Source organism: Trichococcus paludicola (genome assembly GCF_003052295.1).
Classification (GTDB): Bacteria; Bacillota; Bacilli; order Lactobacillales; family Aerococcaceae; genus Trichococcus; species Trichococcus paludicola.
Genome location: NZ_QBLC01000004.1, coordinates 230,685 through 288,355, shown reverse-complemented (window position 1 = coordinate 288,355; position 57,671 = coordinate 230,685). Strand labels below are relative to the sequence as shown.

Genomic DNA, 57,671 nt, shown 5'->3' with positions numbered 1-57,671 from the left:
AGATCGGCCATGAGCTGCGTGAAGACATCCAAATCGGCTGCATGCAGATCTATGCGCCATTCTATCCATTGAATGCGCATCCGGAAAATCAATTTTCTTCGCAATTCAAAGAGAGAGCTTTCGACTACTTCACAAGCGATGTGCAAGTAAGAGGGGCTTATCCGACTTACACGAACCGTCTGCTGCGGGAATATGATGCCGAAGCACCGGTCATGGAGGAAGGCGATCTGGACCTGATCAAAAATTATACGGTTGATTACATCGGCTTCAGTTACTACATGAGCATGGCGACTGATGAAGTCGGAGCACGGGGCGAAAGTGATGCAGCCTCAGGCAACCTGATGAACGGCGTCAGAAATCCGTTCCTGAAAGCGAGCGAATGGGGCTGGCAGATCGATCCGATGGGCTTGCGCATTTCCATGAATGATCTTTGGGATCGTTATCAAGTGCCGTTGTTCATCGTCGAAAACGGCCTTGGTGCAAAGGACGTCAAGGAAGCGGACGGTTCTGTAAAGGACGATTACCGCATCGACTATCTGAAGGAACACATCAAGGCGATGCATGAAGCCGTGCTGGATGGGGTGGACCTGATCGGCTACACACCTTGGGGCTGCATCGACCTTGTGTCCGCATCCACCGGCGAGATGAGCAAGCGCTATGGATTCATCTATGTGGACCTGGATGATGAGGGCAACGGTACATTGGAACGTTCAAAGAAAAAATCCTTCGACTGGTACAAAGAAGTGATTGCCACGAACGGGGAAAACATATTGGCGGATTAAGGGTCAGAGAATTTGATGAGATGATCCTCAGCTCCGGTCAGAGGGGTGCTCCCCGGAGTACGAAGGTAACTTTCAGAAGCACCTACGACGAGGCTCTCCCCAACGGAGATGGCAACCAGAATATTGGCTGACCTTCGGCGAAGCCACTGTTCACCGGAGCAAGTGCAACAGTAGCGTCACTGGTGCTGTTGCACCCAGAAAAGAACAAAGAAAACACGCACATCCTGTTGAGGTTGTGCGTGTTTTGGCATTCATAGAGTTTTTTAAGCGGTTTGGGTTTCCAGAGCAGCCGATTTTTCCTCTTGCTCAAAGTCTTCCTGTTGCAATGTTTTCCGTTTGACTGTGTAGAAGAGGATGATCAGCAGATTGAAGACGATCAGGATCGCCAACAGGATGAACAGATCCGTGGAGATGCTGCCGCCGATGCCGAACAGTTGGCGGTAGGCATCGATCGAATACGTCATCGGCAGGTAGGGATGGATCGCCTCGAAGAAGCTGTTGGACAGCTGGATCGGATAAGTGCCGCCGGATCCCGACAGCTGCAGGATGAGGAAAATCAGCATCAGGAAGGAGCCGACTTTATCAAACAGCAGGTTGAAAAGCATGACGATCGACACCGAAACGAGCGCAGTCAAAATGGTGATCAAAAGCATTTTTTCAATCGAGGACGGGGCCAATCCATTGACGCTCAAGAGGAGGCCGACCATGATGAGTGCTTGGCAAACGCCGACTGCCGCTAGCACAGAGATTTTGCTGGCCCACCAGCTGATGCCGTTTTTCGGATATTTCCTTGGGGTTAAGCTGTCGTACATCAGGTTCAAGCTGATTGCGCCTACGAAGAGGGCGACGGACATCATGTAGGGTGCCATCCCGGTGCCGTTGTTGACGACTGGTGCCGTTTCGATCTGGTTCGCGATTACCGGTTCAGCCATCATCGCGTAGGTGTTCTCGTTTGCATCGACTTCGTTCAGAGCGGTGCTCCCGTCGAGCAATTTAGAACCCAGTTCATCTGTGCCGCTAAGCAATGTTGTCAAACCGGCATTCAGTTGCTCTGAACCATCCGCCAATTGACCGGAGCCGTCACTTATTTTAACAGCACCAGTTGCAAGTTGGCTGATTCCGTCGGTCAGCAGGCTGCCATTTTCGACCAGCTGCATGGTTCCGTCGGCCAGTGACTGGGTTCCATCTTGGAGTTCAGTTGCGCCTGATGCAAGGGTTCCGGTCTGTTCATTTAGGGTCTGCAGGCCGGCGCTTACTTGTGCGTTACCTTCCGTAAGGCTTTGTCCGCCTACAGCCAATTGTTCGGAACCGGCTGTAAGTTGGGACAGGCCGTCAGCCAGTTTTTGGGAGCCGTTTTGTGCGCTTCCGATGGCGGTCTGCAATGATTGAGAACCGGACAAAAGAGTTTGGCTGGATTGGCCGATTTGGCCAAAGCCCGATACAAGCGTCGTCGCTCCAGCGTAGACATTTGCATAGCCGGCCGAAAGACTGCTGACGCTGGACTGGAGTGAGGCTACTTGTTGCCCGATGGCAGTGGCATCGATACCACTCAATCCGGACAGAGCACTGAGGCCGGTTGCCATTGTTTGGATCGAACCGGCTTGTTCATTTGCGACGGTCGCCAGCTGTGCAGAGACAGCTTGGCTGACGGCTGCTTCCTGTTCAGGGGTCAATTCGGTACCGCTTTGTGAGATTGCATCCATGATGGCTGCGGTATTGTTGACGGGATCCGCAGCAGCCGTGATAGTATTGAGTTCGGTTTGAAATGACGCAATCGTGGTGGATAAGCCGTCCAATTGGGATAGGGTGGTCGCCAAATCTGATGAAAGACTGGATTGCTGCAGTTGACTGTCGAGCGTTTCGATGCCGTTTTTCATTTGGTCGAGCCCGCTCTGCAATGCAGTCAGTTTTGCTTGTTGTTCCGCACTGGTGAGACTTGTGTTGAGTGCCGCTAAGCCTGCAGTCAATGATGTACTGCCTTCCGATAGTTGGCTCATGCCACTGTTCAACGTGTCCATACCTGTCGAAAGCGCGAGACTGTTCGTCGCCAAACTGGAAAGCCCGTTGCTCAACGATGCACTGCCTTCAGCTGTTGCTACTGCGCCGTCATTCAATTTACCGACGCCTGTTTGCAATGCCGGCATGGAAGCTGCCAGTTTGGCTGCACCATTGTTCAATGCAATGGCGCCGACATCCAGTTGGCCGACTCCGTTCAGATACGTTTGCAGTCCAACCGTCATCGTTTCGGCACCGTCACGGAAGCTGAGGCTGCTATCTGCAAGCGTTTCGAGATTTGTGGTTAAGCTCTCGTTGCCTTCCTTAATCTGGACAGTCCCGTCGCTGAGTTGTGCGCTTCCGGCAGCCGCTTCCGTCATCCCATCCGCGACAGTCTGCAGTTGCTCAAAGACGTTTTTTGCGTAGATGGCTGTCACCTCATCAGAGATGGTGTCGTTGATTTCGTTTGCGGCAGAAGCGGTCAGCTTGGAGGCGATGTAGCTTCTGCCCGCGCTGGTCCGGTAAGACAATTCCATCTGCTGGGGTGTTTCATCCAACAAGGTGGTCGCATTTTCTGAGAAATTCTCTGGGATGGTTAGTGCCATATAGTAGCTGCCATCCTCCAATCCAGCTTCCGCTTCTTCCTGTGAGACGAAATCGAAATCCAAAGCATCGGATTCCTGCAAACCGGTCACCAGCGAATCGCCGACAGCCAGTGTTTCTTCATTATAGGAAACGGACTTGTCCTGATTCACAACAGCGACTGGCAGTTCGGCCAGTTTACCGTAGGGGTCCCACATGGAACTGAGGAAAAGGACTGTGTAAAGGGAAGGGATCAAGCTGATCCCGAACAGGATGATCATCATTTTTTTCGTTTTGAAAATTGTTTTCCATTCTTGCTTAAACAAAATAGTGCACTTCCTTCATTTAAATTTCGGTAGACAGGATGATGGATTCCCAATCTACATTTTCGACCCTTTCCGAGCCCTCGACTAGGAGGGAATCGAGTGTGTATTGCTGCAAGCGGGTTTTGAATTGCTGTTCTGCATCGAAGAATACTTCAAGGACTTCCCTTTTTTTGTACTTGATTTTTTCCGCACGCAGGAACACCTTTTCGGCCAGATTGGTCGGCCGGACAAAGCTGTGCGTTCCTTCGATTGCTTCATAGATATGCAACATCGTGATGTCTTCAGGAGTCCGTTTCAGTCTGAATCCGCCGTCCTTGCCTGCCTCGGAATCTACCAAGCCAGAAACGACAAGGGAACGCATCACTTTCTTCAGGTAGGAATCGGAAACAGACAGGCGCTTGCTGAGGATGGTGCTTTTGATGGGACGTTGCTCGATTTGGGTCGCCAGCATGATCAATATGCAGATGGCCTGTTCCACGCCGCTTTTCATTTTCATCTTTTTCGCCTTCTTTCGTAGATATATTTTATCCATGGATGTATTTTATCTCTTAATGTTTGATTGTTCAAGTGAAAGTATTCGTTTTGAGTGCAAAAAAATAGCCGAGCAAGCCAGAAAGCGGTTTGCTCGGTCTTTTCTTTATGGATCAGAAAATTTCAATTTTACGTTTGGAAAGTACACTAGGTTCTTTTTTCGGGAGCACTAAGTTCAAGACGCCATCTGTCAGAGTAGCTGTAACATCTTCTTCGTTGATGCCTTTCAAATAAATTTCCCTGTGGACGGACCCCGAAGAACGTTCTTGGCGGATGATTTGGCCTTTTTCGTCTTTTTCGATTTTTTCCGATTTGCGCACGGCTGAAATGGAGAGAATGTCGTTGTCATAGTCCACAGTGATATCCTCTTTGCTATAGCCCGGCAGATCGGCTGTAACTTGATAGTTGTCTTCGGTTTCATGTACGTCCAATTTTATTTCCTGAAAAAAACGATTTTGGAACATCGATCCGGTATCCGACAGCAGGTCAAAGAAACTGTTGCTTTTGCGTAACTCATTTGACATTTGAAAAATCTCCTTTCTTTTGGTTGAACCTTTTGTTCACCCTCAGTATATACCTACGCAAATCAGAATTCCACCGATATGAATCCGGTTCCAAACTGCGGCAACCAAGCAAAAGCTGATTCCAAACGGATAGTATGGTAAACTGTTTGAGGAGTTTTGAATCAGTTAACGCCTTGCACCGTGTAACCGGAAGAGGCCGGAAAGGACAGTTAAATATGAAAAAAATTGAAGCGGGCAGTCTCTATCTGGAACAGCATCGGAATCTTTTCCAGTGTCCTATCTGCAAAGGGAATTTTGAGACAGTGGATGGGCATAGTGTCGTCTGTGCGAATGGCCATCGTTTTGATGTATCAAAAAAGGGTACCCTGCATCTGTTGATGAAAGGTGGCCAGAACGAATACGGCAAAGAGATGCTGTCGAGCCGGAAAAATTTGGCGGATACCGGTTTCTTTTACCCCTTATTGGATGCCGTTTATGCTCATATTGATAATCCTGAGTCGGCGACAGTTTTGGATGTCGGCTGCGGAGAAGGTTCCCATCTGCACTATTTGACCGAAAAAGGCTTAACGGGAACAAAAATCGGCTTTGATATATCGAAGGATGCGATCCATTTGGCAGCCAGCAACTTTTTCTCGGATGCGTTCTGGTGCGTGGCCGACTTGGCGCATTCACCTTTTGGAGAAAGTGCCTTTGATGTCATCTTGAACATTTTTTCACCATCCCAGTATCAGGAATTCAATCGTGTTCTGAAGCCGGGTGGGAAGGTCGTCAAAGTGGTGCCGAATGCGCAGTATTTGATCGAGTTGCGGGAGCAGTTGTATGCCCTGGATACTACAAAGAGAGAGTACGATAATCAACAAGTGGTGGACCGGTTTTATGACATCTATCCGAATGCTGTCAGCGAAGAAGTCAGCTATACCGTGGCTCTTGATGCAAAAAGCTATGGATGGCTGATGGAGATGACGCCATTATCCTGGGGTGCTTCCGAAGAATCTCTAGCAAACGCGGTGGCAAATCCGTTGAAGTCTGTCACTGTGGCAGTCACACTTTTGGTCGCAAGTAAACCAGTCTGATTTTTGCATAACTGGAATATAGCCCAAGTTTCCGGAAAATGTTGACACAGCGGTGTGATATGCTATAATACGTATATCATTTTGTAGCCATTATTATCGTTTTGTTTCACAAAATGACCTTGACCAACGTATCGCATTCGCCGTGCCAGACACCGAAACGATACGTTTTTTTGTGCGTATTTTCGCAATCTTTTTCGGAGCTCGACGAAGGCGCCGAATGGTACAAAAAAATACTGACTGTCAGGAGCAAGAAAAATGAATTTTGCCGCCTTGAAGGCTGAAATAATAGAAGAAAGCAAAAAGCTGGGTATCGATAAACTGGGTTTCACCACTGCCGAACCTTTTGAATATATGTTGGAAAGTTTGAAAGAGCAGCATGCGAAGGGCCATACTGTCGGCTTTGAACACCCGGTCCTGGATGAACGGATTTACCCGGATCGGATATTCGATAAGCCGCAAGCGATCCTTTCTCTCGCCCTGGCATACCCGAGCAAAATGACCGAAAAGTCGGAGCGCGTGCGCGGCGAACGTCGCGGCAATTTCTCGCGCGCTTCCTGGGGGACCGATTACCACGTCATTCTCCGCGACAGGATGGACCGCTTGATTGCCTTCATCCAGGAAAAAATTCCGGGTGCCCGCTTCAAGCCGATGGTGGACACCGGCGAGCTGATCGATACCGTGGTGGCGCAGCGGGCCGGGTTGGGCTTCATCGGCCGCAACGGCCTGTTGATCACGCGCGAGTTCGGGTCCTACGTCTACTTGGGGGAAATCATCACGGATATACCTTTTCCCGCGGATGAGCCGGGTGTCTTCGGCTGTGGGGAGTGCATGCGCTGTAAGGATTTCTGTCCGACCGGAGCAATCCTCGGCAACGGCCAATTGAACCCGAACGTCTGCCTTTCCTATCAAACACAGACAAAAGGGTATATGCCGGAAGAGTACCGCAAAAAGATCGGACACGTCATTTACGGATGTGATATCTGCCAGCAAGTTTGCCCGTATAACCGAGGGATGGATCATCACGTGCATCCTGAGATGGAGCCGGAACCGGAAAGCGTCACCCCTGTGCTGCAACCGATGCTGACGATATCGAACCGCGAATTCAAGGAGCAATTCGGACATCTGGCAGGCTCGTGGCGCGGCAAGAAACCGCTGCAGCGCAACGCGGTCATCGCTTTGGCGAATTACCGCGATCGAACGGCGATTCCGGAGCTGCTGCGGATGATCGAGCAGGACCCCCGGCCGGTGCTGCGCGGGACGGCTGCTTGGGCCGTCGCCGAAATTGTGCGCGAAGCCAATCCTGAATTGTTGGCTTTTTTCTCCGAACGGCTTATAATCGAAACGGACGAAGAAACCAAAGCCGAAATGGAGAAGGCTTATCTGAAAATACTTGAAATCAAGGAAACAGATTAATCTAACAGAATGAAGGAGTTTCACTTATGACCAACCATATCGTACTATTTGAACCGCAGATCCCTGCGAATACAGGCAACATCGCGCGCACTTGCGCTGCAACCAATACAACTTTGCATCTGATCGAACCGTTGGGCTTTTCGACCGACGACAAGCAACTGAAGCGTGCCGGACTCGACTACTGGCATGACGTGAATATCATCCATCATGCGGATCTGGCGGCATTCCTCGACTATCTGGGCGACCGCCAGCTCTATCTGATCACAAAGTTCGCCGACCGCATCTACAGCGAGGCCGACTTCACGAAGGATGAGGATGTCTTCTTCATTTTCGGGAAAGAGACGACAGGGCTGCCTGAAACTTTCATGCAGGAAAACGCTGGAAAATGTCTGCGCATTCCGATGAATGATGAGCATGTCCGTTCCCTTAACCTTTCGAACACTGCTTGCATGATCGTCTACGAAGCATTGCGTCAGCAAGGTTTCCCCAATTTGGAATTGACCCACACCTATGAGAACGACAAGTTGAAGGGTTGAACGAACCCGTTCTGCTTTTCTGATTGAATTGCATATCGTTCGGCCGAAGCAAAAAAGCTTCGGCCGTTCTTTTTTTATTTCCGTCGAATAGGTATAATGGATGTAACGGAAAATTGAAAAGGGGATGGAATGATGGAAAAAGCTGCATTATTGGCCTTACAGAATGGATCGGATGTTCGCGGGATTGCGATTTCGACGGAAAAACATGAAGCGACGCTGACGGCGGATAAAGTGACGCGCATCGGATATGGTTTCGTGGAGTGGCTGCAAAATGGGAAAAACATCAGCTTAAGCGGTGAAAAGAAAGTCAAAATTGCGATCGGACAGGACAGCCGTTTATCCGGAGGGGACATCAAAGCGGCACTCATGGCTGGCATGGCGCCTTATGCCATCGAACTCATCGATGTCGGCCTTTGCACTACGCCGGCGATGTTCATGTCGACGCAGTACGAAGGTTATGCGACGGATGCAGCAATCATGATCACCGCAAGCCATCTTCCTTTTGAATACAACGGACTGAAATTCTTCACCAAGACTGGTGGAGCGGAGCATGAGGATATCGAAGAAATTCTGGAATACGCCTACGAAATGCCGGAATCATTCGCGGAGAAAGAACAAGCTGCAGTAGTGACGGAGATGGACCTGCTTTCGACTTATGCAGCTGATCTCCAGGAAAAGATCCGCAAAGGGATTGCTTCAACGGAAAACCTTGAAAAGCCTTTGACCGGACGCCACATCATCGTGGATGCCGGCAACGGAGCGGGCGGATTCTTTGTGGAACAGGTGCTGCAGCCTTTGGGAGCCAACACTTCCGGCAGCCAATTCTTGGATCCGGACGGCACTTTCCCGAATCACGTCCCAAATCCGGACAACAAGGCAGCAATGAAGAGCATCCAGGATGCGGTCATCGCGAACAAGGCCGATCTTGGAATCATCTTCGACACGGATGTGGACCGTTCCGCGATCGTCGACAGCGACGGAAAAGCGTTCAACCGCAACAATCTGATTGCATTGATTTCGGCGGTGCTATTGACTGAAGACCCAGGCGCGACCATCGTCACGAATTCGGCGACTTCCGCCCACTTGGAGACGTTCCTCACGGGACTTGGCGGGGTGCAGGACCGTTATCTGACCGGTTACCGGAATGTCATCAACCGCGGCATCGAATTGAATGAGGCAGGTATCAATGCGGTCTTGGCTATCGAAACGAGCGGACATGCGGCGCTGAAGGAAAACTATTTTCTGGATGATGGTGCCTACCTGATCGCAAAACTGCTGATTGCGGATGCGCAGCTGTCAACGGAAGGCAAGCGTTTGGGGGATCTGATCGCCACGTTGGGACAACCGACGGAAACGATGGAATACCGCTTTACGATCATCGAAGAACCCATTTTTGAAGTGGGCAATGCCATCATCAAGGATTTTGCGGCTTTCATCGCTGCGACCGAGGACATGGCATTGGTTGCGGATCACCTTGAGGGCGTGCGCGTAAACCTGAGCGGACAGTATGGGGAAGGCTGGTTCATCTTGCGTTTGAGCCTACATGAGCCGTTGTTGGTATGGACCATCGAAAGTGATGCAGTCGGCAAACTGCCGGTGATCGCGAAGACTGTGCTGCCTTTTTTCAAAGGGCGTCCGGAGTTGGATACGGGGCATCTTCATTAAGAAATCTCATCAAAAAAAGACTTTGCGGCAGGCGTTTATAGGCCTATCGCAAAGTCTTTTTCGTATAACTAGGAAAGTATAGAATATTTTGAATTCAAAAGTGCGTCACCGCAGGTGTTTCACAAATTTGCAAAATGTTTTGTGCAATCAAACCTGATGGCCAGCTTCACAGGTAAGCCCTTCGGAAAGGATAGAGGAACCCCGTGTCTCTGTGAGCCAAGGATACTGTGCGACTAACCTGCTGACGCAGGAAGTCTCTCAGCATATTGCGCTCTACGATGCTCAGTTCCTTTACAAGGGCTGAACGAACCCGTTCCGCTTTTCTGTTTTTTTATTCGGTTACTTCGGGTTCTTCTTTTTCTTCGGAATCGGCAGATTCGATATGATTTTTCAGCTTCCTTGTCGTGAAGATATCGATGACGAGGATCGAGTTTTTCTCTTTTTGGATGGCCTTGAAGCGGTAGCCGTGGTATGCGACTTCTTCGCCTTCCTTGACGTCATACTTCTGGTCCAGCAGCCAGCCGCCCATCGTATCCACATTTTCGTTGTCGATGTCCAAGCCGAACAGATCGTTGACATCGTCAATCAACATGCGGGCACTGATGCGGTAATGGTTTTCGCCAAGCATGATGAATTCAGGTTGATCTTTCGTCTCGAAATCATCGCTGATATCGCCGACGATTTCTTCCACGATGTCTTCCATCGAAACGAGGCCGCTTGTGCCGCCGTATTCATCAATCAAAATGGCGACTTGGTTGTGTTCCTTCTGCATTTTGACCAAAAGTTCCTTGATCGGAATCGTTTCGATGACCGTGATGACCGGACGAACGAAATCGGTGACGGTGAATTTGCTTTCGTCCTTGTTTTGGACAGCTTCGACAAATGCAGCGAAGACTTCTTTCGTGTTGATGACGCCTACAATCGAGTCTTTATCTTCGCGCATGACGGGATAGCGGGTATATTTTTCTTGCTGGACGACATTTGCGATATCGCTAAGCGACATGTTGAAGTCCACCGCTACTATTTCCGTCCGCGGAACCATAATTTCGCGCGCCATCCGCTCATCGAAGTTGAAGACATTTTCCACGAATTGGTATTCTTCGCGGTTGATTTCGCCGCTCTTCAAACTTTGGCTCATGATCAGGCGGAGTTCTTCTTCGGATACATTGTCGTCAGATTCGCCAATCGTTTTCATCCCGATCGCTTTTGAAATGCCATTGGCGGTTTTGTTCAGCACAAAAATCAAGGGAAACATCACACGGTACCAAATATTCAAAGGTCTTGCGATGCGCAGCCCCATTTTCTCTGTGCGGCTCAAGGCTACATTTTTTGGAACGAGTTCACCGATGATGACTTGGATGGAAGTCAAAACAGCGAAGGAAACTACAAAGGACAGGATAGTCGCGATTGCATCAGGGATCGGCAGGTTGCCGAAAAGCGTATCGAACAGGCGTTTAAAGGTAGGATCCCCTAACCAACCAAGAGCAAGGGAAGTTATCGTAACCCCCAGTTGCGTCGCTGAAAGATAGCTGTCCAGTTTCACGGTCATATTTTTCAATAATTTTGCTTGCGGGTTTCCTTCTTCAACAAGGAAATCCAGCCGGGAAGGACGTATCCTAACGAGCACATATTCGGACATAACGAAAAATGAAGCGATGAAGAGGATGAGGAAAAATAATAGTAAGCCTGTTGTGATTGACATAATTGATTGCCTGCATCCGTTAAGGACAGCAGACTTCACCTCCTGTGAAATAATGATCCTGAATAGGAAATTTCTTCACGAGATCTCTGGTTTCACGCTGAAACAAATGAAAGCGACCAAAAGAATCCCTGAAAATACGCGTTTTCGAAAATTCTTTTGGTCTACAGATGATTGTCATCTGATGCGTTCTGTCCCACTGGTGCCACCTACCTTAATAATTATTTAAGCAAAATTCGGTTATTTCAAAACGATACTTATGCTAAAATTATAAATCAAAATAGAGAAATTGCAACACGAGCGCACTTCTGCGACTTAAGTCGGGTTTCTTATTTGAGCGATTCCTGTTACTATGATACGGAATCCTGTTATCGCAATGTGCTTTCATGTGAAAAGCTTATGATGTGTCTCCACTGCCACGCGCACCGCAAAGGCATTCAGCAAGCCGGGGGGATGTAGAAAATGAAGAAGGATGAAAAAATGCAAAATAAATCATTTAAGGAAATATTTAAAGCCGGGTGGGTCCGTTTCAATGAGAAACGCAAAAACCTTTGGCGCAAATATCGGATCAACAAATTTATCTTATTGTTCTTGTTGATCGGGACATTGATCAGCAGCACCTACCTTGTTTTCTTGGCAAAGACAGCCAATGTCGAAAACCTGAAGGCCGGATTGGAACAGACAACGGTCATCTATGATCGCTACGGCAATGAAGCCGGAGAACTCTATTCGCAAAAAGGAACGTTCGTGACAATCGACCAGATTTCGACGAACATTCAGACTGCGGTCGTGTCGACTGAAGACAAGCGTTTCTATACGCATACTGGAGTTGATCCGATCGGAATCGGCCGTGCCGCTGTCGGCTTCGTGCTGAATGGTGGGAATATCGTCGGTGGGGGTTCGACGCTTACCCAACAGCTGGCCAAAAATGCCTACCTGACGTTGGATCAGACTCTGATCCGGAAAGCCAAAGAACTGTTTCTGGCTTTCGAAATCGAAAGCAAATATACGAAGGACGAAATTCTTGAGATGTACCTGAACAACGCCTACTTCGGTTCCGGGGTGTGGGGTGTCGAGGATGCTTCACAGAAATACTTTGGAATATCAGCAAGCGAAGTCAGTTTAGCGCAAGCGGCTGTTCTGGCCGGAATCCTGAAGTCACCAAGCTATTACAACCCGATTGATGATTATGATGCGAGCATTGCCAGAAGGAACACGGTGCTGCAGCTTTTGGCAGATAATGCATTTGTCGATCAAGCCACCGCTGATGCGGCAATGGCTGAAGATATCAATGTGGTGGGTACCTATTATGCAAACAGTAGTTACAACTATCCCTACTATTTCGACGCGGTCATTGACGAGGCCGTCAATACTTATGGCCTGGATGAAGAGGACCTGCTGAACCGGGGCTACAAAATTTACACCGGCTTGGATCAGGATTATCAGAATCAGATGGATACCGCCTATGCGAATGCCTATCTGGCGACTGCGGAAGACGAAATTCCTTTACAAAGTGCTTCTGTAGCCTTGGAGCCGGCAACCGGGGATGTGCTTGCAGTCATCGGATCAACAGTATATCAAGGTTTCAGGAGCTATAACCGCGCAACCCAGATGCCTATGGCGCCGGGATCGACAATCAAACCATTGTCCGTCTATACGCCGGCTCTTGAGGCTGGCTATGAAGTGGATGCGGAAGTGATGGATGATGATTCCTTGACTTACGGCGATGACGATTATTCTGTTTGGAACTATGACCAGAACAGTCTGTATGACACTTTGCCGATGTACCAAGCGCTTGCTGAGAGTAAGAACACGTCTGCGGTATGGCTGTTGGATAAACTGGGCATCCAAAAAGGAATTTCCAAGTTGGAGGATTTCGGTATCCCCATCGGTGAAGCCGATGAAAATCTGGGTGCAATCGCGCTCGGGGGTATGAGCACCGGCGTCTCGCCAGTGCAGTTGGCCAGTGCCTATACGACATTCGTGAATGAAGGAGTGCGCACGGAAGCGCGCTTCATCACGAAGATTGTTGATGCGACCGGCGCTGTAATCGTGGATAATACGAATCCGGAAACGAACCGTGTCACGACCGCCGCAGTCGCGGAGGAAATGACGAGCATGCTGATGGGCGTCTACGCTGAGGGTGGTACCGGTGCATCGGCACAACCATCGAACGGCATGGTGATCGCTGGCAAAACCGGAACGACGGAGCTTGATCGGGAAACAGGTTACATCAAGTCGCAATGGATGGTGGGATATACCCCGGATTTAGTCGTCGCCACTTGGTTGGGGTATGACGAAACCAATGAAACCCACAATCTTAATAATGCCGGAAAGACGATGGCGAATTTGTACAGTGCCGAGATGGGCGCGTTGTTGTCGATCAGTCCGCAGACAGAATTTGCGGTCGCTGCTGCTGAAGAAACCTATGACAATGACATCGTTGGTGGATTCAAGACCGGTCTGGATGAGTTCATGAACGAAATGGGTTCGTTCGGTCAAAGCATCGGCGAGGGTTCGCAAAAACTGTTCGACTGGGCCAACGATGCTTTCGGTCAATAAGAAATGATTTAAGGAAAGGCAAGCTATGATGGCTTGTCTTTTTTTAGTGCTCGATTTCTACCCGGGATTCCTCACGCTCTAATAAGAACGTATTTTCGTGTTTTTTGATGGCTTTATTGTTCGGATAATGTTATAGTTTATGTAATATGCGAATGGAAGGAATGGGATAATGAGTAATATTTATGATACGGCTTATGAGTTGGAAAAAAATCTGCGTGAGGCTTCTGTTTTTACTGAGTTGTCTTCAGCTTACGCTGCAATGAGAGAAGATAAAGTGGCTTTTGAATTGTTTGAGGAGTTCCGTAATGTGCAAATCGGGTTGCAACAAAAACAAATGACAGGTGAAGCGATCACTGATGATGATGTGGCTTCTGCTCAAGCAATCGCTGAGAGAGCATCCGGCAACGAAGTTATCCAATCTTTGATGGCTAAAGAACAACAGTTGAGCCAATTGATGGAAGAAGTCAATGCCATCATCACAAAACCGTTGCAAGAATTATACGCGCCTGCACAAGATTAAACCTTAATTTTTGAAGATAAGCTGTGACCATTTCCGAAAGAATGGCCGGATGATAGATAAGGACAGGATTCAACGCATTGCCTATCAATGCCTTCCAACGTTCTTCATCCGATATTTGGAGGAAATGGCGCAGCTTTTTTTATTTTGTATATATTTTCCAAAAGGATTTTATCTTCTTTATCAGATTTAGCATAAAATGCGGAAAGAAGGACAGCTTGTGATTACATTTATCCATACAGCGGATCTCCATCTGGATAGCCCTTTTAAGGGGATAAAACAGCTGGAACCGCAACTTTTTGATGCCATTTACCAGTCCACTTTTGATTCCTTTCGGGAATTGGTGACGCAAGCCGTCGCGGCCCAAGTGGATTTTTTTCTGATCAGCGGGGATATCTACGATGAAGAGAATCAGAGCGTGAAGGCACAAGCCTTTCTGAGGGATGAACTGGGTCGGCTGGATCGGGCTGGTATCCCGGTTTATTTGTCGCATGGGAATCACGATTTTCTCGGAAGGGAAGCACTCAAACTACAGCTTCCCGAAAACGTTACAGTCTTCGAAAAAGAAGTGACGACTGAAATGTTGACCACGAAAGCAGGGGAACGGGTGGCCATCACCGGCTTCAGTTATCCTTCCAGATGGGTCGAAGAACGGATGATCGTCGATTATCCGACCCGGAATCACAGCGTGGATTACCATATTGGGATGCTGCATGGTTATCTGGAAGGGTTGAACTCTTCCGAAGGCGTCTATGCGCCGTTTTCTTTGGGTGAATTGAACGCAAAGAACTATGATTATTGGGCTTTGGGACATATCCACAAAAGACAGCAGCTGCAGACAGCTCCGCCTGTCGTCTATTGCGGCAATACGCAAGGACGCAATCCGAACGAGACCGAAGCGAAAGGCGCGTATTTGGTGACGCTCCGGAAAGGCATGGCTCCTGCATTGGTTTTTCTCCCGACAGCACCGATTGTTTGGGAAAAAGAAACATTGTCGTTGCTTGGGTGCAAAAACCTCAATGATGTTTTTTCGCGCGTCGAGGAAAGAATGGAACAGCATCGCTCTAAGAGAGAATCGAGTGTGTTGTTGTCGTTGCTGTTCACGGATATACACGAGCTTCATCCAGAGGTCATCAAAAAGATTGAGGATGAAGAGATACTGGAGGGTGTCAAACAACGGTTGGAACAGCCTTTCATCTACCTTTATCAATTGAAAATTGCGGTGGATACGGAAAAGGAACTGTTTTCTTTTGATCAGGTAATGAAGGAAAGTTTTTCGAAAAGTTGGACGGAAATCAGTGGCGATGACGTATTCTATCAACAGCTGGATAACTTTTTCCAACATCCGCTTATCCGGACGACATTCCCTGACTTAAAAAAAGATCGAAGCTTCAAAGAGGAAGTGCTGGCCGCAGCAAAGACCAGATTGGTGCAGGCGGTCGCGTTTGAGGAGGAAGACAGTGAAGATACGGAAGATTGAAATATACGGCTACGGAAAATGGGTGAACCGAACTTTTGATGATGTGCAGGATCTGCAGGTTTTCCACGGCAAAAATGAAGCCGGCAAAAGCACGCTGTCCTCCTTCATCAACAGTATCCTTTTTGGGTTTCCGAGTGCCCGCAAGAAAGATCAGAATCTGTACGTTCCGAAACAAGCACAAGCATACGGCGGCCGCTTGTTTCTGGAGGACACGCGGTTCGGAGATGTCATCGTTGAACGGGTGAAAGACCGCAATAAGGGACAAGCGCTCGTCACGCTACCGGATGGTGTCCAGCAGACGACCAAAAATCTCGGGCGATTCCTGCTGGGGATGGACAGGGAGACTTTCGAGTCCTTGTATACCTTCAAAATAGACAGCTTGCTTTCCTTGAAAAAAACCCAAAAAGAGGATCTCAATCATTATCTTTTGAGCATCGGCACCAGCGGAAGCGAACGCTTGCTTCAATTAGCCAAAGAATACCGTGACGAAGCCGCGAAACGCTTCAAACCGACTGGCAGTGTCCCACCATTGAACAAGAAGATACAGGCTGCTGAAAAACTGCAAAGGAAGCTTCAGCAAGCAAAAGCAAAAAATGCGACCTATGAAACCTCGCTGCTCGATTTATCGGACAGCCAAAAACAGCAGGCCGAATTATTATCCCGTCAACAGGAACTGGAGCAGGAACAAACCGCCATCGCAGAAAGTTTACGTTTGGCGGACAGTTATCAGGAGTGGAAACGACTGAATAGGGAAATCACGGCAGTCGACTACAGTGAAGTGCCGGAAGATGCCCGTTATCAGTGGCAGAACCAACAGGAAAAAATGGCCGGTTCGATCCAGGCACAAACGCAACTTCAGGAGCGATTGTCTCAGTTGCATAAACAGTTGGGCGAATATGACAATGTGGAATGGTACAAAGCACATCAACCGGAGTTTGCAGCTTTGCAGCATAGTGCCGCCAAAACGCACGCGGATCTGAATAAAATCACTTATCTGGAAAATGAGGTCAGAAACAACAAGGCTGATTTGGCCAAACAAAAAATGGCCTTTGGGTTGAATCTAGCCCTTTCTGCACCGGAACCGCTGAAGGAAGAAGAACGCTCTCAGCTTCAGCAGTTTGCGCAAGACATCCGACAGATCGAAGAACAGCTGTTGCGATTGGACCACAACATCGGTTTCCATGAAGAACAGCTGGAAACGCTCCAGAAAGAAGCGACGCGTCTCCAACACGAGAAGGTTGCAGATGATGCGTATGCGGCGCTGCAAAGCGATGTCCAACAGCCAAGCCAAAGAACACCTGCGCCCGCTCCAGCGAAAAGAAATCCGATTGGTGTGACGTTATTGACGATTGCAGCTGCATTTGTGGTCCTGTCTTTTGTTCTGGCGGACTTCAGGGTAATTGCTTGGATGTTGGCCGCTTTGCTTGCTGTAGGTGGTGCGCTCCTGATAGTAAGAAAGCCTCAGACATCAAAGAGCGAAGATGCATTTTCAGAAGGCTCTCCTGAAAATGCGATGGAGCAATTTCTGAAGCAGACTGCTGTCCGGGAAAGAATCCAGGCCGTAACGAGAGACCTCGAAGAGTTACAGGATAAGTTTTTTGAGCTTTTAAACAGCCGGGAAGAAACAGAAGAGCGCGGAAAGATGCTCCAAACCGAATTGACCACTTTCCTGCAGAAGAAAGGCTATCCTGCGCGCATGACGGCAAAGGAACTCTTACAGCTGGACCCTGGTGCCGTGTTGGCTGAGCGAGCCGCCCTGATCATCAAACAGGAAGACGAAATGCGCGAGCTTAATCTTGCTGTGGATAATTGGAATGAGCAGACTACGTTCATCCGCAGCCGCCTCCATTTTGAACATCTGACAGTCACCGAAATGGTCGCACGCTTCTCCGCGATACAGAATGCCGTCATTTTGGAAGAAAATATGGCTTCAAATGTTCAGGATAAAATCAATGAACTGAAGCAAGAATTGGAACAAATCCAACGCGATCTTGCCGAGTCCCATCAACAGAGACAGCGGCTATTGGATCAGGCAAATGCAAAAACGGAAGCGGAATTCTACCAGTTGTTGGCTCTGAAGGAAAAGCAGGAGCAAAACCTCAAGCGCAAAGAATTTCTGGATGAGCAGGTCAATGGGCGCGAGCAACTCTTGGATCGATACGGCGATGCCAAGAAGAGCACAGTCCTTTACGAAAAAAATGAACTGGAAATACAGCGGTTGAAGGCCGAGCTGTCAACACTGCAAAGAACGGAAGTGGAACTGAAGCATCAGCTGGAACAATTGGAAGAAGGCGGGACTTATAGCGCCTTGCTGCAGGAGTTCGCCTTGGCCGAGACCGAGCTGAGGGACCTTGCCGTCGAGTGGGCTGGCTTGGTTACAGCCGGAGAATGGATCGAAGGGGCATTAAGGTACGGGAAAGAGGATCGCTTGCCACTGATGCTTGATGATACGATAGCCTTCTTCAGTCGTTTGACAGAAGGTGCATACACCGGAATTGCGTTTCAAAAGAACGGCATGAAGGTGCAGCGTAAGGACGGAACAACCTTCTTACCAAATGAATTGTCTCAGGGAACGGTGGAACAACTGTACATTGCATTACGGCTTGCGTTTGTGAAGAACACTGCCGATATCGTCAGTATGCCAATCTTGATCGATGATGGTTTTGTGAACTTCGATGATGATAGGAAAAATATCATGTTCACATTGCTTGAAGAGCTGAGTGAAGATGTGCAGGTGCTCTTTTTCACGTTTGATGACGCTTGCGTTCAACGATTTTCACAGAAACAAGTATACATGTTAAAATAGGAGTGAAAGGGGCTGGTAGGCGTGGCCAAAAAAATATATGAACACGAAATAGATGATAATTTTGAAATTTATGTGCTGATCAAAAGTGCGGATATCCGTCTGGCAAAAAATGGCAAGAAATTCATCGCCTTTACTTTTCAGGACCGCAGCGGTCAGATCGACGGGAAGTATTGGGATGCAAAAGAGGAGGATATCCAGCAATTCCAGGCTGGCCAAGTCGTTGCGGTAACAGGCAAAAGGGAAATGTATCAGAATAATCCCCAACTGCGCATCACAAAACTAAGGCTCGCCCGCGAAGGTGAACCAAGCCGACCGGAACTCTATATGGAGCGTGCGCCCTTGAAATCTGAAGAAATGGTTGAGGAAGTCAGCCAAATCTTGTTTGAGATCACGAGCGCACCAATCAATCGGATTGTCCGCCATATACTCAAAAAATATCAACGGGAATTTTTCGAGTATCCTGCTGCAAAGCGTCACCATCATGCTATCGTAGGCGGACTGGGTTTCCATACGGTATCGATCTTGCGGATGGCGAAAACGGTCATCCAACATTATCCTACAGTCAATAAGTCGTTGCTCTACGGAGGAGTGATTCTCCACGACATCGGAAAAACGATTGAGTTGAGCGGCAGCATGTCGACAGAGTACACCTTGAAAGGGAATCTGATCGGCCACATCGTCCTGATTGACGAAGAAATCACCAAAGCTTGTCTGTCCCTGAACATCGACGAGGACAGCGAAGAAGTCATCTTGTTGAAACACATTGTTCTGGCGCATCACGGCAAACAAGAATTCGGTTCACCGGTGACGCCGCATCTTTTGGAAGCCGAAATCATCCATCACCTTGATAATTTGGATGCTTCCATCAATATGATCGACACTGCTTTATTGCGCACGACACCGGGAACGTTCAGCGAGCGTATTTTCGGGTTGGAGAACCGCAGCTTCTATAAGCCCGTTTTTACCCAACCTACTGAAGAAGGGCAATAACAAAAAACACGCAGGCTACCAGCAATCAAAAGCTGGTAGCCTGCGTGTTTTACATTGTAGAGATTAGTTTGCTGATTCAGCAGTTGCAGATTCGGATGTAGCTGATTCCGCTTCTGAACTAGCTGCTTCTGAAGTTGTTGCTTCAGATGTTGCGTCTGATGAGCTTGTTTCTTTAGCAGGCAAGAATTGATCGATTGCTGCTGCCAAATCTTCGTCCTTGATTTCAACATTTGCTGCTTGGACGATTGTGGACATGACGGAAGTCAAGTAATCGTTGTCGGCAAGTTTTTCGTCCATCATCACTGTTTCGATGTTTTCACGTTCTTCTTCCAACGTTCCTTTTTCTGTCTTCTCGATCATTTTGATGATGTGGTAGCCGTATTCGGTAGCGACTGGTGTTTGTGTCACTTCTCCGACTTCAAGCGCATAAGCAGCTTCTTCGAAGGCCGCGACCATTTCGCCTGCTCCGAACAATCCTGTTTCTCCGCCGTTTTCAGCAGTTGCTGTGTCGGTAGAGTTGGCCTTAGCCAATTCAGCGAAATCAGCACCGCCATTGATTTGGTTGATCAGATCTACAGCAGTTGCTTCATCTGCAACCAAGATATGCTGTACGTTGATTTGCGGTTGGTATGCTTCATAATAGGCCTCGACTTCTTCATCCGTGAATGTCGTTTCAGCTCTTACGGCTGCTTCAATCAGTTTGTTCAAATACAATACATCTTGGTATTCTTGTTTATTTGCGAATCCTGATTGTGACAAGATGTAGTTGAATGTTTCTTCTCCTCCGTATTGTTCGATGGTCGTCAATAGTTCAGCTTCTGTTTCAGCTTCTAATTTATTGTCTCCGATTTTATCGTTCAATACGTCTATCAAAATCAGACGTTGCAAGACGGTTTCGCCGATTGATGCTTTCATTGCGTCGTATAATTCATCTTTTGTGATATCGCCTGCTGGAGTCGTTGCGACAGTTTCGCCGGTCGAGCAGCCTGCTAATGTGATGGCCGTCAGGAAAGCAACGGACGTCAATGCTAATTTCTTTTTCATGAATGTGGCACTTCCAATCTATTTCTATTTATCTATCTCATGAATAACCATCTATAAATATATCATAAACGCCTTGATTATGGAAAATATTCCTTAAAAACGCTAGCAAACTTCTCAGAAACTTCATATCTGCCGCCCAATCCGGAATCAGACGAAAAAAGCAACATAGAACAAAAAGAGGAGCTCGCTGTCCGTGAGTATGGGACAATGTGCTCCTTTTTTGGATTGTTTTTTTAACTCGGACGGATTGAGGTTCTGGTCAGGAATTCCTGGTCATCGGGATGCCCGGAGTATCTTGCGCCGGTGTTGAGGGTCGCGATCTTGTCCATATCCACTGTGGAGAGGCTGAAATCGAAGATATCGCGGTTTTCTCGGATACGGCTCGGTGTGACAGACTTCGGAATGACGACAATGCCGCGTTCGATATGCCACCGCAAAACAATCTGGGCAGCTGTCTTGCCGTACTTCTCTGCCAGCTCCAGGAGCACCGGTTGCGTCAATAGGTCATTTTTGCCTTGCCCAAGCGGACCCCAAGCTTCATGGATGATTGCGTGTTGCGCCATGAAAGCCCGCAGTTCATCCTGCGGAAAGGCAGGGTGCGTTTCGATCTGATTGATCATTGGGATGATTTCCGTGTGCGCCATCAGATCCTCGAGGTGATGGATCTGGAAATTGGAGACACCAATGGCTTTGATTTTGCCTGCCGTGTACAATTCTTCCATCGCTTTCCAAGTCTCGATGTAGTTAGCGGAAGCCCAATGAATCAGGTAAAGATCAAGATAATCCGTGCCCAATCGGTCCAGACTGGCTTGGAAAGCCGCTTTGGTTTCCTCGTAGCCGTGGTCATAATTCCAAACTTTTGAGGTCAAGAAAAGCACTTCCCTTGGGATGCTGCTTGCTTTCAAAGCCCGGCCTAAAGTAGCCTCATTTTCGTAAATCATCGCGGTGTCGAAATGACGGTAACCCACCTCCAAAGCAACGCGGATCGCTTCCATCAATTCCTTTTCGTCCTTCATCTTGAAGACGCCCAGGCCCAGCTGCGGGATGGTTACGCCGTTGCTGAATGTGATATTATTGATTTCGTTTTCCAAATCGAACACTCCCATCTGAAATATATATGCGTGCGCATGCTTTTAGGGTAACATAGCCGAATTCAGCAAGCAAATCATCTGCACCCAGTCGCGGTGGATTGCTCAAAATGCCAATTTTTGGTATCATAAGCTGATAAAAAGAAAGGAATGGGGGATCATTGTGAAGTGTGAAATGAGTTCTGCGTTTTGCCAATGGCTGGAGATCAATAATTTTCATCTGAAAGTCGAGAGTGCCTTGGAAAAAAGTTTGCAGACGAACCATAACCTTTCTCTGAAAGAGTTCTATGTCCTATATTTCTTATCACAGGAGCCGGATCAAAAACTGAAGCTCCAGGATCTGGAGGAAAAGGTCGGCTTGAGCCAAAGCGCAGTATCGAGATTGGTCAGCAAGTTCGAGGCGAAGGGGTGCGGAGCGTTGGAACGGAATGTCTGCGAGCAGGATCGGCGCATCATCTATACGTCATTAACGAAAACTGGTGTGGCAAAACTGGATGCAGCGGCTGCAACAGTGGAACAGGTGCTCAGGGAGTCTTTCGCAGAAATGCCGATACAGAAATTTATTAAGCAGGCTGACAACAAGAACGAGTAGCGGGTTCTTGAGTGTACTCAAAAGGTTTTATACGCAGAAAAATACGACGCTCCAAATGACCGGTTGTCCGGTTTGCATTTGGAGCGTCGTATTTTTATTTCCGTTATGAAGTTGGCGCATCTGTAGGCGCATCTGTAGGTGCAGGCATTTGTGATTCCATGCTCGCAGCGACTTTTTCCATATCTTCAGTCAACACGGCGAGCTTATCGTTGATGCGGTTGATTCTGGGTTGAGCTTGCTGAGTGAATTTTTCAACAGATTTTGTCATGTCCTCAGTGACTGCTGTGACGGAAGCCAAACCTTCGTTGGTCAATGATTGGATGGCGTTGCGCAAACCTTGGAGGCTTTCGTTGAGGTCCTCGACCGCAAGCGTATTGTCCTCAAGGTAAGCTTTCGCTTTCTCGCGATTATCTTTTCCGCTGCGGGGTGTATTCAGCAATCCCAACAGACCCCCGACTACCGAACCGAATAATAATCCTTCCATAAATGAACGCATATTTATTCCTCCAGACTCTCTTTGATGGATGCAACTACTTTTGCCAATTCTTCCTGCGAATACTTTCCTTCGTGCGTCTTCCATTTCAAACCGAAGCCATCCGAATCCGAATCTTCGTAACGTGGCAAGAAGTGGATATGCGAATGGAAAACAGACTGATAGGCTATGGAACGGTTATTGTTCAGGATATTCAGTCCCAAAATGTCATCGCTGGAACGTTCGATTGCGCGCGCGATTTTAGGGATGCGCGAAAAGACTTCTTTCGCCAATTCTTCATCATATTCAAAAATATCAGCGACATGCTTCTTGGGTACCAGCAGCGTATGTCCCTTTGTCACTTGTGATAAATCCAGGAACGCAATGACAACATCATCTTCATAAACAATGCTGCTCGGGATTTCGTGGTTCGCGATTTTGCAAAAAATACAATCTGTCATGTATACCTGACCTCTTTCTGTCCATAATCTACTTTTCTCTATATCCTAACTTTATCATATTTGCGTTTTATTTGATATCCTGGGGTCGAATTGACGCTTCAGTCAGCAAGATATTTGGGATGGGGCAAGGCTGTGCTATAATATAAGGCACAAACGCATGCGAAAGGGACGGTTAAATGTCACTATTATTGGAGAATGTCACAGGCGGCTATACGCAATTGCCTGTCATAAAAAATATAAATTTTGAGGTCAAATCCGGTGAATTGACTGGATTGATCGGGTTGAACGGAGCAGGCAAGAGCACGACCATCAAACACATTATCGGTCTGATGATGCCTTTCAGCGGAAAGATTGCGATCGATGACCGGACGTTGCGCGAGGACACGGAGCGTTATCGCCAGTCCTTCGCCTTTATTCCCGAGACGCCGGTGCTCTATGAAGAGCTCACTTTAAGGGAACATTTGGAAATCACGGCGATGGCCTACGGAATCACGGAAGCAGTCGCGATGGAAAAGGCCATGCGCTACATTCGGGATTTCCGGCTGGAGGACAAGCTGGACTGGTTTCCGGCTTATTTTTCAAAAGGCATGAAACAAAAAGTGATGATCGTCTGTGCATTCATGTTGGATGTGCCGGTATATGTTATCGATGAACCATTCCTGGGTCTGGATCCGCTTGGCATCCATTCGTTCCTGGAGATGGTCAGGGAGAAAAAAGCGCAAGGTGCAGCTATTTTGATGTCCACACATGTGCTGGCTTCTGCCGAAAAAGAATGTGACAATTTCGTCCTGCTTCACCACGGTGAGGTCAAAGTGACGGGCACGATGGCAGATCTGCAGCGGGAAATGGGTATGCCGGGAGCGAGTCTCGATGAGCTTTACATCAGTTTGACGAAAGAAGTGGCGCAACCATGAATCTGGACAGTATCTGGAAAAGAAGACAGCAACTGCACTTGAAAAAATTCAGTCGCTACAGCAAATATATCTTCAATGATCATTTTGTCCTCGTGCTCCTCTTTCTGCTGGGAGCTTTGGCTTACCAATATTCCGAATTCGTGAAAACCGTGTCGCCGGACTTCCTATGGGGAAAGCTTCTGATAGTGGCTATTTTTTCCGGTAGCATCTTTATCGGGAAGCTGGCGACCTTTTTGGAGCCGGCCGATCAAGTGTTCCTTTTGGCTAAGGAAAAGGAATGGGGAAGCTATTTCGGCAAAGCTAAGAAATACAGCCTGATTCTTCCGGTGATTCTGTTGTTCTTTTTGGCAGCCGCGGCGATGCCGATGCTTTTTGCCGGGAGAACAATCGGGGCAAGTGATTTGCTGCCGATCTATGCAACCTTGATTCTGTTGAAAATTATCCATTTGGATCTGCTGGAACTCGGCCTGAAGATAGGAGACAGGAAAGTTCGCCAGAAAAATAATCTCTACTTGGCTTGCGCGGCGATTTTATCTTTCAGCGTCGCGATATTTTTTCATCCATGGGTTGCACCGATACTTGTAATTCTGTATACTATGTTTCTGCGTAAAAAAGTACAAGTGGCGTATGAGGCGCGCTATCCTCTCTATCAATGGGAGCAGATGATCGCCTCGGAGGAACAACGAAAGGCTCGCATAAATAGAGTCATCAATCTGTTTACGGATGTTCCGCAAGTGAAGAGCAAAGCAAAAAGAAGGAAATATTTCGACGGCTTGCTGCGTCGGATTGAAGGCAAAGGCAATTCCTATCAGTATTTGTACGCGCGGGCATTTTTACGCGGAACGGATTACAGCGGTTTGTTTTTCCGCTTGTCGGCCATCGGGATGTTGTTGCTTTTGTTCACGCCGTCAGCCGGCTTTTCATTAGGCCTCAGTCTGCTGTTCCTTTATTTGACGGGATTCCAGCTGTTGCCGCTGTATTTTCATTTCAATGAAAATATGCTTTACCGGCTCTATCCGACGCAGCATGCAGATAAATTTGCCGGCTTCAAGCGTTTGTTGGGTTACCTTTTGGGAGTGGAAGGATTCCTTTTTGCGGTAATCATCTTTATCAACAACAGTTGGCAAACGGGATTGGCTGCAGTGGCCTTAAACGCCGGCTTCGTCTGGACGTTCAGCCGATTTTACATGGGTGGTCGTACGGAAAAAAGAGAAGCGGCAAATTACTGATGCACGGGTTAAAATCGGTTCAGTTCCGAACCCCCATGGAATATTCTTGACTGAATATGTAAAGAAATCTAAAATGATAATGTAAGCGAGTGATGGTCGTGGCGCTCTCAGCGCAGAACAATCAGCATCGCCTAATGAACATGTAGCGTATGAACAGAAGAGCAGAATAAGATAGCTGGGGCTTTCGTCCCGGCTCCTTCTTTTCATAGGCATAGAAAAACTAGAGATTAGAGTAAGGAATGAGCTCGATGGATTATAAAATGGACTCAGGGTGGCGGCTACATCCCATCGGAGGAGACACAGGACAAGCTTATATGGGCACTAGAGCCGAGGAAAGAGTTTTTTTGAAAAGAAACTCTTCACCTTTCTTAGCTGCGCTTTCCGTTGAGGGGATCACACCGCGATTGATTTGGACCAAACGGGTCGGCAATGGGGATATCCTGACAGCTCAAGAATGGCTCAACGGCAGGGAATTGAATCCGAATGAGATGAAAGGGGAGACCGTGCGTGACATCCTGCATCGCATCCATCATTCCGAAAATCTCCTGAAGATGCTTCAGAAGGTAAAAGGGGAAATCTTCAATCCAATCAATTTCTACAACTTGTATGTTGCGGATCTGCCGGATGATCTGAAATCCAATTCGGTCCTGCAACAGGCGACTGAATATGTGAAAAACAGCATCGCCAGCATTGATGACTCGCAAAAGACGGTCTGCCACGGAGACGTGAATCGGAAAAATTTCCTGTTGGATGAGGAAGACCGCTTGTACCTGGTGGATTGGGAAATGGTCAAAATTGCCGATCCGTTCTCGGACATCAGTACCTTGTTGGTACAATATGTTCCCTATGAAGAATGGGGAGTATGGTTGGAGCAGTACGGCTTGCAGATGAATGACAATATGGAACGCCGATTGGAGTGGTACAGCATGATGGTGTGCCTCTGCATGATCAAAAAGAGTCATTCGCAGGAACGCAATGTGGAAATGAATCAACTGATTCTGTTGCTGAAACAGCTGTATCAGAATCGCCTAAACAGTTACTTATGAAATCCTCTTCGTGTTTACACGAACGGAAAGGATTTCTTTTTTCGAAAAAAAACAGATAAGACAGATAAGAAAGAGGAGAATTATGCGCGTAAGAAATAAACCTTGGGCTGCCGAAAAATTGGCTGAGAGTACCCAATATGTAGTGATGGAACTAGCGGATTGGAAAGGGAAATGGCAGGAACGCTTCGGCAACGAGCAACCGATCCACGTGGAAATTGGCTCCGGCAAGGGCCAGTTCATCGTCGAGATGGCACGCATGCATCCGGAAGTGAATTATATCGGGATCGAACGCCAGACGAGCGTGGCGGTCATGACGCTTGATAAGATGATCGAATCAGGTTTGAAAAATGTCCAGTTGCTGAATACGGACGGAGAGAATGTAGCGGATTTCTTTGCGGAAGGCGAAGTGGATCGCGTCTATCTGAACTTTTCCGATCCGTGGCCAAAGTCCAAACACGACAAACGCCGCTTGACCTACAAAAACTTCCTGCGGAACTATGAGCAAATCCTAGTATCCGGCGGGGAAATCCATTTCAAAACGGATAACCAAGGCTTATTCGAATATTCGTTGGCGAGCTTCTCGCAATACGGAATGACTTTGAAGCAAGTGTGGTTGGATCTGCACAAGAGCGATTATGAAGGAAACATCATGACGGAATACGAAGCGAAGTTCTCTTCAAGAGGAGACCGCATCTACCGTGTCGAAGCAGCATTCCCGAAAAAAACAACGGCTGATTCAGAAAAATAGAACCAAAAAAGGCGAAGGACCAAAGCAATTGCTTTGGCCCTTCGCTTTTTATGATTTTTTACAATTTATACAGATCCAAAATAGTTCCTGTATAAGCATCGGCGATGAATTCATATTGCACCAACACGCCTTCTTCTTTACGGGAGATTCCGCCGTAATATACATCCGTTTTTGAAGAATAACGACTGAGCGGGACAGGGTGCAGTTCAATCCATGAGCCCTCTATTGGAGCTTCAGCCAAGAACATCTTTTTGACGTTTTCCAAGATTTTGTCGCCGTTTATGGTCCGTTTCTGTTCATAGCAAAGGGCTGTCACGACTGAGCCAAGTACGAGTCCGGCTCCGAATAAAATACCACCCAAAATTTCTTCTTTGTGTTTTTTGCACATGCATTTTTCTAAAAAGTTCATCCTATGTTCCTCCTCAAAGTGATGCGCTTTCTTTTTTCTCCCCTCAGTATAGCAATAAAACGAAAAAATTAATAGGGAAATGTCACATGCTTCAGGCTCTTTAAAGGAAACGTTTCCTGGTCGGGGTAATGCTTCGGAACGAATGGAATCGTTGCTATGACAACGATGCTGCGCTATAATAGATAGGATAGTCAGACAATGAAGGGGGACCGGGAGCGGCATAAGGTTAAAGATGTGTCCTGCTCCATTCAAATATGGAAGATAAAACATTTGCTATGATCAAAGAATTGACGGAATTGCAAGGGACAAGCGGTAACGAACGCAATATCCGCAACTATATGCAGGAGAGAATGGCGCCACTGGTGGATCGCATCGAAACGGATGGCTTGGGCGGTATTTTCGGAATCAGGGAGCATGAAGATAAAACAGCACCGCGCATCATGGTGGCGGCGCACATGGATGAAGTGGGCTTTATGATAGCCGGCATCACGGATCGCGGGCTGTTCCGGGTCGTTCCGCTGGGAGGGTGGAATGCCTATGTCGTTTCGGCACAGCGCTATACGCTGCAGACGTCCATAGGCGATATTCCTGTGATCTCTTCTTCTGTTCCGCCGCACTTGTTGCGGGGAGCAAGTGAAGCCCCAAAAGTCAAAGTGACGGATATCCTATTCGACGCCGGTTTCGATACGAAAGAAGAGGCGCTAGCATTCGGGGTCCGTCCAGGAGATACAATCGTTCCCCAAGTCGAAACGATCTGGACCGCCAACAAGAAGAAGATCATTTCAAAAGCGTGGGACAACCGCTACGGGAACACGGTCGTTCTGGAAACGCTGGAAGCATTGAAAAATGAAAAGTTGCCGAACACACTGATCGCCGGCGCCAACGTCCAGGAAGAAGTCGGACTGCGGGGGACAAAAGGGGCCGTGCACAAGTTCAAGCCGGATCTGTTCTTCGCGGTGGACTGCTCGGCTGCGGACGATCTGACGACGACCAAGGATACGTTCGGCCATCTGGGGGAAGGTTTCCTTTTGCGGATCCAGGATCCAGGCATGATCACCTTGAAAGGGATGCGCGAATTTTTGTTGGATACGGCGGAAACGCACGATATCCCTTATCAGTATTTCGTTTCCAAAGGCGGAACGGATGCGGGTGCCGCCCATGTCATGAACGACGGGGTGCCGAGCGCAGTCATCGGCGTCTGCGCCCGCTACATCCACACGCATCAGACGATGTTCCACATCGATGATTACGCTGCGGCTAAGGAAATGGTCGCGCAAGTCATCAAAACACTGGACAAGAGCACTTATGAAACCATCTTGGACATGAACTAAGGAGGAATGGGATTATGGATAAACTGAAAGATTTGGATCAATTCAAAGAACTGCGCGATTCGGGGAAAACGGTATTCGTCTTCATGACCGGCTGGTGCCCGGATTGCCATTACATCCGCCCATTCATGCCCGAGGTGGAAAGCAAGTTCGCGGATTTTCGTTTCGTAGAAATAGACCGCGATGATTTCAGTTCGCTGGGGGAAGTTTTGCAAATTTCCGGAATCCCGAGCTTTGTCGCCTATGATAAAGGAGAACTTCTGGGACGTTTCGTTTCCCGCAACCGGAAGACGCAAAAAGAGATTGAAGCCTTTTTGGAACAATTGTGATACTATTTCGTTTGGGAAAAATAAATGAAGAAGCATAAAGGAGCAAATACAAAATGTGGTTAAGTTTTTATAATCGTGAAGCAGTCGGGGATACATTAATGTTGACGAAAGGGGATATCGCTGTCCGCCAGGAACAATCCTGCGAATCAAAAGGGAATGTGACGCGCATTTTCAACAACCGTACAAATGAAACGATGGGCTACAATCTGTTCTCGATTTCAGAGACGCTTACGTTGGATGCAAACGGACAAGTGCTGTTATCCGATGAAGAAGTGGCAAAAGTGAATGCTTTGATCCAAGCTGCGGGCTTCAATGACGCTGTCGTTGTCGATCGCTCGCCTAAATTTGTTGTGGGCTACGTCAAGGAATGCGTGCCGCATGAAGACTCCGACCATCTGTCCGTTACGCAAACGGAAGTGGACAACGGTGAAGTACTGCAGATCGTCTGTGGTGCAGCCAACATCAAAAAAGGGCAACGCGTCGTCGTAGCCAAACCGGGCGCTGTCATGCCTAGCGGTTTGATCATCTGGCCGGGTGAATTGCGCGGCGTAGCCAGCCATGGCATGATATGTTCAGCCAAAGAATTGCAACTGGAAAACGCAAGCCCTAAAAAAGGCATCCTCGTCTTGGATGACAGCTATGCAATAGGCGCAGCGTTTTCCAAATAACGCTATAGAATTTTTACTGAAAAAGAAGTACTATAATAAAGGAATTCCATTGAGACCGGGCATAGCATTGCCGGAAGCAAAATAAGAGAGGAGTTGACTGGATGAGTCGCTATGATGGACCAAGTTTTTTTCGGCATGACCATCGTTCAGGGGTGGAAGGAAGTCATCCTGCAACAAATAAGTATGATTTTCCGAATTACCTGAAAAAAGAGGACGAAGGGCATGGTATCCTGGAAGAAAAAGGCGATTCTGCACAACCGTCCTCCTATATTTCGCAAGATTTGCTGCATCCGATGGACACGGTCCCGTATATCCGCCACAACAAGGAGGCTTTTGTATCCTTCAGGGATCAAGCTGTGAAGCCTGCTGAAGATGTTTTTGCGGTCGAGAAAAAAAGACTGAAGGACGAAAAGCAGAAGGAACGCCGCACGGAATTGGGAATGCACCCTTTCGCTTCTTATAAAAGCAGAAGACCTTTCCAACTGACAGAAGTACCGGAACCTTTGAAAGGCTGGGAAAACCTGAAAGAAAAGAAAATCGATTATCGCGAGATTGCAGCATTATTGAAGAAAAACAGCTCAGAACTGCTTATTTTCGAACTTGGGTCGCCTGTTGAAGACGATGTGGCTCTGGAGGAAGACAGCGAGGAAAGAAGTGAGTTGCAACCGTTGGAAGGCAAATCCAAACGGGCAATGAACCGCTCGCTGTTGGGCATCATGGAGCAAGAACGCTCTTATGAGGTGGCCGGAAAATTCGTTCAGGAGCCTGCCGATTCTGTAAACCACTCTTATTTTTAGTCATCGCATCGTAACATTAGGCTGATTTGTGGGCTGCGGAGAATGATGCAATGAAATTATTGACATGTTTGACCTCAAATTTTAAATAATTTTAAGTATTTTCTTAATCTGTGCGTGCTATACTGGTTCCGATTCAATAAATGGACAGCAAGTCATCGGGTCCTAAACGACTGTTTTGAGACACAAACATCAGAAGGTAGCCGAAAGACTAACCTTTCTTATTCACTTGGAGGTAATTATGGAAACGGAAACGATTTATCATTTTGTCGGCATCAAAGGTTCTGGGATGAGTGCGTTGGCATTGATCCTACATGGGAAAGGCTATCGCGTCCAAGGATCGGATGTCGAAACTTATTTCTTTACACAAAAAGGTTTGGATGATGCTGGCATCACAATCATGCCATTCAGCGAAGCAAACATCGCACCGGGTTTGACTGTCATCGCAGGGAATGCTTTTCCTGACTCCCATGAGGAAATTGCGAAAGCGAAAGAACTCGGATTGACGGTCATCCGCTACCATGATTTCATAGGCGACTTGATCAAGAACTATACAAGTGTCGCCATTACCGGTTCACATGGCAAGACGAGCACGACCGGTTTGTTGTCCCATGTGTTGGACGGGATTGCGCCGACAAGCTATCTGATCGGCGATGGCACTGGTTTCGGTCGGGAAGATGCGAAGTATTTCGTATTGGAAGCTTGCGAATACAGACGTCATTTCTTGGCTTATTCACCGGACTATGCCATCATCACGAACATCGATTTCGATCACCCGGATTACTACAAAGACATCAATGATGTTTACAGCGCTTTTGATTCATTTGCTTCCCAAGTGAAAAAAGGTGTCATCGCTTGCGGCGAAGATGCTTATGTCCGTGAATTGAAAGGCAAATATCCGGTCACATTTTATGGCTTTGGTGAAGACAATGATGTTGTCGCCAAAAATGTCACGAAGGACACAACCGGCAGTCAGTTCGATGTGGAGATTAATGGCGCAATGTATGGTCATTTTGAAATCCCGTCATTCGGCACGCATAACATCCTTAACTCATTGGCTATCATCACATTCTGCTGGTTGGAAGGCTTGGATAATGACAAGGTCGCTGCGCAGCTGAAGACTTTCTCAGGCGTAAAACGTCGCTTCAGCGAGAAATACATTTCGGATATGGTCGTCATTGATGATTATGCCCATCATCCATCCGAAATCCGTGCCACCCTCGATGCGGCCAGACAGAAATACCCTACGAAAGAAATCATTGCGATTTTCCAACCGCATACCTTCACGCGTACGGTTGCTCTGCTTAGTGAGTTCGCTGAGTCGTTGGAATTGGCTGATCAGGTCTTCCTTTGCGATATTTTCGGATCTGCCCGCGAAAAGAACGGACAGGTTTCAATCGGCGATTTGGCCGATAAAATCGAAAAAGGCGCAACGGTATTGAACGTCAACAACATGTCCCCGTTGCTGCAGTTCCATGATGCAGTCGCCATTTTCATGGGTGCTGGGGATGTTCAGAAATTTGAACTGGCTTATGAAGAACTGTTGAGTCACAGCATACCGACAACAAATTAATACAGTAGAACGGTTCTGAATCCTTAGTAAAAAGTGCATCAACGGTCTCAGTACTTAGAAGGCCAAAGACCTCAAACGTCGCACTGTGACGTTTGAGTGCCTAACGCTGTTCAGGATTCATCACACACTATTAGTCCAGGGATTGCTTCCTGGGCTTTTTTGATGCAAACAAGGGAACGGCTTGGATCGCTTTTTGCATTAAATGGTTTCAAACAGCTAAACGGCTTTTATCGGAACGGCGTTTTTGATATGATAGACATATATGTGTTCAAAGAAAGGAAAAGTGAAAATGGGTCTGAAAGATATAAAGCTTGGGAAATCGATTGATGAAATTCAAGAGGGGGATTCGTTGACTGTCACAGAAATCATCGAAGACAAAGATATTTTGCTGTATCTTGGGTTGACGAATGATGGGAACCCGCTCTATATTCAACATGATTATTCGCAGACGACTCGGTTCCATAAACCGATTGTGCCAACCGTTTTGTTGGTGGGGATTTTGACGAGCAACGTTTCCAAACATTTGCCGGGTCCTGGTTCACATATTGTGGACGTTTCTTTGAATGTGATTGAACCGATATACCACAACAGCACGATCACGTTCAATTTTGAAGTGGAACGCGTGGATGAACGCCGTGAACAAGTGACGATCAGTGTGGTCGGAACGAATATGGAAAACGAACGTGTATTGGATGCTGAATTGATTGTAGAGACGCCTCGCAAGTTGATTTTTGATGAGCAAGAGAACGTGATCATGAACGAGCGAACTGAAGTCCAGGAAGCTGTCGATTCGGGAGCGGATTCCGTATCCATGACAGAAGACGATTCAGAATAAGCAGAGTTAGGATGTAACCAAATGACTGATAAAAAGAAAAAATTACTATTGGTGGATGGCAGCAGTGTGGCTTTCAGATCCTTTTTCGGATTGCCGAATCTGGATGGGTTCCGCAACAAGAACGGATTGCATACGAACGCGCTCTACGCCTTCAATAATATATTGGAACGCATCTTCCAGACAGAAGAGCCTACGCATCTGTTGGTGGCATTCGATTCAGGGAAAACGACTTTCCGTAATGCCCTTTATGATGATTACAAAGGCGGGCGTGCCAGCATGCCGTCTGAGTTGTCCGAACAATGGCCTTATTTCGGCGTATTGGTCCATGCTTTCGGAGGCAAGACCTATGAATTGGTCAATTATGAAGCCGATGACATCATCGGAACCTACTCGCGGATGGCCGATCAGGCCGGCTATGATGTCGTCATCATTTCAGGCGATAAAGATATGATCCAACTGACGACAGATAATATCCGGGTCGACATCACCGTGAAAGGCGTGTCGGAATTGAAATCCTACACCCCGGAAGTCATCCGTGAAGAATACGGCATCGAACCGAAACAGATCATCGACATGAAAGGTCTGATGGGGGACTCTTCGGATAATTATCCGGGCGTCACCAAAGTCGGCGAAAAGACTGCTTTGAAGCTCCTTATCGAATATGGCTCCATCGAAAACCTTTACGAGCATGTCGATGAACTGAAGAAAAGCAAGATGAAAGAGAATCTCATCAATGACAAAGAAAATGCATTCATGAGCAGAACGTTGGCTACGATCGATCTGGACTCGCCGGTGACATTGAAGCTCGATGACCTTGCGGTTGAAGGCAAACAGATCGACAAATTGACCGATTTCTATCGCGAAATGGATTTCAATGGCTTCTTGGACAGACTGGGTGTGGCTTCGGAAGACCGCTCGGAATCTTTTGAGGACATCCATTTCGAAGTCCTGAACGAAATCCGTCCCGAGCATTTTGCGGAGCGGATGGCACTGTATGTGGAGATGCTTGAAGACAACTACCACGATGGGAAGATCCTCGCGGTCAGCTGGGGTACGGATGAAAAGATTTATACAGCTTCATTGGAAATAGTGAAAGCAAGTCCGGCCTTCAAGGAATGGGCTGAAAATGCCGAAGCCAATAAAATCGTGTACGACGGCAAAAGGACGATGGTCATGCTGCACTATGCCGGCATCGCGCTGGCTGGCATCGATTTTGACATCCTGTTGGCTTCCTACATCCTGAATGCGAAGGACAACAGCAAAGACCTTGCCCAGGTCGCTCAGGAATATGGCTACAACGATGTCTCCTTTGATGAGGCCATTTACGGAAAAGGCGCTAAAACGGCCGTTCCCGAAGACGCCGTGCTTCACGATCATTTGGCGCGCAAAGTGAAAGCGATCCAAGCGCTGTTTGCCCAATTGAACCTGGAGCTGGAAAGCAATGTGCAAAAAGATCTGTATTACGAAATGGAACTGCCGTTGTCATTTGTATTGGCGCACATGGAAATCCAAGGGATCAAAGTGGAACCGCAGCGTCTGTTGACCATGAAAGAGGAATTTGCCGGCCGTTTGCTTGAAATCGAAAAAACCATTTATGCCGAAGCAGGGGAAGAGTTCAACATCAACTCACCGAAGCAGCTGGGCGTCATCCTGTTCGAGAAGATGGGCTTGCCCGCCATCAAAAAGACAAAAACCGGTTATTCGACAGCGGTCGATGTCTTGGAAAAACTGCAAGCGCAAGCGCCGATTGTGGAGCATATCCTGAATTATCGACAATTGGCAAAATTGCAATCGACCTATGTGGAAGGACTTCTGAAATTCATCAAACCCGAAACCGGAAAGATCCATACCCGTTATCAACAGACATTGACGCAGACGGGCCGTTTGAGTTCTGTCGATCCGAACCTGCAGAACATCCCGATCCGGATGGAGGAAGGCCGGAAAATCAGACAAGCCTTCGTTCCTCAACAAGCAGGCTGGAAGCTGTTCGCTTCCGACTACTCACAGATCGAATTGCGTGTATTGGCGCATATTTCCGGGGATGAACATCTGCAGGAAGCCTTCCTGGAAGGGCAGGATATCCATACCTCGACCGCGATGCGCGTGTTTGGTATTGAAAACCCGGAAGACGTCACCGCCAACCTGCGCCGACAAGCGAAGGCCGTCAATTTTGGGGTTGTTTACGGAATCAGCGACTATGGTTTGTCCCAAAACCTGAACATCACCCGAAAAGCCGCTCAGGAATTCATTGACCGTTATTTCGAAAAATATCCAGGCGTGAAGCAATTTATGGAGGACATCGTCAAAGAGGCGAAGGAGAACGGTTATGTCGAAACGTTATTCCACAGACGCCGCTACCTACCTGATATCCATAACCGCAACTTCAACCTGCGCTCCTTTGCGGAACGGACGGCCATCAATTCGCCGATCCAAGGCACTGCCGCCGATATCATCAAAGTGGCGATGGTCCGGATGGATAAAGTCCTTAAGGAAAAAGGCCTTCAAGCAAACATGCTGTTGCAGGTGCACGATGAATTGATCTTCGAGTGCCCGGAAGAAGAAATTCCAGTATTGGAAAAATTGGTCCCGGAAATCATGGAGCATGCCGTCTCCTTGGCTGTGCCGCTTAAAGTGGACAGTAACTTCGGAGACAGCTGGTATGAAGCGAAATAAACAAGGAACAAACCGATAAAAGAAAGGGGGTTTGCTTATGCCGGAATTGCCAGAAGTAGAAACCATCCGCAAGGGGCTCATCAACCTTGTCGGAGGAGCCGTCATTATAGATGTAGCTGTCTTTTGGGATCGGATGATCACGCCGCCTTTTTCCACGGAGCGTTTCAAGACGGTCCTGCGGGGGGAACAGATCCACACCATCGAACGCCGCGGCAAGTACCTGATCTTCTTATTGGACCACTGGGCGATGATTTCCCATCTGCGGATGGAGGGGAAGTATGAGGTCAGCGCATCCGGTGAACCGATCAAGAAGCATACCCACGTCATTTTTTATCTCGCCGATGGACGCCAATTGCGGTACCTTGATGTGCGCAAGTTCGGTAAATTCACGTTGTTGCCGATCGAAAAGCGGGATGAATATGAACCTTTCAAAAAAATGGGGCCGGAACCAACCGCGGATTTCTTCAAATTGAGTAAATTTAAAAAAGATCTTGCCAAGTCGCATCGGGCAATCAAAGCGGTCATCCTCGACCAGAACATTGTTGCCGGCGTCGGAAATATCTATGCGGATGAGTCACTTTTCCAAGCCCGGATCCATCCTATGCAATCTGCCGACACAATCGGACCGGCAGCAGCCAAAAGATTGCACGAAGCCATCATTGATGTGATCAGCAGATCAGTGGAAGCCGGAGGGTCGACAATCCGGACCTACAAAAACACGTTGGGGGAAGCCGGGAAATTCCAAGTCTCTCTTGCCGTTTACGGTCAGACCGGACAGCCTTGTCCGAACTGCGGCCATCCAATCGAAAAGATAAGGGTAGCACAGCGAGGAACGCATTATTGCCCGCATTGTCAACAACTGCCAAAGACGCGTTCGAAGACAGCAGGCATCACTGACATTGTGTACAAAGGGGCGAGGTAGAAGAACATGAGTTATATACTGGGTCTTACAGGAAGCATCGCTACAGGGAAATCGACTGTAGCGAAGCTGTTTTTGTCTGCGGGCATACCGGTTGTCGATGCGGACTTGGGAGCAAGGGCTGTCGTTCTTCCGGGTGCACCGGGATTAGCGGACATCATCGAACATTTCGGTGAAGCCTATCTGCTGCCGGATGGCACACTGGATCGCAAGCGCTTGGGAGCGCTGATCTTTTCGGACAGGGAGAAGCGTAAAGAACTGGATGCGTTACTGAAGGAGCGCATCAATGATTGGATACAGGCAGAAAAAGAGCGTTATATTTCGGAAGGGCACAATTTGATCGTGCTGGATATCCCGTTGCTGTACGAAGGCGGGTATGAGGACAGCTGCGATGCCGTGATGGTCGTCTACGTTCCGGAAGCGCTGCAATTTCAAAGGCTAATGAGCCGCAACCATTTGGATGCGGAGGAAGCCGCCCGGAGGATGCAAAGCCAGCTTTCGATCGAAAAGAAAAAAGAGCTGGCGGACTTTGTCATCGACAATTCCGGGACAATCGAAGAAACCGAAAAACAAGTCAACGAATGGCTGCACGGCCGTCTTTCAGTCTAGTGCGTTGGCGCCGGAAAGACCATCTTTTCAAGGTTTTTGAGCCCCAAGTATGTTATAATGAAGTGATAATAAAGGAAAGAAAAGGGGGAAAGCCGATGCAATGCCCAAAATGTCACTATCACGGATCGCGTGTTGTCGATAGTCGTCCGGCTGATGACGGGAAAGCCATCCGCCGCCGTCGCGAATGCGAACAATGCCATTTCCGCTTCACTACATTCGAAAGGATCGAGCAAACGCCATTGCTTGTCATCAAAAAAAATGGCGCACGCGAAGAATTCAGCCGTGAAAAGTTGTTGCGGGGATTGATCCGCTCCTGCGAAAAACGGCCGATCGCCCTCGAACAACTGGAGACTGTCGTCAATGAGGTGGAAGCCGAAATCCGAGCGCTTGGAGAAAATGAAGTATCCAGCATCGTCATCGGAGAGTTCGTCATGGATAAGCTATCCAAAATAGACGACGTCGCCTACATCCGTTTCGCAAGTGTTTACCGCCAATTTTCGGACCGGAAAACCTTCCTTGATGAATTGAAGAACATGGAGAAGAAAAAAGCCCAACAAACGGCTGCTGAATCTTCAGACATCCAACCATCCGATGCTCCTCCCCATGAGGCAGCCCCCGGAAAGGAAGACAATGAATAATGAGCTATCCATGGCAAAACATAAGCCCTAAGGATCCTTTCAGAGCAAGCCAGACAAGCTTGATTTCCGATGTGGACCGCAAAATCCTGACGCAATTGTATCAGCCCATCATCGGTCCACAAGCATTCAGTCTTTATTTGACGCTGCTTGCAGAGATTCCGCAAGAGAGCTATTGGAGCAAAGATCTGCTTCACACCGAATTATTGGCTTTATCGAATAGCGGGATCCAGGAGTTCTATCAAGCACGGGTGAAATTGGAAGGGATCGGTTTACTGAAGACATTTCTCGTAAACGAGCCAGAGAAGCAGTACCTATACGAATTGCAGCAACCGCTGTCCAGTCATGCTTTTTTTAGTGATGACCTGATGGGGTTGCTGTTGTATGAAAAAGTCGGCGAACGGAAATACCGCGACTTGCAGCAACGGTTCAGCCGACAAGTCCGCGACGTAAAAAATGCGGAAAATATCACCAAGTCCTTTTTGGATGTTTTTTCTTTCTCGGAAAGCGCCTTTACGGAGCAAGCGCGGATGAGGCAGAACGACAACTCGTTGTTGGGCGATAACTCGGCAAGCCTGCCCGTGATCGAGAATGAGGGGTTTGACTTCGCCTTTTTCCGGCAGCTGTTGAACAAACAATTCGTTAAGCGTGATTCTATCACAAAGGAATTGGAGCACACAATCACTATCCTCTACACGCTGTATGGTTGCGACGAACTGCAGATGGCTCAATTCATTCTGGAGGCCGCCGATATCGAATCGGGCAAAGTAGACGGAGAAGCGCTCAAAAAAATTGTATCCGATGCCTTTGAGCAGAGACACAGCACCCGTTTGGAAGTTAAGGATAAAGTCACCCAGAGCATCCAATTGGCTAAAGATACTGAAAAAGGCCGGGAACAAAAATTGATTCAGGCACGCTTTTCCAATGAAGAGATCTCGTTCATCAAGGCGTGCGAACAATTGACGCCGCATCAATTTTTGACGAGCATCAAAAAGCAGAAAGGCGGCATCGTGACCGCTTCGGAGACGCAACTGCTGCGTACGCTGATGGAAAAGGCTGATTTCAAACCGAGTGTGCTCAATGTATTGACGCACTATGTGTTGGTCATCCTCAACAATCCGCATCTTTCCAAGGCCTATGTGGAAGCCATCGCAAACGATTGGCTGCAGGACGGTGTCGATTCGCCCGAAAAAGCGTTGGCGAAGGCGAAGCAATTCGCCGGCGAGATGAAAGCGAAAGCGGAGAAGCGGGCAGCCAGCCGGACAACCGCAAAGAATTACGGGAAAACGGTGGCGCGCAAGAAGGAAAACTTGCCGGATTGGGCTAAAGAGGAACATAAATCGGTTGTGGAAACACCGCTGACGCCGGAAGCGCAACAAAAATTGAATGAGCGCATCAAAAAATTAAAAAGTAGCGGAAAGGCAGGGGATGAGTGATGGATCATATCGGAAGAGCATTATACAAATATATGAATAATCCCGAAATCAGCCAACGCTACAAAGGCATGATCGACACAATCATGAAGGATGCCGATGTCCAGGCCTTCTTCCAGAAACACGAAGAGCGCCTGACGCGGGAAATCGTCGAGAGAAGTTATTCCAAGTTGCACGAATATGTGCAGGAAAAAGAGAAGATCCGTGTTGGGAAAGAATCACAGAATCCCGGTTATGAGCCGAATCTTGTATTGAATGCCGGTTACATTGATGTCGTCTATACACCGACCAATGAGACGATGGCGAGGGAAAAAGAAAAGGAATTGCGGAGTCGCGTCCATTCGATGTCGATGCCGAAGGATGTCCGCACGGCGACATTGGATCGGTTTGTCCAATCAAACGAGCGGATGCCGGCCATTCTGGAATCGTTGAATTTTATTGATTCATTCAATGGGAATCCGAAAGTGCATCACCAAGCACTTTATTTCTATGGTCCATTCGGGGTAGGGAAATCCTATCTTCTGGGTGCGATTGCGCATGAATTGGCGATGGGCGGCCATCTGACGACACTGATGCATTACCCGACCTTCACGATGGAGATGAAGCAGGCGATCCAGAGCAATACGGTCAACGAAAAGATTGATGCCGTGAAGAAAGCGGAGATTCTGATGTTGGATGATATCGGAGCAGAAGCCAATTCCACCTGGATCCGCGATGAAGTGCTCGGTGTCATCCTCCAGTACCGCATGCAAGAAGACTTGCCGACATTCTTCAGTTCTAACTTTACGATGCAACAGTTGGAGGAGCATTTGCGCATGGGCAACCGGGGCGATGACGAGCCGATGAAGGCGAAACGTCTGATGGAGCGGATCCGCTTCTTATCGCGCGAGATTCCGATGACTGGGAAAAACCGCCGTTTCGAGCAATAGGCACGATTTATCTAATTTCCGAAGGGATAAGCTAACCCGTTCAGCTTTTCTTATTTTAAACTTGAAAACAACTATTTTTTGTGTTTAAATGGACTACAGATGAAACGAAAGACAAATCGATGAGAAAGACACCGATGGATGATCTGATTTTTAGCGAGGGATGGCTTGGTGAAACATCCTAATCAATCATGTATTGACCCCTTTCGAGAGATTCCCTGAAACTACAGTAGGGGGAAACGGTACGCTCGTTATCGCGTTCAAGTAAGGATGAGACAGAATCTTAAGCGGATGCCTGTCGCACTCTTTGAATTTGGGTGGAACCACGTAGACACGTCCCATTTCCGGCACAAGCTGGGAATGGGCTTTTTTTATTGCCTTTTTGTCAGTATCACTAAGGTACAGAACTTAATTAATTGGAGGAATCAGCATGTCAGAAATCAAAATCACTTTTCCTGATGGCGCCGTAAAAGTATTCGAAGCCGGCGTAACAGTGGAAGAAGTAGCAAAAAGCATCAGCAACAGCCTGGCTAAAAAGGCTTTGGCCGGAAAATTCAACGGGGAATTGGTCGACTTCACACGCCAATTGGAGACGGATGGTTCACTTGAAATCGTGACACCGGATCACGCAGACGGATTGGGTGTCCTGCGTCACTCGACTGCCCACTTGATGGCGCATGCCTTGACGCGCCTGTTCCCTGAAATCCATTTTGGTGTCGGTCCAGCAATCGAAACTGGGTTCTACTATGATACCGATATGGAAGTACAGCTTGCCGAAGAGGACTTGTCGAAAGTCGAAGCGGAAATGATGAACATTGTGAAGGCTAATTATCCGATCGTCAGACGTGAAGTCAGTCGTGCGGAAGCGTTGGAAATCTTCGCAAATGACCCATACAAAGTCGAATTGATCACAGCATTGCCTGAAGGTGATATCATCACTGTCTATACGCAAGATGACTTCACGGACCTTTGCCGAGGCGTCCACGTGCCGGCAACAGGCAAAATCCAAGTCTTCAAGTTGTTGTCGTTGGCGGGTGCCTATTGGAGAGGGAACTCGAACAACAAAATGATGCAACGTGTTTACGGAACAGCCTTCTTCGACAAGAAAGCCTTGGCTGAATTCATCAAGATGCGCGAAGAAGCAAAAGAGCGCGATCACCGCAAATTGGGCAAAGAACTGGACTTGTTCATGATTTCCCCTGAAGTCGGTTCCGGTTTGCCTTTCTGGTTGCCTAAAGGCGCTACGATCCGTCGCACGCTTGAGCGTTACATCGTCGACAAAGAAGTGAGCCTGGGGTACCAGCACGTCTACACGCCGATCATGGCGAACGTGGAATTGTACAAAACTTCCGGCCATTGGGACCACTACCATGAGGATATGTTCCCGCCGATGGATATGGGCGATGGCGAAATGTTGGTGTTGCGTCCGATGAACTGTCCGCACCACATGATGGTCTACAAGAACGACATCCACAGCTACCGCGAATTGCCGATCCGCATCGCTGAGTTGGGCATGATGCACCGTTACGAAAAGAGCGGTGCATTGTCAGGTCTGCAGCGCGTGCGTGAAATGACTCTGAATGATGCTCACGCATTTGTCCGTCCGGATCAGATCAAGGACGAGTTCAAACGTGTGTTGCAGTTGGTCATGGATGTTTATGCAGATTTCCAGATCAGCGATTACCGTTTCCGTCTGAGCTACCGCGATCCGGAAGACAAAGTGAAGTACTTTGATGACGACGCTATGTGGGACCGCGCGGAAGCGATGCTGAAAGAAGCGATGGACGAATTCGGTTTGGAATACTACGAAGCCATCGGCGAAGCTGCTTTTTACGGCCCTAAATTGGATGTGCAGTTCAAGACAGCGATGGGCTTGGAAGAAACGATGTCCACTATCCAATTGGACTTCCTGTTGCCTGAGCGCTTCGACCTGACTTATGTCGGCGAAGACGGCGAAAACAACCACCGTCCGGTCGTCATCCACCGTGGCGTCATCTCCACAATGGAGCGTTTTGTAGCGTATCTGATTGAAGAGTACAAAGGCGCATTCCCGGTATGGTTGGCTCCTGTCCAAGCAACGATCATCCCTGTCAACCTTGATCTGCATGCCGATCAAGCATTTGAACTGAAAGCCGTAATGGAACAGTTGGGTATGCGCGTCGAAGTCGATGATCGCAACGAGAAGATGGGTTACAAAATCCGTGCTTCCCAGACTCAAAAAATCCCTTACCAATTGGTCATCGGCGATCAGGAATTACTGAACGGAACCGTAACTGTCCGCCGTTATGGCTCGAAAGAAATGGTTACTTTCAGCATGGATGATTTCTTGGCTGAGGTTCAATCTGAAATCAAAAACTTCAAATAATCTTATCAAATCCACATCTTTCTGAGCAAATCATGATACAATAAGTTTCAGTGATGTAGCTTTGATTCTGTTAGCTTGATGAAGGCCCGGAACATGGCGGTTTGTGTTCCGGGCCTTCGTCTTTATATAATTCGCTTAATGGGGGATGATGAGAAGATGTTAAGAGATGAATTGATGAAAATGTTGGATGGCCGCGAAGATGACATGATTTCTCTGCGCCGTCATTTCCATGAGCATCCTGAACTGTCATTCGATGAGAAAGAAACGGCTGCGTTCATCGCCCGTTTCTATGAAGATAAACCGGTTGATGTGCAGACGAATGTCGGGAACGGCTATGGCATCGTCGTCACGATCAATGGGAAACAACCCGGCCGCACCATCGCGTTGCGGGCGGATTTCGATGCGCTCCAGATCGAGGAACAGACCGGTCTGCCGTTCGCATCCAAAAATCCAGGCGTCATGCACGCCTGCGGACATGACGGACACACCGCCTATCTGATGGTCTTGGCTGAATGCCTGATCCGTCTGCGGGACCAATGGCAAGGGACCGTAAAAATCGTGCATCAGCATGCCGAAGAGATGGCCCCCGCCGGCGCCCAGAGCATCGTGGAATCCGGCTTGCTCGACGATGTCGACGAAATCTACGGCATCCATTTCTATCCGGACTATGAAGTGGGCACCGTCTTTTACACGAGCGGCTTCGCCTACGCCGGTTGCAGTGACATCAAAGTCACGATTCAGGGGACGGGCGGGCATGGTTCGCAACCGCACCGCTCCAACGATACAATCGTGGCGGCATCGAGCTTCGTGATGAATCTGCAGACAATTGTTTCCCGGCGCATCAACCCGTATGATATGGCTGTCGTGACGATTGGCTCCTTCGAGGCGGTCGGCAGCAGCAATGTCATAAAGGACAACCTGATTCTGCGTGGAGATGCCCGTTACATGGATCTTGAAGTCGGAAAAGTCATCGAGGAGCATTTCCACCGGATCGGCCGCGGTCTTGAAGAGATGTATGACGTGAAAGTGGATATCGACTACAACTCCGATTACCCGCCTTTGTACAATCATCCGAAAGAGACTGCGAAAGCCGCTGCTGTTCTGGAAAAAAATGGTGTCGGGTCTTACTTGAAACAGGTCATCGCAACTTCTGCCAATACCGGAGCGGAGGATTTCGGACAGTATCTGCTGAAGATCCCCGGCGCTTTCTTGAATGTCGGTGCTCGCCCGGATCAGGCAGAAGTTTTCAATAATCATCACCCGAAATTTGACATCAATGAAAAAGCTCTATTGGTCGCGGCTAAAACAGTCGCTGATATCACCCTTGCGGCGTTAGCCGGGGAATGAGCGTTTAGGAGGATAAAAATGGATTTAGAAAAGATAGAAACCGCCGTCCAAATGATTTTGGAGGCGATCGGGGAAGACCCGAACCGCTCAGGGTTGCAGGATACGCCGAAGCGGGTGGCGCGCATGTATGCGGAAATTTTTTCCGGTGTCGAGAAAGACCCTGCCGATCACGCTAAAGTGGTCTTCCATGAAGATACCGACGAAATCGTATTAGTGAAGGACATTCCTTTTTATTCCACTTGCGAACATCATCTGGTTCCGTTTTTTGGTGTGGGACATATCGCTTATATGCCGAAGGATGGACAGGTGATCGGTTTGAGCAAGCTGGCGCGTATCTTGGATGAGGTCAGCAAAAAACCGCAGATCCAGGAACGGATCACGACGACGGTTGCGGATATCCTGATGGAGCATCTGCAACCGCAGGGAGTCATGGTGGTTTTGGAAGCCGAGCATATGTGCATGACGATGCGAGGCGTGAAAAAGCCGGGCAGCAAGACCGTGACATCCGCAGTCCGTGGCGCATTCAAACAATCATTCAAATCCAGAAGCGAAGTGCTGGAATTGATCAAACTGTAGACACATTGCACGCTGACGAGGAGAATGAACCTTGAAATTAATGACAAAAACAAAAGTATATGATCTGTCGCAGCGCAGCCATATCATGGGGATACTGAATGTTACGCCCGATTCGTTCTCCGATGGCGGGGAATGGAACACGGTCGAAAAAGCCGTCGCCCACGCCCTCGAAATGGTTGCGGATGGCGCCGACATCATCGACATCGGCGGGGAATCAACACGCCCGGGCCATACTCAGATTTCTGATGAAGAGGAAATCGCCCGCGTAGTGCCTATCATTGAAGCGCTCAAAAAGGCGATCGATGTGCCACTTTCGATTGATACCTACAAGTCAGCGGTCGCCCGTGCGGCTTGTGAAGCCGGCATCGACATCATCAACGACATCTGGGGCTGCAAGTACGATCCCGAAATCGCAACGGTGGCCGCGGCATTTGATGTGCCGATCATTTTGATGCATAATCGGGAAAAGTCGGATTATGCCTTTTTGATCGAAGATATGTTGGCTGATTTGGCCGAGAGCGTGCGGATCGCAGTGTCAGCAGGCGTCAAAAGGCAAAACATCATTCTGGATCCCGGTTGCGGATTCGGAAAAACCTATGAAGACAATCTGAATGTTGTCCATCATCTGAAGCGGTTTACGGAGCTAGGTTACCCAGTGCTCTTGGGAACGTCCCGGAAACGGTTCATCGGAACGGCACTTGGGGATCTCCCTTTCAAGGAGCGAGATCTGGGGACAGCCGCAACGACTGCTTTGGGCATCGTGAACGGGGCCCAGCTTTTCCGCGTGCACAATGTGAAGGCCAATGCGGAAATGGCGCGGATGATGGATATCATGTTGAAAAAAGGAGAGAGCCCAATTGGATAAAATCTATTTGAATAATCTGCAGTTCTATGCTTTTCATGGATTGAATGCGGAAGAAAAGGTGTTAGGACAACGCTTCAACGTAGATGTTGTGCTGCACACCGATACAAAAAAAGCCGGCTACAGCGACAAAATGGAGGATTCGATCCATTACGGACATGCCTACAAGGCCGTCAAAGCGGTAGTGGAGGGCGAAAACTTCAACCTGATCGAAGCTTTGGCGGAGCATATCGCCATCGCTTTGTTTGCGCGCTTCGACGGGCTGCAGTCTTGCCAAGTGAAAGTGATCAAACCGGATCCGCCGATCGTCGGCCATTATGATTCCGTTGCGGTTGAAATCTACCGCGAAAGGGAAGGGAGCTAAGCGCATGCCTGTCGTGTTCATCGCCTTAGGTACGAATCTGGAACCTCGCGCAGCCCATCTTGAAAAAGCTTTGGAGCTCTTCCGGTCCTTTCCGGATGTGGAAGTGAAACGCGTATCCTCCATTTATGAATCGAAACCCGTCGGCTACCTCGATCAACCAGATTTCCTGAACCTTGTGTTCGAAGCGGAAACGGATCTGCTGCCCGTGGACCTGCTGGACAGATGCCAAAGCATCGAAGAGGAGCTTGGCAGAGTGCGGACCATCCGCTTCGGACCGCGCACGCTGGATGTCGACATTGTTTTGTACAGAGCGGAAATTATTGAAGAAGAACGGTTAATCGTGCCGCATCCGAGGATGCAGGAGCGCGCTTTCGTGCTTTTGCCTTTGCAGGAGCTGAATCCCGAATTAATCGTTCCGAAATGGAACAAGACAGTCAATGAATTGGTGGCGGAATTGCCAGCGAATGATCTCGAAGAAATCTGGAAATACGCACCGGAATCCTGAATGTCTGAGCATATCTTGAAAAAGAATATTTTTAGAGAAATGCGCTTGACGTTTTCATTGCAACAAGGTATACTATAAAAGTTGAGAAATTAAGCAGAAGCACCCGCTTCTCGCCTAAGCGGACAATTGCGTTCCTGGGCCAGATATGTACAAGTAACTTGCAGCAATGCAAGTATTGTCGGCGGGTTATTATGACCCGCCGACTTTTTTCTGCGTTCTTTCTCTCAAATATCATGGAGGTGAACGACCATAGCAAAAGATATGATGGTTAACGACGGCATCCGTGCCCGCGAACTACGCATTATAGGTAGTGACGGCGAGCAACTAGGAGTCAAATCGAAAAGTGATGCATTGCAGATTGCAGAGGCAGCAAATTTAGATTTAGTTTTGGTATCGCCAAATGCAAACCCGCCCGTTGCCCGTATTATGGATTACGGCAAGTTCCGTTTCGATCAACAAAAACGCGAACGTGAAGCCCGTAAAAACCAAAAAGTGGTAAGCCTTAAAGAAGTGCGCTTGAGTCCTTCCATCGACGAAAATGATTTTCAAACGAAAATGCGGAATGCTCGCAAATTCTTGGAAAAAGGTGACAAAGTGAAAGCATCCATCCGATTCAAAGGACGTGCAATCACCCACAAAGAAATCGGACAAAGGGTCCTTGATCGCCTTGCATCTGAGCTTACTGACGTTTCGACGATTGAATCTCATCCTAAAATGGACGGAAGAAGCATGTTCTTGATGTTGGCACCAAAAGCCGATAAATAAATTTGTAACTTAATTTAGGAGGAAAGACAAATGCCAAAACAAAAAACTCACCGTGGTTCAGCTAAACGTTTCAAAAGAACTGGTAACGGCGGACTAAAACGTTGGAGCGCTTTTACAAGCCATAGATTCCACGGAAAAACGAAGAAACAAAGACGTCAATTGCGTCAAGCTTCAATGGTTAGCGCATCTGATATGAAACGCATCAGCCAACAATTATCACAAATGAAATAATTCTAAAACAACAATACGAGATAGAACTTTGGTTCTAATAAGGAGGAAATCACTATGCCACGTGTAAAAGGTGGGACAGTAACCCGTAAACGCCGCAAAAAGATTATTAAATTATCTAAAGGTTATTACGGTTCAAAACATACATTATTCAAAACAGCTAAAGAACAAGTAATGAAATCTTATACTTATGCTTACAGAGACCGTCGTCAAAAGAAACGTGACTTCCGTAGATTATGGGTCACTCGTATCAACGCGGCTGCTCGCATCAACGGCATGAGCTACAGCACTTTGATCCACGGATTGAAACTTGCTGGTATCGAAATGAACCGTAAAATGTTGGCTGACTTGGCTGTTACGGACGCTGCAGCTTTCACTGCAGTGGCTGAACAAGCTAAAGCTGCATTAGCTAAATAATTTTTGAATCGTTGCCTCTCCGGTCTTGTATCGGGAGTGCAGCGATTTTTTGTTTTTCTTAGAGTAAATGCTATACTGATATTATGTCGCTAAATCAATGGGGGTATTATTTTGGAAGAGAAAGAATTACAAATGTTGATCGATTTGACGGATGCAAGAGGCGTTCCGGGCAATGAAGGGGAGGTACGTGAAGTCTTCAGACGATATGCCGAACCTTTCGCCGAAAGCTTTTCGCAGGACGGATTGGGCGGTCTCTTTGCCAAACATGCCGGTAAGGAAGAGGGCCCCACCATTTTGTTGGCGGGGCATTTGGATGAAGTGGGATTCATGGTGACGACCATAACCGAGAAGGGATTCATCAAATTCCAAACTTTGGGAGGTTGGTGGAATCAGGTTATGCTGGCGCAACAAGTGGAGATCACCAACTCGAAAGGCGAGCGCCGCCACGGGGTCATCGGCTGCAAACCACCGCATGTGCTGACGCCGGAAGCCCGCAAAAAGCCATATGAAATCAAAGATATGTTCATCGACATCGGTGCTTGTTCGAAAGAGCAAGTAACGGAATGGGGCATCAAGCCCGGCGATATGATTACACCTTACATTTCCTTCAAACGCATGAACGATTCCAAATTCCTGCTAGCGAAAGCTTGGGATAACCGCATCGGACTGGCCGTTGCGCTCAAAGTGTTGGAAAATGTCGCCAAAGCCGGGCACCCGAATGTAATCTTCAGCGGTGGGAATGTCCAGGAGGAAGTGGGTCTGCGCGGAGCGAAGACGGCCACGCACATGATTCGTCCGGATATCGCATTTGCTTTGGATACTGGCACGGCAGGGGATACTCCAGGAATGACGCCTCAAGAAGCGGATTCCGAATTAGGAAAAGGGCCGCAGTTATTGATTTATGATGCGTCGATGATTCCGCATCGTGGCTTGCGCGACTTCATTGTGGGCGTTGCCGAAGAATGCGAAATTCCATTCCAGTACACAGTCATCACAGGCGGCGGTACGGATGCCGGTGCCCAACATCAGAGTTTGGATGGCATTCCCTCCTTTGCGATCACGGTGCCGGTACGTTATCTGCATTCGCACACGTCCATAATCCATGAAGATGACTATCTGAATGCGGTTAAATTGGTCACGGAATTAGTCAAACGCTTGGATGGCGAAGCGGTCAAACAGATCCGCGAAAACGTCTAAAAATGAAAACAGCATGAATATCTGTCGAAAAGTATCCACATATTTTCGTTGGTGGATAGAGTAAGATATAGATAATGAAAAAGTGGGTGTCAATAAAGCAAGAGGGGGGGATGACAGGATGGAGAAGATGAAAAGACGTATCGCGATCATTGGCGGCGGACTGAGAGGGTTGACAGCCGCTTACGAAATCGATAAAGCCATCCGGGAACAGAACCTCCCGTTTGAGTATGTCATTCTTGAGGATCGAGCCTCGGTCGGCGGCATGATCCATACGATAGATATGGATGGTTATGCGATTGATGTAGGGGCTTCGGCTTTCGATTCGAGACGCGCGGACATTTCCGGTTTTTTGCAGGAATTAGGTTTGGAAGATGAAAAACAATTCAGCCGAGGGGGGAAACTGGTGTTGTTCGATGGAAATGCGGTCATCGATGACGTTATGCCTACTTACCATGGCATGCCGCTCTTTCTGAATGACATTTGGCAGGCCAACGGATTGACTTTGGATGCAAAGCTCCGGGCGTTCATGAATAGCGTTTTTCTGTCCAAAAGCTTACATGAGAACCCAGAATATTCAACCGACAACTTTTTGGAATTCCGTTTGGGACGGGAAGTGGTCGACTATATGGCTGAACCCTACTATCCGGACAACGTCTATGGCTCCATGGAACTGATGCCAGTGAAATTATTTGATGGGAATTTGGTGACGATCTATGGGAAGGCGCACATCGGAAAAGGCAAAAAAGAGCAGCTGATGCGCTACGCGGATGGCTCCGGTCAGGAATATACCTTCAAAGGGGGGTTGTCAAGCTTAATCAAACGTCTGGCCCAACATACGGAAGGCCATCTATACGTGAATCAGAAAGTTAAATCGTTGATCAATGTGTCAGAAGACCTGCTTATGATTGAATTGAACGGTCGTGAATCCATGCGTGCTGGGAGTGTTGTCATCACAACCAACCCCCAAGAATCCCTTGGTTTTTTGGAAGGCTTCGCTAAGGAGAATGATTTCCCGAAGGCCCAAAGCACGAGTGTCGGTACCGTTTTTTTCAAAATAAATAAAAAATCAGTCAATAACCTACCGGAAGGGCAAGGGTTTGTGATTCCGCGGAAAAGTTCCTTTCATAGCACGAAGGTTGTCGTTTTGAACAACAAATGGCCACTTTTTGAACAAGCAGATTATTATTATGTGCTTGTGGAATTCGGCAGACGTCTGGAAGAAACCTTGATAGAATTAGCCGATGATCTCGTGATGGATATTATCAAAAATGAAGTGAAGGAAATTTTGGCTTTGACAGAGGAACCTTTGCAGTCCACTTTTTATCGCTGGGGACAAGCCGTGCCTCATTTCAGTTTGCAGCAAAGACAAGAGATGTTGGAAGAAGTATATCCAGTTCGGAGAGAGTATGCAAAAAGAGGTGTTTTTGTAGGGGGAAATGGAATCACTGGTTATGGTTTGGAAAATGCCGTCATTGAGGGAAAACGCTTAGCCCACGAGGCGATCCGTTACATGAAAAAACTGGAAAAGAATGACAGTCCGAATACATAATGAAACAGTCCGCAAATCTGTGTTTTTACAGATTAAGGTGGACTGTTTTTAATTTCATATAGTGTTTGTTTTTGTTTGGTGCTATAATGAACCCAACGATATTAAGCTGTTTTTTTTAGTGTCAGGACTGTTTCTTTTCGTGCCTGTGAAAGAGTTTGCCATTGAGGATGGCTAAAGGCATGCTATAATCTGAATAGGATTCTTTGATTATCAAATATTGGATTGGGGGACGTTTAATGGAATTGACTATTTTGGGCTGCATGGGTGGCTATCCCACAAAAGATGTCGGGACGACGGCGTATCTGCTGACATCCGATGATTTCAAACTATTGATCGACGTCGGCAGCAACGCTTTGCTGTCGCTGGAGCATCATCTGGACCCGTTGGATTTGGATGCGGTCATCCTGACGCACTATCACGCGGACCATATTGCGGACTTGGGTGTTCTGCAATATACTTTTCAGCTGAAAGAGCCTGCTGAAGGCAAGTCAAAAAAAATACTGCCGATATACGGTCATGCTGAATCGGAATTTTTCCGCTTGCTGGAAATGCCGGGAGTGAGTGAAGGGATTGCCTATACGCCGGAGGAAACGTTGAAATTGGGGCCATTCCGGATCCGATTTCTGAAAACCATCCATCCGGTTGCGTGCTATGCGTTGAGGATCGAAGAGATAGCCACCGGGAAAGTCTTCGTGTTCGGTGCGGATTCAGCCTATTTGGCGGCATTTGTGCCTTTTGTGAAGGCTGCTGACCTATTCTTGGCTGATGCAAACCTGTTCAACGGCAATGAGCGGCACCATGCGCATATGACTGCAGGCGAAGTCGGAGCGATAGCTGAAGAAGCGGCAGTCAAACAGCTGATTCTGACGCATTTGCCTCAAAAAGGCGCGCTATCCGTGCTGCTGGATCAAGCGAAGGAAGCAGCACCTTCCGTATCCGTCACGCTTGCCAAAAAGGACCGGATCATCACAATCTAATCGCGTCCAGCAACCAGAACAACAAATTGAATGAAGAATGGGAGAGGTATAAACATATGTATTTTGTGGATAATCAAGGACAGTTGGACCCTAGCGTAAATATTGCGTTGGAGACATTTTTATTGAAAGAAAAAATCTTGGATGAACCGATCCTGTTGTTCTATATCAATGAGCCGTCGATCATCATCGGACGCAACCAGAATACGATTGAAGAAATCAATGCGGACTATGTCGAAGCGAATAAGATACACATTGTCCGCCGTATGTCCGGGGGCGGCGCAGTGTACCACGATTTGGGGAACTTCTCTTTCTGCTTCATCACCAAGGATGATGGTGATTCATTCCGCGATTTCGGGAAATTCACAAAGCCAGTCATTTCCTTTTTGCACAGCGTAGGCGTCAAAGAAGCTGAGCTAAAAGGAAGAAACGATTTGGTGATCGGGGAGAAAAAATTCTCGGGGAACGCCATGTATGCGACAAACGGAAGGATGACCGCCCATGGAACGATCCTATTCGACTCCGATCTGGATGCCGTAACCGGCGCGTTGAAACCACGCAAAGAGAAAATCGAATCGAAAGGCATCAAGTCGATCCGCAGCCGCGTGACCAACATCAAACCTTTTGTTGATGAGGCTTATCAAAACCTGACTACGGAAGAATTCCGTGATTTGATGTTGTTGTCGATTTTTGATGTCGAAACGCGTGAGGAAGTAAAAGAGTACCATTTAACCGAGGAAGATTGGAAACGCGTATATGAAATCCGCGAAGAGTACTTCGGCAACTGGGATTGGAATTATGGTAAATCACCTAAATTCGAAATCCAAAAACATCATCGTTTTCCGATCGGATCCATTGAAGTCCGCATGAACGTTGAAGATGGGCATATCCAACAGCTGAAAGTTTTCGGGGATTTCTTTGGCTTGGGGGAAATCAAGGATGTTGAAGATGCTTTCATAGGCGTCAAATATGCCAAAGAGGATATGCTGGCTAAATTGAATGAACTTGACATCAAAAAATACTTCGGTAATGTGACCGCAGAGGAATTGCTTGAAGAATTGTACTGATAATGAAAGAGAAGCCCCGCAATTAGCGGAGCTTCTCTTTTGCATCTATAGGGCTGAACAAACTCGTTCAGCATTTCTGTTCTATCTGTGGAGGCCGATTGCTGTTTCCATGCGTTTCAAAGTTTCGGAGGCAATTGCATTCGCTTGTTTCGCGCCTGCATCCAAAATGTCATCCAATTCTTTGGAACTCAACAATTCATAATAACGATTCTGCATAGGTTCCAATTCAGCGATGATGGCATCCGCTAATTTTTCTTTGAAATTGCCGTAGCCGGAGCCGGCGAATTCATTTACCAATTGATCAATCGGTTGATCGGTAAAGGCCGAGAAAATAGTCAACAAGTTCGAAATACCCGGCTTGTTTTCCTTATCGTATTCAATGATGCCGCTTGAGTCGGTGACGGCACTCTTAATTTTTTTGCGGATGACTTTTGGTTCATCCAGCAAAGAAATGTACCCTTTGGTGTTCTTGTCGGATTTGCTCATTTTGCTGGTAGGGTCCTGGATGCTCATGATTCGGCCGCCGTCTTCGGGAATCATAGGTTCCGGCATGGAGAGGATTTTTTTGCCTTTTCCATACTTGTTGTTGAAACGCTGCACAAAATCCCTTGTCAATTCCATGTGCTGTTTCTGATCTTCGCCGACAGGGACAAAATCCGTATTGTAGAGGACGATATCCGCTACCATCAAAGGCGGGTAGGTCAGTAATCCGGCCGAAACTGTCTCTTGTTTGGAGGATTTATCTTTGAATTGGGTCATTCTCTCCAATTCGCCCAGGTAAGTGTTACATTGGACGATCCACGCAGCTTGAGCATGAGCAGGGACTTCCGATTGGATGAAGATGGTCGATTTGTTCGGATCGATTCCAAGCGCCAAATAAAGAGCCGCCAATCCACGTGTCCGTTCGGTCAAAGTGGCTGGATCTTGCGGAACGGTGATTGCATGTTGGTTTACGATGCAGTAGGTGCAGTCATACTCTTCTTGCCGCTGCACGAATTGTTTCATAGCTCCGATATAGTTCCCGATTGTCGGGATACCGCTGGGCTGAACGCCGGAAAATATTTTCTTTTTCATAAAAAGCCTCCTAGGTTAAATACGTCATTATTTATTATAACGCAAATTGAGCTTGTATTCACGATTTAAATCGAATGCATAAAGTTGGATGATTGTGGATGGAATGGAAGCGTTTTTAAAATTTAGACTGAATTCGGAAAAAAATAATTATCAAACGATATTTATTATAAATTGTAAAATTTCAGAATTGAGATATGTTGACTGGAAACGCCTTTAAATAAGGTTTTCACAAACTTTTTACTGACTATTGAAAAGTGTAATTGTGTCGTAAATGTGACGGAAGTGTGTAGAACCCCCAAAAAAAGGATAGCTATTGTGCGTGGCTTGGTTTATAATAATAGTTGTAAGTGGTTCACAAATAAAGCTTACGAATAAAGGAGAGATCAGAGATGGTAACATTATATACTTCCCCAAGTTGTACTTCATGTCGCAAGGCACGTGCATGGCTAGAAGACAATAACATCCCTTACACTGAAAGGAATATATTCTCCGAACCTTTGACAGAAATTGAAATCAAAAGTATCCTGAAAATGACTGAAGAAGGCACCGAAGAAATTATTTCCACTCGATCCAAAGCATTCCAAGAACTGAACATCGACTTAGATGAATTACCTTTAAATACATTATTCACTTTGATCGAGGATAATCCCGGCCTGTTGCGTCGTCCGATCATTTTGGATGAGAAGCGTTTGCAAGTGGGATACAACGAAGATGAAATCCGTCGTTTCTTGCCGAGGGAAGTCCGCGCGTTGGAATTACAAAAAGCGCAAAGATTGGCAAACTTCTAGTCAACCGCAACTAAACAGGAATCAACAGACAAGTGCACCGGACAGACGGCTGTACTTGTCTTTTTTGACCGCTGAACTTCGATATTTTACAACGACAGAAACACTTAGATGAGAAAACAAATGAGAAGTTAAAAGATTTTGTGCTTTTGGCTTTACATTTTTGCGATTTGATTTACAATGGGTATAAGAAAAATAGGGAAAGAAAAGTGGGGTGAAGCATGATGGAAATGGAAAACATCAACGAAAACACAATTCGCGTTTTGATTGAGAATTCTGATTTAGAGGAAAGAGGCATCACCTTTCTGGATTTATTAGGAAATCAAAAGCAAATCGAGAGCTTTTTCTACAGCATCCTCGAGGAGGTCGATGTTGATAATCAATTTCATGAATCAGATGCAATTACTTTCCAAGTGCTGCCTAATGGGAATGGTTTAGAGTTATTCATCAGTAAAGGGATGAACAATGAAGACGACTTCGACATGGCGAATGGCTCCAATCAATTGGAGCATGTAGTGGATTACATCAAAAAACAGACAAAGAGTTTCAACGCACGTGATAAAACGGATGCTGAATCTGAAGAAGATGATATGGCACCTTTGGAAGTCGTATTTAAATTCCAGAGTTTTGATGACTTCTTGGAGCTGGCGAAACGGATGTTTTTGGAGAGCGGCGTATCTTCGCTTTACTATTATGATAATCAATACTATTTGACGGTTGTCTACTTCATAGATGAGATGACGGAAACGAATATCGACAATGAAATTTTGAAGGCCTTGGAATTTGCGGAGGAATCTGATATTGCTGTTGAGATATTGGGCGAATACGGTAAGTTGGTCATCCAAGACAACGCATTGGAATCAGCCAGACACTACTTTAAATAACTAATCTGATCCGACCCCGAAAAGGGTCGGATTTTTTTATACTTCAACGAGGTTGACTAATTTAATTGAAAATTGCATCACCACAAGCGTTTTATACATTTGCAACAATATTCTGCATCTCCAACCGATGTCTAGCGTTCCAAGGCAGCCTCTCGGAAAAGGAATAAAGGAACCCCTTGTCTCTACGAGCCAAGGATACTATTCGACAAGGCGATAGTTCTTGTCATCTTGATGCCTTAGAAACACGATACAACTGACCGGTACGGTCACGTTGATTCCTTTGTTTCGGAAGTCTCTCAGCATATTGCGCTCTAAGACTCCCAGTACAAGGTGACCGTAGGGAACGTTGCAAGGCACGATTTCCTAAATTTCTTTCGAAGCAGTTCGGGCTTGGAACGCTTTTCTAATTCTTCTGCGGATATTATGGGAAAGAGACAGAAAGGGCGGTTGCTTATGCTGATCGCTAGAAATGCTAATGGAGAACTGGTTCAGGCTTACCAAGCCTCAAAAGAAAAAGGGAAGAATGTTGAAGAATATTATTGTCCGGCGTGCAAAGGGAAGTTGGTGCTGAAAAAAGGAAACATCATGATTGCCCATTTTGCCCATCACCAACATTCGGATTGTGCCGCTTTTTCGGAAGGCGAAACGCTTCCCCATCTGAAAGGGAAACAGCTGCTTCTGGATAAGTTCAAGAGTGAAGGCTTTGAAGTCACGTTGGAGTGTTGGCTGCCTGAATTGCAGCAGCGCCCGGATCTCTTGCTTGTTTTTGCGGATGGAAAGAAAATTGCTGTGGAGTACCAGTGCAGTCCGATTTCTGCTGCCGATTTGTCGGAACGGACAAAGGGATACCGACGATTCGGCTACGAAGTATGGTGGATTTGTGGGATGAATTATCAACCTGGTGGCATCAAAATGACGCAATCTGTCTATCAATTCTTGAAGCATTCCGTTGCACTTGGCAGTTGGATCGGGATTCTGGATACCCAGGCGGAAGAAATGCTTATCCATCACCACCTCAAGTTGGGCGGTGATGATCGTTTCTATTTTGTGAAGACGGCGATTCCTTGGGATAAGCTCACAATTGCTTACTTAGAGAATATCTATAGGAAGGGGAGTTTGCCTAACGATACCGATCTGATGCCGCAATCTACCGGGAAAACTGCTCAGCGAAAGCACATGCAGGCGAAGGATATCAACCTATTGCGGTACCGCACCGATCCGGAGCACCGGAAATTTCTGTTGGCGGTCTATCTCGATCGGAAGGACCTGTATCATTTACCGGCATTCCTGTTCGAATTGCCTTGCAAAACATTAGGTATCCGTACGCCGGCATATATTTGGCGGTATTATTTGCTCAGGGATTTCAGTAAACCGGAAATGGCCAATCCGCTCACGAAAAAACAGTTGCTGGATTGGCTGTCAAAATGCATACACATGAACATAATCCGGACAAGGACGTCGATGGAAGCTGAGGAGGCGAATTTATGGGAACCATTGCTCCAATTTATGATGCGGCTGGTCGAGGATGGGCATGCCGCAGCCATCGGCAGGGAAGAATGGGTCCTGATTTCCACGCCGTTGGATAGGCAAACTGAGGGTCATCATTCTTGCTTGGGTTAGAACGTGTTCAACTCTAAGTACCCTTTCGGTCTCAAGGTATGCTAAAATTATACTATTGAAAATTAGAGGGGGAACTCGGATGACAAACACAGATAAACAATTGAAGAGAGCGGAAGTCCCAGAGGCATCCACATGGGATTTGACAGCAATCTTTGCGACAGACGAAGCTTTCGGGAAAGCGTTGGATGAATTAGCAGGTGCAGTGCCGTTCGTGCGTGCGTTGCAAGGAACCGTCGGCTCGAGCAGTCACGCCTTGTTGAAAGGGATTGAAGAAGTCCTCAAAATCAACCAGAAATTGGAACGGGTCTATGTTTACTCCCATCTGAAGAATGATCAGGATACAGCGGATAGCCTGTACCAAAACCTGCACGACAAAGCCATATCTATCTTGACGAGCGTCAGTGAAGCGACTTCTTGGTTCGAACCGGAAATATTGGAGATTCCGGAGGACGAGCTGGAGAAATACTTGGCAGAAAACGAACAGTTGCAGCCGTATGCGCATCTGTTGGATAGCCTAACTTCTGCTCGTGAGCATGTGCTGACCGCCAGAGAAGAAGAGCTATTGGCGGGGGCTGGGGAAATTTTTGCTGCGCCAAGCAAAACTTTCTCGGTTCTCAATAATGCAGACATCACCTTCCCGACAGTCAAGAACGAGGAGGGCCAAGATGTCCAACTGACTCACGGTTTGTATGGGCAGTTGATGGAAAGTCCGGATCGGGAAGTGCGCGAAGGTGCCTTCAAGGCGCTCTACCAAACGTATGAGGGTCTGAAAAATACGTTTGCGACCACCTTATCCACGAACGTGAAGGCGCACAATTACAAAGCCAAAGTGCATAAATATAAATCCGCCCGTGCAGCGGCGTTGGCAAACAATCACATTCCGGAA

General features: G+C 47.5%; 54 protein-coding genes and 1 other annotated feature (2 of these 55 cut by a window edge). Of the genes, 44 read left to right on the top strand and 10 right to left on the bottom strand.

The window, feature by feature from the left end; translation table 11 throughout:
• Window positions 1–782 carry the 3' portion of a glycoside hydrolase family 1 protein gene (locus C7R56_RS07980; RefSeq protein WP_107996009.1) on the top strand. Its footprint begins 667 nt before the window's first position, so the window shows 782 of its 1,449 coding nt (coding positions 668–1,449); its start codon lies beyond the left edge, outside the window; its stop codon occupies window positions 780–782.
• Window positions 783–1,045: 263 nt separating this feature from the next.
• Here C7R56_RS07980 and C7R56_RS07975 read toward each other — a convergent pair whose 3' ends face one another.
• The 3 genes from C7R56_RS07975 to C7R56_RS07965 form a co-directional block, all read right to left on the bottom strand.
• Window positions 1,046–3,685 carry a YhgE/Pip domain-containing protein gene (locus tag C7R56_RS07975; RefSeq protein ID WP_107996008.1) on the bottom strand — a complete coding sequence of 880 codons (2,640 nt, stop codon included), beginning with the start codon at window positions 3,683–3,685 and terminating at the stop codon, window positions 1,046–1,048.
• A gap of 19 nt (window positions 3,686–3,704) precedes the next feature.
• Window positions 3,705–4,181: an RrF2 family transcriptional regulator gene (locus C7R56_RS07970; protein WP_107996007.1), complete on the bottom strand. Its 477-nt coding sequence runs from the start codon at window positions 4,179–4,181 to the stop codon at window positions 3,705–3,707.
• Window positions 4,182–4,329: 148 nt separating this feature from the next.
• A complete protein-coding gene (locus C7R56_RS07965) occupies window positions 4,330–4,740 on the bottom strand; it encodes an Hsp20/alpha crystallin family protein (RefSeq protein WP_107996006.1) in 411 nt (136 codons plus the stop codon).
• A gap of 215 nt (window positions 4,741–4,955) precedes the next feature.
• Here C7R56_RS07965 and C7R56_RS07960 point away from each other — a divergent pair, with 215 nt between their 5' ends.
• From C7R56_RS07960 to C7R56_RS07945, 4 genes are all read left to right on the top strand, one after another.
• Entirely contained in the window at window positions 4,956–5,813 is an 858-nt protein-coding gene (locus C7R56_RS07960; RefSeq protein ID WP_107996005.1) for a methyltransferase domain-containing protein, read from the top strand.
• A gap of 255 nt (window positions 5,814–6,068) precedes the next feature.
• Window positions 6,069–7,226 carry a tRNA epoxyqueuosine(34) reductase QueG gene (gene queG / locus C7R56_RS07955; RefSeq protein WP_107996004.1) on the top strand — a complete coding sequence of 386 codons (1,158 nt, stop codon included), beginning with the start codon at window positions 6,069–6,071 and terminating at the stop codon, window positions 7,224–7,226.
• A 26-nt stretch (window positions 7,227–7,252) separates the two neighbouring features.
• The gene (gene trmL / locus C7R56_RS07950; RefSeq protein ID WP_107996003.1) at window positions 7,253–7,762 is read left to right on the top strand and encodes a tRNA (uridine(34)/cytosine(34)/5-carboxymethylaminomethyluridine(34)-2'-O)-methyltransferase TrmL; all 510 of its coding nucleotides are present in this window, start codon (window positions 7,253–7,255) and stop codon (window positions 7,760–7,762) included.
• A gap of 132 nt (window positions 7,763–7,894) precedes the next feature.
• Complete coding sequence (locus tag C7R56_RS07945; RefSeq protein WP_407701485.1) at window positions 7,895–9,427, top strand: phosphohexomutase domain-containing protein; 1,533 nt, start codon at window positions 7,895–7,897, stop codon at window positions 9,425–9,427.
• 331 nt (window positions 9,428–9,758) lie between these two features.
• Here C7R56_RS07945 and C7R56_RS07940 read toward each other — a convergent pair whose 3' ends face one another.
• The gene (locus tag C7R56_RS07940; RefSeq protein ID WP_107996001.1) at window positions 9,759–11,129 is read right to left on the bottom strand and encodes a hemolysin family protein; all 1,371 of its coding nucleotides are present in this window, start codon (window positions 11,127–11,129) and stop codon (window positions 9,759–9,761) included.
• A gap of 459 nt (window positions 11,130–11,588) precedes the next feature.
• Between C7R56_RS07940 and C7R56_RS07935 the strand changes: the two genes are divergently transcribed.
• The 5 genes from C7R56_RS07935 to C7R56_RS07915 all read left to right on the top strand — a co-directional run bounded on the left by C7R56_RS07935 (window position 11,589) and on the right by C7R56_RS07915 (window position 19,481).
• Entirely contained in the window at window positions 11,589–13,688 is a 2,100-nt protein-coding gene (locus C7R56_RS07935; protein WP_107996000.1) for a PBP1A family penicillin-binding protein, read from the top strand.
• A 169-nt stretch (window positions 13,689–13,857) separates the two neighbouring features.
• Window positions 13,858–14,208 (top strand): YlbF family regulator, encoded by a 351-nt coding sequence (locus C7R56_RS07930; RefSeq protein WP_107995999.1) that lies wholly within the window; start codon window positions 13,858–13,860, stop codon window positions 14,206–14,208.
• A gap of 217 nt (window positions 14,209–14,425) precedes the next feature.
• Complete coding sequence (locus C7R56_RS07925; protein WP_159072200.1) at window positions 14,426–15,685, top strand: metallophosphoesterase family protein; 1,260 nt, start codon at window positions 14,426–14,428, stop codon at window positions 15,683–15,685.
• Window positions 15,666–18,491 (top strand): ATP-binding protein, encoded by a 2,826-nt coding sequence (locus C7R56_RS07920; protein ID WP_159072199.1) that lies wholly within the window; start codon window positions 15,666–15,668, stop codon window positions 18,489–18,491. Before C7R56_RS07925 ends, C7R56_RS07920 begins: the two co-directional genes overlap by 20 nt.
• A 21-nt stretch (window positions 18,492–18,512) precedes the next feature.
• Window positions 18,513–19,481 (top strand): 3'-5' exoribonuclease YhaM family protein, encoded by a 969-nt coding sequence (locus tag C7R56_RS07915; RefSeq protein ID WP_107995996.1) that lies wholly within the window; start codon window positions 18,513–18,515, stop codon window positions 19,479–19,481.
• A gap of 63 nt (window positions 19,482–19,544) precedes the next feature.
• Here the strand turns inward: C7R56_RS07915 and C7R56_RS07910 are convergent, their stop codons facing one another.
• Both C7R56_RS07910 and C7R56_RS07905 read right to left on the bottom strand, forming a co-directional pair.
• Entirely contained in the window at window positions 19,545–20,525 is a 981-nt protein-coding gene (locus C7R56_RS07910; RefSeq protein WP_107995995.1) for a peptidylprolyl isomerase, read from the bottom strand.
• A 233-nt stretch (window positions 20,526–20,758) separates the two neighbouring features.
• Window positions 20,759–21,616: an aldo/keto reductase gene (locus C7R56_RS07905; RefSeq protein ID WP_234402607.1), complete on the bottom strand. Its 858-nt coding sequence runs from the start codon at window positions 21,614–21,616 to the stop codon at window positions 20,759–20,761.
• Between the two features lie 172 nt (window positions 21,617–21,788).
• Here C7R56_RS07905 and C7R56_RS07900 point away from each other — a divergent pair, with 172 nt between their 5' ends.
• Window positions 21,789–22,205, top strand: a complete 417-nt coding sequence (locus tag C7R56_RS07900; protein WP_107995993.1) for a MarR family winged helix-turn-helix transcriptional regulator — start codon at window positions 21,789–21,791, stop codon at window positions 22,203–22,205.
• A gap of 103 nt (window positions 22,206–22,308) precedes the next feature.
• Here C7R56_RS07900 and C7R56_RS07895 read toward each other — a convergent pair whose 3' ends face one another.
• Window positions 22,309–22,701: a YtxH domain-containing protein gene (locus C7R56_RS07895; RefSeq protein WP_159072198.1), complete on the bottom strand. Its 393-nt coding sequence runs from the start codon at window positions 22,699–22,701 to the stop codon at window positions 22,309–22,311.
• A 2-nt stretch (window positions 22,702–22,703) separates the two neighbouring features.
• A complete protein-coding gene (locus tag C7R56_RS07890) occupies window positions 22,704–23,138 on the bottom strand; it encodes an HIT family protein (RefSeq protein WP_086985493.1) in 435 nt (144 codons plus the stop codon).
• A 176-nt stretch (window positions 23,139–23,314) separates the two neighbouring features.
• Between C7R56_RS07890 and C7R56_RS07885 the strand changes: the two genes are divergently transcribed.
• The 4 genes from C7R56_RS07885 to trmB all read left to right on the top strand — a co-directional run bounded on the left by C7R56_RS07885 (window position 23,315) and on the right by trmB (window position 27,075).
• Window positions 23,315–24,052: an ABC transporter ATP-binding protein gene (locus tag C7R56_RS07885; protein ID WP_107995991.1), complete on the top strand. Its 738-nt coding sequence runs from the start codon at window positions 23,315–23,317 to the stop codon at window positions 24,050–24,052.
• Window positions 24,049–25,281, top strand: a complete 1,233-nt coding sequence (locus C7R56_RS07880) for an ABC transporter permease (RefSeq protein WP_107995990.1) — start codon at window positions 24,049–24,051, stop codon at window positions 25,279–25,281. Before C7R56_RS07885 ends, C7R56_RS07880 begins: the two co-directional genes overlap by 4 nt.
• A gap of 248 nt (window positions 25,282–25,529) precedes the next feature.
• Window positions 25,530–26,327, top strand: coding sequence for a phosphotransferase family protein (locus tag C7R56_RS07875; protein ID WP_107995989.1), 798 nt, complete (start codon window positions 25,530–25,532; stop codon window positions 26,325–26,327).
• Window positions 26,328–26,409: 82 nt separating this feature from the next.
• Window positions 26,410–27,075, top strand: a complete 666-nt coding sequence (trmB, locus tag C7R56_RS07870; protein WP_107995988.1) for a tRNA (guanosine(46)-N7)-methyltransferase TrmB — start codon at window positions 26,410–26,412, stop codon at window positions 27,073–27,075.
• 58 nt (window positions 27,076–27,133) lie between these two features.
• Here the strand turns inward: trmB and C7R56_RS07865 are convergent, their stop codons facing one another.
• Window positions 27,134–27,484, bottom strand: a complete 351-nt coding sequence (locus tag C7R56_RS07865; protein ID WP_234402606.1) for a PepSY domain-containing protein — start codon at window positions 27,482–27,484, stop codon at window positions 27,134–27,136.
• A gap of 254 nt (window positions 27,485–27,738) precedes the next feature.
• Between C7R56_RS07865 and pepA the strand changes: the two genes are divergently transcribed.
• The 25 genes from pepA (at window position 27,739) to C7R56_RS07740 (ending at window position 52,422) form a co-directional block, all read left to right on the top strand.
• Window positions 27,739–28,815: a glutamyl aminopeptidase gene (pepA, locus tag C7R56_RS07860; RefSeq protein ID WP_107995987.1), complete on the top strand. Its 1,077-nt coding sequence runs from the start codon at window positions 27,739–27,741 to the stop codon at window positions 28,813–28,815.
• Between the two features lie 14 nt (window positions 28,816–28,829).
• Window positions 28,830–29,141 (top strand): thioredoxin family protein, encoded by a 312-nt coding sequence (locus C7R56_RS07855; RefSeq protein ID WP_107995986.1) that lies wholly within the window; start codon window positions 28,830–28,832, stop codon window positions 29,139–29,141.
• Between the two features lie 53 nt (window positions 29,142–29,194).
• Window positions 29,195–29,809, top strand: coding sequence for a YtpR family tRNA-binding protein (gene ytpR / locus C7R56_RS07850; protein WP_107995985.1), 615 nt, complete (start codon window positions 29,195–29,197; stop codon window positions 29,807–29,809).
• 101 nt (window positions 29,810–29,910) lie between these two features.
• Complete coding sequence (locus C7R56_RS07845) at window positions 29,911–30,606, top strand: hypothetical protein (protein ID WP_107995984.1); 696 nt, start codon at window positions 29,911–29,913, stop codon at window positions 30,604–30,606.
• A 238-nt stretch (window positions 30,607–30,844) separates the two neighbouring features.
• Window positions 30,845–32,176 (top strand): UDP-N-acetylmuramate--L-alanine ligase, encoded by a 1,332-nt coding sequence (gene murC, locus C7R56_RS07840; protein ID WP_107995983.1) that lies wholly within the window; start codon window positions 30,845–30,847, stop codon window positions 32,174–32,176.
• Window positions 32,177–32,465: 289 nt separating this feature from the next.
• The gene (locus tag C7R56_RS07835; protein ID WP_107995982.1) at window positions 32,466–33,011 is read left to right on the top strand and encodes a MaoC/PaaZ C-terminal domain-containing protein; all 546 of its coding nucleotides are present in this window, start codon (window positions 32,466–32,468) and stop codon (window positions 33,009–33,011) included.
• Between the two features lie 21 nt (window positions 33,012–33,032).
• Window positions 33,033–35,684: a DNA polymerase I gene (polA, locus tag C7R56_RS07830; protein ID WP_107995981.1), complete on the top strand. Its 2,652-nt coding sequence runs from the start codon at window positions 33,033–33,035 to the stop codon at window positions 35,682–35,684.
• Window positions 35,685–35,721: 37 nt separating this feature from the next.
• Complete coding sequence (gene mutM, locus C7R56_RS07825; RefSeq protein WP_107995980.1) at window positions 35,722–36,606, top strand: DNA-formamidopyrimidine glycosylase; 885 nt, start codon at window positions 35,722–35,724, stop codon at window positions 36,604–36,606.
• 6 nt (window positions 36,607–36,612) lie between these two features.
• Window positions 36,613–37,212, top strand: coding sequence for a dephospho-CoA kinase (gene coaE / locus C7R56_RS07820; protein ID WP_107995979.1), 600 nt, complete (start codon window positions 36,613–36,615; stop codon window positions 37,210–37,212).
• A 95-nt stretch (window positions 37,213–37,307) separates the two neighbouring features.
• Window positions 37,308–37,850 (top strand): transcriptional regulator NrdR, encoded by a 543-nt coding sequence (gene nrdR, locus C7R56_RS07815; RefSeq protein ID WP_107995978.1) that lies wholly within the window; start codon window positions 37,308–37,310, stop codon window positions 37,848–37,850.
• Entirely contained in the window at window positions 37,850–39,283 is a 1,434-nt protein-coding gene (locus C7R56_RS07810) for a replication initiation and membrane attachment family protein (RefSeq protein WP_107995977.1), read from the top strand. The genes nrdR and C7R56_RS07810 overlap by 1 nt, the downstream gene beginning before the upstream one ends.
• Window positions 39,283–40,209 carry a primosomal protein DnaI gene (gene dnaI / locus C7R56_RS07805; RefSeq protein ID WP_107995976.1) on the top strand — a complete coding sequence of 309 codons (927 nt, stop codon included), beginning with the start codon at window positions 39,283–39,285 and terminating at the stop codon, window positions 40,207–40,209. The genes C7R56_RS07810 and dnaI overlap by 1 nt, the downstream gene beginning before the upstream one ends.
• Window positions 40,210–40,636: 427 nt before the next feature.
• Window positions 40,637–42,571 carry a threonine--tRNA ligase gene (gene thrS, locus C7R56_RS07800; RefSeq protein WP_107995975.1) on the top strand — a complete coding sequence of 645 codons (1,935 nt, stop codon included), beginning with the start codon at window positions 40,637–40,639 and terminating at the stop codon, window positions 42,569–42,571.
• A gap of 156 nt (window positions 42,572–42,727) precedes the next feature.
• Window positions 42,728–43,918, top strand: a complete 1,191-nt coding sequence (locus tag C7R56_RS07795) for an amidohydrolase (protein WP_107995974.1) — start codon at window positions 42,728–42,730, stop codon at window positions 43,916–43,918.
• Window positions 43,919–43,936: 18 nt separating this feature from the next.
• Window positions 43,937–44,494: a GTP cyclohydrolase I FolE gene (folE, locus tag C7R56_RS07790; RefSeq protein ID WP_106450871.1), complete on the top strand. Its 558-nt coding sequence runs from the start codon at window positions 43,937–43,939 to the stop codon at window positions 44,492–44,494.
• Window positions 44,495–44,534: 40 nt separating this feature from the next.
• On the top strand, window positions 44,535–45,359 hold the full coding sequence (folP, locus tag C7R56_RS07785) for a dihydropteroate synthase (RefSeq protein WP_107996027.1): 825 nt from the start codon (window positions 44,535–44,537) through the stop codon (window positions 45,357–45,359).
• Complete coding sequence (gene folB / locus C7R56_RS07780) at window positions 45,352–45,720, top strand: dihydroneopterin aldolase (RefSeq protein WP_107995973.1); 369 nt, start codon at window positions 45,352–45,354, stop codon at window positions 45,718–45,720. The genes folP and folB overlap by 8 nt, the downstream gene beginning before the upstream one ends.
• A gap of 4 nt (window positions 45,721–45,724) precedes the next feature.
• Window positions 45,725–46,225, top strand: coding sequence for a 2-amino-4-hydroxy-6-hydroxymethyldihydropteridine diphosphokinase (gene folK / locus C7R56_RS07775; RefSeq protein ID WP_107995972.1), 501 nt, complete (start codon window positions 45,725–45,727; stop codon window positions 46,223–46,225).
• An 85-nt stretch (window positions 46,226–46,310) separates the two neighbouring features.
• Window positions 46,311–46,442, top strand: a sequence feature (ribosomal protein L20 leader region).
• Window positions 46,443–46,486: 44 nt separating this feature from the next.
• Window positions 46,487–46,990: a translation initiation factor IF-3 gene (gene infC, locus C7R56_RS07770; protein WP_086628383.1), complete on the top strand. Its 504-nt coding sequence runs from the start codon at window positions 46,487–46,489 to the stop codon at window positions 46,988–46,990.
• A gap of 30 nt (window positions 46,991–47,020) precedes the next feature.
• Window positions 47,021–47,221 (top strand): 50S ribosomal protein L35, encoded by a 201-nt coding sequence (gene rpmI, locus C7R56_RS07765; RefSeq protein ID WP_086628382.1) that lies wholly within the window; start codon window positions 47,021–47,023, stop codon window positions 47,219–47,221.
• A gap of 54 nt (window positions 47,222–47,275) precedes the next feature.
• Window positions 47,276–47,635 (top strand): 50S ribosomal protein L20, encoded by a 360-nt coding sequence (gene rplT / locus C7R56_RS07760; protein WP_086628381.1) that lies wholly within the window; start codon window positions 47,276–47,278, stop codon window positions 47,633–47,635.
• A gap of 111 nt (window positions 47,636–47,746) precedes the next feature.
• The gene (locus C7R56_RS07755) at window positions 47,747–48,832 is read left to right on the top strand and encodes a M42 family metallopeptidase (RefSeq protein ID WP_107995971.1); all 1,086 of its coding nucleotides are present in this window, start codon (window positions 47,747–47,749) and stop codon (window positions 48,830–48,832) included.
• A 118-nt stretch (window positions 48,833–48,950) separates the two neighbouring features.
• Window positions 48,951–50,381: a protoporphyrinogen oxidase gene (gene hemG, locus C7R56_RS07750; protein ID WP_107995970.1), complete on the top strand. Its 1,431-nt coding sequence runs from the start codon at window positions 48,951–48,953 to the stop codon at window positions 50,379–50,381.
• Between the two features lie 236 nt (window positions 50,382–50,617).
• A complete protein-coding gene (locus tag C7R56_RS07745) occupies window positions 50,618–51,358 on the top strand; it encodes an MBL fold metallo-hydrolase (protein ID WP_107995969.1) in 741 nt (246 codons plus the stop codon).
• A gap of 56 nt (window positions 51,359–51,414) precedes the next feature.
• Entirely contained in the window at window positions 51,415–52,422 is a 1,008-nt protein-coding gene (locus tag C7R56_RS07740; RefSeq protein WP_107995968.1) for a lipoate--protein ligase, read from the top strand.
• Between the two features lie 81 nt (window positions 52,423–52,503).
• Here C7R56_RS07740 and trpS read toward each other — a convergent pair whose 3' ends face one another.
• Window positions 52,504–53,496 (bottom strand): tryptophan--tRNA ligase, encoded by a 993-nt coding sequence (trpS, locus tag C7R56_RS07735; protein ID WP_107995967.1) that lies wholly within the window; start codon window positions 53,494–53,496, stop codon window positions 52,504–52,506.
• 389 nt (window positions 53,497–53,885) lie between these two features.
• Between trpS and spxA the strand changes: the two genes are divergently transcribed.
• The 4 genes from spxA to pepF all read left to right on the top strand — a co-directional run.
• On the top strand, window positions 53,886–54,284 hold the full coding sequence (spxA, locus tag C7R56_RS07730; RefSeq protein WP_086985466.1) for a transcriptional regulator SpxA: 399 nt from the start codon (window positions 53,886–53,888) through the stop codon (window positions 54,282–54,284).
• A 218-nt stretch (window positions 54,285–54,502) separates the two neighbouring features.
• Window positions 54,503–55,165, top strand: coding sequence for an adaptor protein MecA (locus tag C7R56_RS07725; protein WP_234402605.1), 663 nt, complete (start codon window positions 54,503–54,505; stop codon window positions 55,163–55,165).
• 453 nt (window positions 55,166–55,618) lie between these two features.
• Complete coding sequence (locus C7R56_RS07720) at window positions 55,619–56,785, top strand: competence protein CoiA (RefSeq protein WP_159072197.1); 1,167 nt, start codon at window positions 55,619–55,621, stop codon at window positions 56,783–56,785.
• Between the two features lie 79 nt (window positions 56,786–56,864).
• A protein-coding gene (gene pepF / locus C7R56_RS07715; protein ID WP_107995965.1) for an oligoendopeptidase F crosses the window boundary here: on the top strand, window positions 56,865–57,671 show its 5' portion. The gene runs 1,011 nt beyond the window's last position; the window shows 807 of its 1,818 coding nt (coding positions 1–807); the start codon lies at window positions 56,865–56,867; its stop codon lies off the right edge, out of view.

Coding starts and splice junctions, on each gene's coding strand:
- C7R56_RS07970 (WP_107996007.1), bottom strand. CDS start 4,181: ATGAAAATGAAAAGCGGCGTGGAACAGGCCATCTGCATATTGATCATG.
- C7R56_RS07965 (WP_107996006.1), bottom strand. CDS start 4,740: ATGTCAAATGAGTTACGCAAAAGCAACAGTTTCTTTGACCTGCTGTCG.
- C7R56_RS07960 (WP_107996005.1), top strand. CDS start 4,956: ATGAAAAAAATTGAAGCGGGCAGTCTCTATCTGGAACAGCATCGGAAT.
- queG (WP_107996004.1), top strand. CDS start 6,069: ATGAATTTTGCCGCCTTGAAGGCTGAAATAATAGAAGAAAGCAAAAAG.
- trmL (WP_107996003.1), top strand. CDS start 7,253: ATGACCAACCATATCGTACTATTTGAACCGCAGATCCCTGCGAATACA.
- C7R56_RS07945 (WP_407701485.1), top strand. CDS start 7,895: ATGGAAAAAGCTGCATTATTGGCCTTACAGAATGGATCGGATGTTCGC.
- C7R56_RS07940 (WP_107996001.1), bottom strand. CDS start 11,129: ATGTCAATCACAACAGGCTTACTATTATTTTTCCTCATCCTCTTCATC.
- C7R56_RS07935 (WP_107996000.1), top strand. CDS start 11,589: ATGAAGAAGGATGAAAAAATGCAAAATAAATCATTTAAGGAAATATTT.
- C7R56_RS07930 (WP_107995999.1), top strand. CDS start 13,858: ATGAGTAATATTTATGATACGGCTTATGAGTTGGAAAAAAATCTGCGT.
- C7R56_RS07910 (WP_107995995.1), bottom strand. CDS start 20,525: ATGAAAAAGAAATTAGCATTGACGTCCGTTGCTTTCCTGACGGCCATC.
- C7R56_RS07900 (WP_107995993.1), top strand. CDS start 21,789: ATGAGTTCTGCGTTTTGCCAATGGCTGGAGATCAATAATTTTCATCTG.
- C7R56_RS07895 (WP_159072198.1), bottom strand. CDS start 22,701: ATGCGTTCATTTATGGAAGGATTATTATTCGGTTCGGTAGTCGGGGGT.
- C7R56_RS07890 (WP_086985493.1), bottom strand. CDS start 23,138: ATGACAGATTGTATTTTTTGCAAAATCGCGAACCACGAAATCCCGAGC.
- C7R56_RS07885 (WP_107995991.1), top strand. CDS start 23,315: ATGTCACTATTATTGGAGAATGTCACAGGCGGCTATACGCAATTGCCT.
- C7R56_RS07880 (WP_107995990.1), top strand. CDS start 24,049: ATGAATCTGGACAGTATCTGGAAAAGAAGACAGCAACTGCACTTGAAA.
- C7R56_RS07875 (WP_107995989.1), top strand. CDS start 25,530: ATGGATTATAAAATGGACTCAGGGTGGCGGCTACATCCCATCGGAGGA.
- trmB (WP_107995988.1), top strand. CDS start 26,410: ATGCGCGTAAGAAATAAACCTTGGGCTGCCGAAAAATTGGCTGAGAGT.
- C7R56_RS07865 (WP_234402606.1), bottom strand. CDS start 27,484: ATGAACTTTTTAGAAAAATGCATGTGCAAAAAACACAAAGAAGAAATT.
- pepA (WP_107995987.1), top strand. CDS start 27,739: ATGGAAGATAAAACATTTGCTATGATCAAAGAATTGACGGAATTGCAA.
- C7R56_RS07855 (WP_107995986.1), top strand. CDS start 28,830: ATGGATAAACTGAAAGATTTGGATCAATTCAAAGAACTGCGCGATTCG.
- ytpR (WP_107995985.1), top strand. CDS start 29,195: ATGTGGTTAAGTTTTTATAATCGTGAAGCAGTCGGGGATACATTAATG.
- C7R56_RS07845 (WP_107995984.1), top strand. CDS start 29,911: ATGAGTCGCTATGATGGACCAAGTTTTTTTCGGCATGACCATCGTTCA.
- murC (WP_107995983.1), top strand. CDS start 30,845: ATGGAAACGGAAACGATTTATCATTTTGTCGGCATCAAAGGTTCTGGG.
- C7R56_RS07835 (WP_107995982.1), top strand. CDS start 32,466: ATGGGTCTGAAAGATATAAAGCTTGGGAAATCGATTGATGAAATTCAA.
- polA (WP_107995981.1), top strand. CDS start 33,033: ATGACTGATAAAAAGAAAAAATTACTATTGGTGGATGGCAGCAGTGTG.
- mutM (WP_107995980.1), top strand. CDS start 35,722: ATGCCGGAATTGCCAGAAGTAGAAACCATCCGCAAGGGGCTCATCAAC.
- coaE (WP_107995979.1), top strand. CDS start 36,613: ATGAGTTATATACTGGGTCTTACAGGAAGCATCGCTACAGGGAAATCG.
- nrdR (WP_107995978.1), top strand. CDS start 37,308: ATGCAATGCCCAAAATGTCACTATCACGGATCGCGTGTTGTCGATAGT.
- C7R56_RS07810 (WP_107995977.1), top strand. CDS start 37,850: ATGAGCTATCCATGGCAAAACATAAGCCCTAAGGATCCTTTCAGAGCA.
- dnaI (WP_107995976.1), top strand. CDS start 39,283: ATGGATCATATCGGAAGAGCATTATACAAATATATGAATAATCCCGAA.
- thrS (WP_107995975.1), top strand. CDS start 40,637: ATGTCAGAAATCAAAATCACTTTTCCTGATGGCGCCGTAAAAGTATTC.
- C7R56_RS07795 (WP_107995974.1), top strand. CDS start 42,728: ATGTTAAGAGATGAATTGATGAAAATGTTGGATGGCCGCGAAGATGAC.
- folE (WP_106450871.1), top strand. CDS start 43,937: ATGGATTTAGAAAAGATAGAAACCGCCGTCCAAATGATTTTGGAGGCG.
- folP (WP_107996027.1), top strand. CDS start 44,535: ATGACAAAAACAAAAGTATATGATCTGTCGCAGCGCAGCCATATCATG.
- folK (WP_107995972.1), top strand. CDS start 45,725: ATGCCTGTCGTGTTCATCGCCTTAGGTACGAATCTGGAACCTCGCGCA.
- infC (WP_086628383.1), top strand. CDS start 46,487: ATGATGGTTAACGACGGCATCCGTGCCCGCGAACTACGCATTATAGGT.
- rpmI (WP_086628382.1), top strand. CDS start 47,021: ATGCCAAAACAAAAAACTCACCGTGGTTCAGCTAAACGTTTCAAAAGA.
- rplT (WP_086628381.1), top strand. CDS start 47,276: ATGCCACGTGTAAAAGGTGGGACAGTAACCCGTAAACGCCGCAAAAAG.
- hemG (WP_107995970.1), top strand. CDS start 48,951: ATGGAGAAGATGAAAAGACGTATCGCGATCATTGGCGGCGGACTGAGA.
- C7R56_RS07745 (WP_107995969.1), top strand. CDS start 50,618: ATGGAATTGACTATTTTGGGCTGCATGGGTGGCTATCCCACAAAAGAT.
- C7R56_RS07740 (WP_107995968.1), top strand. CDS start 51,415: ATGTATTTTGTGGATAATCAAGGACAGTTGGACCCTAGCGTAAATATT.
- trpS (WP_107995967.1), bottom strand. CDS start 53,496: ATGAAAAAGAAAATATTTTCCGGCGTTCAGCCCAGCGGTATCCCGACA.
- spxA (WP_086985466.1), top strand. CDS start 53,886: ATGGTAACATTATATACTTCCCCAAGTTGTACTTCATGTCGCAAGGCA.
- C7R56_RS07725 (WP_234402605.1), top strand. CDS start 54,503: ATGATGGAAATGGAAAACATCAACGAAAACACAATTCGCGTTTTGATT.
- C7R56_RS07720 (WP_159072197.1), top strand. CDS start 55,619: ATGCTGATCGCTAGAAATGCTAATGGAGAACTGGTTCAGGCTTACCAA.